This is a genomic window from Desulfogranum marinum, from assembly GCF_016918565.1.
In the GTDB taxonomy this organism is placed as follows: domain Bacteria; phylum Desulfobacterota; class Desulfobulbia; order Desulfobulbales; family Desulfobulbaceae; genus Desulfogranum; species Desulfogranum marinum.
On the sequence record NZ_JAFFQD010000003.1, the window covers coordinates 115,343 to 173,013 of the forward strand.

Annotated in this window: 50 protein-coding genes and 1 riboswitch (2 of these 51 running past the window's edge); of the genes, 30 read left to right on the plus strand and 20 right to left on the minus strand. The window is 47.3% G+C overall.

From position 1 onward, the window contains the following. The 3 genes from JWH17_RS03635 to JWH17_RS03645 all read left to right on the plus strand — a co-directional run. On the plus strand, window positions 1-1,211 hold the 3' portion of the coding sequence (locus tag JWH17_RS03635; protein ID WP_205221200.1) for a S8 family peptidase. Its footprint begins 58 nt before the window's first position; only the last 1,211 of its 1,269 coding nucleotides appear in the window; the start codon falls outside the window, past its left edge; its stop codon occupies window positions 1,209-1,211. Between the two features lie 409 nt (window positions 1,212-1,620). Further along, window positions 1,621-2,598, plus strand: a complete 978-nt coding sequence (locus tag JWH17_RS03640) for a malate dehydrogenase (protein WP_205221201.1) — start codon at window positions 1,621-1,623, stop codon at window positions 2,596-2,598. A 173-nt stretch (window positions 2,599-2,771) separates the two neighbouring features. Further along, entirely contained in the window at window positions 2,772-3,782 is a 1,011-nt protein-coding gene (locus JWH17_RS03645) for a LysM peptidoglycan-binding domain-containing protein (RefSeq protein ID WP_205221202.1), read from the plus strand. A gap of 6 nt (window positions 3,783-3,788) precedes the next feature. On the opposite strand, the gene JWH17_RS03650 is transcribed toward JWH17_RS03645, so the two are convergent. Genes JWH17_RS03650 through JWH17_RS03665 form a run of 4 tightly spaced genes read right to left on the minus strand, consistent with a single transcriptional unit; the run spans window position 3,789 to window position 6,383 of the window. After that, on the minus strand, window positions 3,789-4,433 hold the full coding sequence (locus tag JWH17_RS03650) for an RluA family pseudouridine synthase (RefSeq protein WP_205221203.1): 645 nt from the start codon (window positions 4,431-4,433) through the stop codon (window positions 3,789-3,791). Next, window positions 4,426-5,226, minus strand: a complete 801-nt coding sequence (locus tag JWH17_RS03655; protein WP_205221204.1) for a hypothetical protein — start codon at window positions 5,224-5,226, stop codon at window positions 4,426-4,428. The genes JWH17_RS03650 and JWH17_RS03655 overlap by 8 nt, the downstream gene beginning before the upstream one ends. A gap of 19 nt (window positions 5,227-5,245) precedes the next feature. Then, complete coding sequence (locus JWH17_RS03660; RefSeq protein WP_205221205.1) at window positions 5,246-5,446, minus strand: DUF2905 domain-containing protein; 201 nt, start codon at window positions 5,444-5,446, stop codon at window positions 5,246-5,248. A gap of 4 nt (window positions 5,447-5,450) precedes the next feature. Then, complete coding sequence (locus tag JWH17_RS03665) at window positions 5,451-6,383, minus strand: DMT family transporter (RefSeq protein WP_205221206.1); 933 nt, start codon at window positions 6,381-6,383, stop codon at window positions 5,451-5,453. On the opposite strand from JWH17_RS03665, the gene JWH17_RS03670 reads away from it, so the two are divergent. The 6 genes from JWH17_RS03670 to pgeF all read left to right on the plus strand — a co-directional run bounded on the left by JWH17_RS03670 (window position 6,360) and on the right by pgeF (window position 15,712). After that, the gene (locus tag JWH17_RS03670) at window positions 6,360-8,849 is read left to right on the plus strand and encodes a hypothetical protein (RefSeq protein ID WP_205221207.1); all 2,490 of its coding nucleotides are present in this window, start codon (window positions 6,360-6,362) and stop codon (window positions 8,847-8,849) included. The two genes, JWH17_RS03665 and JWH17_RS03670, sit on opposite strands and share 24 nt — an antisense overlap. Before the next feature lie 5 nt (window positions 8,850-8,854). Next, window positions 8,855-10,216 (plus strand): DNA polymerase III subunit delta, encoded by a 1,362-nt coding sequence (gene holA, locus JWH17_RS03675; RefSeq protein ID WP_205221208.1) that lies wholly within the window; start codon window positions 8,855-8,857, stop codon window positions 10,214-10,216. Window positions 10,217-10,410: 194 nt separating this feature from the next. Further along, a complete protein-coding gene (gene clpS, locus JWH17_RS03680; protein ID WP_205221209.1) occupies window positions 10,411-10,728 on the plus strand; it encodes an ATP-dependent Clp protease adapter ClpS in 318 nt (105 codons plus the stop codon). Between the two features lie 72 nt (window positions 10,729-10,800). Then, window positions 10,801-13,068 (plus strand): ATP-dependent Clp protease ATP-binding subunit ClpA, encoded by a 2,268-nt coding sequence (gene clpA / locus JWH17_RS03685; protein ID WP_205221210.1) that lies wholly within the window; start codon window positions 10,801-10,803, stop codon window positions 13,066-13,068. A 210-nt stretch (window positions 13,069-13,278) separates the two neighbouring features. Continuing rightward, window positions 13,279-14,871, plus strand: coding sequence for a DUF3373 family protein (locus JWH17_RS03690; protein WP_205221211.1), 1,593 nt, complete (start codon window positions 13,279-13,281; stop codon window positions 14,869-14,871). 73 nt (window positions 14,872-14,944) lie between these two features. Further along, a complete protein-coding gene (gene pgeF / locus JWH17_RS03695) occupies window positions 14,945-15,712 on the plus strand; it encodes a peptidoglycan editing factor PgeF (RefSeq protein WP_332468363.1) in 768 nt (255 codons plus the stop codon). Between the two features lie 13 nt (window positions 15,713-15,725). On the opposite strand, the gene JWH17_RS03700 is transcribed toward pgeF, so the two are convergent. The 3 genes from JWH17_RS03700 to JWH17_RS03710 are packed head-to-tail and all read right to left on the minus strand — an operon-like array spanning window position 15,726 to window position 18,897. Beyond that, window positions 15,726-16,499, minus strand: a complete 774-nt coding sequence (locus JWH17_RS03700) for an endonuclease/exonuclease/phosphatase family protein (RefSeq protein WP_319550391.1) — start codon at window positions 16,497-16,499, stop codon at window positions 15,726-15,728. Beyond that, window positions 16,492-17,871: a polynucleotide adenylyltransferase PcnB gene (pcnB, locus tag JWH17_RS03705; RefSeq protein ID WP_205221212.1), complete on the minus strand. Its 1,380-nt coding sequence runs from the start codon at window positions 17,869-17,871 to the stop codon at window positions 16,492-16,494. The genes JWH17_RS03700 and pcnB overlap by 8 nt, the downstream gene beginning before the upstream one ends. A 33-nt stretch (window positions 17,872-17,904) precedes the next feature. Then, a complete protein-coding gene (locus tag JWH17_RS03710) occupies window positions 17,905-18,897 on the minus strand; it encodes an NAD(P)H-dependent flavin oxidoreductase (RefSeq protein ID WP_205221213.1) in 993 nt (330 codons plus the stop codon). 315 nt (window positions 18,898-19,212) lie between these two features. Here JWH17_RS03710 and hisS point away from each other — a divergent pair, with 315 nt between their 5' ends. Both hisS and aspS read left to right on the plus strand, forming a co-directional pair. Next, window positions 19,213-20,478, plus strand: coding sequence for a histidine--tRNA ligase (gene hisS, locus JWH17_RS03715; protein ID WP_205221214.1), 1,266 nt, complete (start codon window positions 19,213-19,215; stop codon window positions 20,476-20,478). Between the two features lie 107 nt (window positions 20,479-20,585). Further along, window positions 20,586-22,370, plus strand: a complete 1,785-nt coding sequence (aspS, locus tag JWH17_RS03720) for an aspartate--tRNA ligase (RefSeq protein ID WP_205221215.1) — start codon at window positions 20,586-20,588, stop codon at window positions 22,368-22,370. A gap of 114 nt (window positions 22,371-22,484) precedes the next feature. Here aspS and gloB read toward each other — a convergent pair whose 3' ends face one another. The 9 genes from gloB to JWH17_RS03765 form a co-directional block, all read right to left on the minus strand. After that, window positions 22,485-23,258, minus strand: coding sequence for a hydroxyacylglutathione hydrolase (gloB, locus tag JWH17_RS03725; RefSeq protein ID WP_205221216.1), 774 nt, complete (start codon window positions 23,256-23,258; stop codon window positions 22,485-22,487). A 38-nt stretch (window positions 23,259-23,296) separates the two neighbouring features. After that, window positions 23,297-24,400 (minus strand): nicotinate-nucleotide--dimethylbenzimidazole phosphoribosyltransferase, encoded by a 1,104-nt coding sequence (cobT, locus tag JWH17_RS03730; RefSeq protein WP_205221217.1) that lies wholly within the window; start codon window positions 24,398-24,400, stop codon window positions 23,297-23,299. Window positions 24,401-24,409: 9 nt separating this feature from the next. Beyond that, a complete protein-coding gene (gene cobC / locus JWH17_RS03735) occupies window positions 24,410-25,009 on the minus strand; it encodes an alpha-ribazole phosphatase (RefSeq protein WP_205221218.1) in 600 nt (199 codons plus the stop codon). Beyond that, the gene (gene cobS, locus JWH17_RS03740) at window positions 25,006-25,782 is read right to left on the minus strand and encodes an adenosylcobinamide-GDP ribazoletransferase (RefSeq protein WP_205221219.1); all 777 of its coding nucleotides are present in this window, start codon (window positions 25,780-25,782) and stop codon (window positions 25,006-25,008) included. Before cobS ends, cobC begins: the two co-directional genes overlap by 4 nt. Then, window positions 25,775-26,353: a bifunctional adenosylcobinamide kinase/adenosylcobinamide-phosphate guanylyltransferase gene (cobU, locus tag JWH17_RS03745; protein ID WP_205221220.1), complete on the minus strand. Its 579-nt coding sequence runs from the start codon at window positions 26,351-26,353 to the stop codon at window positions 25,775-25,777. Before cobU ends, cobS begins: the two co-directional genes overlap by 8 nt. A gap of 93 nt (window positions 26,354-26,446) precedes the next feature. Next, window positions 26,447-26,580, minus strand: a riboswitch (cobalamin riboswitch). 322 nt (window positions 26,581-26,902) lie between these two features. Beyond that, window positions 26,903-27,097 carry a heavy-metal-associated domain-containing protein gene (locus JWH17_RS03750; protein WP_205221221.1) on the minus strand — a complete coding sequence of 65 codons (195 nt, stop codon included), beginning with the start codon at window positions 27,095-27,097 and terminating at the stop codon, window positions 26,903-26,905. Between the two features lie 33 nt (window positions 27,098-27,130). After that, complete coding sequence (gene rfaE2 / locus JWH17_RS23615; RefSeq protein ID WP_232370868.1) at window positions 27,131-28,390, minus strand: D-glycero-beta-D-manno-heptose 1-phosphate adenylyltransferase; 1,260 nt, start codon at window positions 28,388-28,390, stop codon at window positions 27,131-27,133. A gap of 1 nt (window position 28,391) precedes the next feature. After that, window positions 28,392-29,078, minus strand: a complete 687-nt coding sequence (locus JWH17_RS03760) for a DVU0298 family protein (protein ID WP_205221222.1) — start codon at window positions 29,076-29,078, stop codon at window positions 28,392-28,394. Window positions 29,079-29,117: 39 nt separating this feature from the next. After that, the gene (locus JWH17_RS03765; protein ID WP_205221223.1) at window positions 29,118-29,624 is read right to left on the minus strand and encodes a ferritin; all 507 of its coding nucleotides are present in this window, start codon (window positions 29,622-29,624) and stop codon (window positions 29,118-29,120) included. A 439-nt stretch (window positions 29,625-30,063) separates the two neighbouring features. On the opposite strand from JWH17_RS03765, the gene fabB reads away from it, so the two are divergent. Beyond that, on the plus strand, window positions 30,064-31,272 hold the full coding sequence (gene fabB, locus JWH17_RS03770; protein WP_205221224.1) for a beta-ketoacyl-ACP synthase I: 1,209 nt from the start codon (window positions 30,064-30,066) through the stop codon (window positions 31,270-31,272). Window positions 31,273-31,305: 33 nt separating this feature from the next. Here fabB and JWH17_RS03775 read toward each other — a convergent pair whose 3' ends face one another. Together JWH17_RS03775 and JWH17_RS03780 are read right to left on the minus strand one after the other, a co-directional pair. Further along, a complete protein-coding gene (locus tag JWH17_RS03775) occupies window positions 31,306-32,379 on the minus strand; it encodes a cyclic nucleotide-binding domain-containing protein (RefSeq protein ID WP_205221225.1) in 1,074 nt (357 codons plus the stop codon). 233 nt (window positions 32,380-32,612) lie between these two features. After that, a complete protein-coding gene (locus JWH17_RS03780) occupies window positions 32,613-32,954 on the minus strand; it encodes a hypothetical protein (protein WP_205221226.1) in 342 nt (113 codons plus the stop codon). A 1,080-nt stretch (window positions 32,955-34,034) separates the two neighbouring features. Between JWH17_RS03780 and JWH17_RS03785 the strand changes: the two genes are divergently transcribed. The 15 genes from JWH17_RS03785 (at window position 34,035) to JWH17_RS03855 (ending at window position 51,854) form a co-directional block, all read left to right on the plus strand. After that, the gene (locus JWH17_RS03785; RefSeq protein ID WP_205221227.1) at window positions 34,035-35,150 is read left to right on the plus strand and encodes a tyramine oxidase subunit B; all 1,116 of its coding nucleotides are present in this window, start codon (window positions 34,035-34,037) and stop codon (window positions 35,148-35,150) included. A gap of 187 nt (window positions 35,151-35,337) precedes the next feature. After that, window positions 35,338-35,649, plus strand: a complete 312-nt coding sequence (locus JWH17_RS03790; RefSeq protein WP_205221228.1) for a (2Fe-2S)-binding protein — start codon at window positions 35,338-35,340, stop codon at window positions 35,647-35,649. Continuing rightward, window positions 35,646-37,055, plus strand: a complete 1,410-nt coding sequence (locus tag JWH17_RS03795; RefSeq protein WP_205221229.1) for an NAD(P)/FAD-dependent oxidoreductase — start codon at window positions 35,646-35,648, stop codon at window positions 37,053-37,055. Before JWH17_RS03790 ends, JWH17_RS03795 begins: the two co-directional genes overlap by 4 nt. Next, the gene (locus JWH17_RS03800) at window positions 37,045-38,163 is read left to right on the plus strand and encodes an NAD(P)/FAD-dependent oxidoreductase (RefSeq protein ID WP_205221230.1); all 1,119 of its coding nucleotides are present in this window, start codon (window positions 37,045-37,047) and stop codon (window positions 38,161-38,163) included. Before JWH17_RS03795 ends, JWH17_RS03800 begins: the two co-directional genes overlap by 11 nt. Before the next feature lie 98 nt (window positions 38,164-38,261). Then, window positions 38,262-38,627 carry a cupin domain-containing protein gene (locus tag JWH17_RS03805; RefSeq protein WP_205221231.1) on the plus strand — a complete coding sequence of 122 codons (366 nt, stop codon included), beginning with the start codon at window positions 38,262-38,264 and terminating at the stop codon, window positions 38,625-38,627. Between the two features lie 419 nt (window positions 38,628-39,046). Next, entirely contained in the window at window positions 39,047-40,825 is a 1,779-nt protein-coding gene (xsc, locus tag JWH17_RS03810; RefSeq protein WP_369125040.1) for a sulfoacetaldehyde acetyltransferase, read from the plus strand. 178 nt (window positions 40,826-41,003) lie between these two features. Next, a complete protein-coding gene (locus tag JWH17_RS03815) occupies window positions 41,004-42,401 on the plus strand; it encodes an aminotransferase family protein (RefSeq protein ID WP_232370869.1) in 1,398 nt (465 codons plus the stop codon). Between the two features lie 28 nt (window positions 42,402-42,429). Beyond that, on the plus strand, window positions 42,430-43,542 hold the full coding sequence (gene ald / locus JWH17_RS03820) for an alanine dehydrogenase (RefSeq protein WP_205221233.1): 1,113 nt from the start codon (window positions 42,430-42,432) through the stop codon (window positions 43,540-43,542). A gap of 125 nt (window positions 43,543-43,667) precedes the next feature. Next, window positions 43,668-44,342 carry a GntR family transcriptional regulator gene (locus JWH17_RS03825; protein WP_205221234.1) on the plus strand — a complete coding sequence of 225 codons (675 nt, stop codon included), beginning with the start codon at window positions 43,668-43,670 and terminating at the stop codon, window positions 44,340-44,342. 1,391 nt (window positions 44,343-45,733) lie between these two features. After that, window positions 45,734-47,041 (plus strand): TRAP transporter large permease, encoded by a 1,308-nt coding sequence (locus JWH17_RS03830; protein WP_205221235.1) that lies wholly within the window; start codon window positions 45,734-45,736, stop codon window positions 47,039-47,041. 49 nt (window positions 47,042-47,090) lie between these two features. Further along, window positions 47,091-47,609, plus strand: a complete 519-nt coding sequence (locus JWH17_RS03835; protein ID WP_205221236.1) for a TRAP transporter small permease subunit — start codon at window positions 47,091-47,093, stop codon at window positions 47,607-47,609. A gap of 122 nt (window positions 47,610-47,731) precedes the next feature. Continuing rightward, window positions 47,732-48,790, plus strand: a complete 1,059-nt coding sequence (locus JWH17_RS03840) for a TRAP transporter substrate-binding protein (RefSeq protein WP_205221237.1) — start codon at window positions 47,732-47,734, stop codon at window positions 48,788-48,790. 375 nt (window positions 48,791-49,165) lie between these two features. Then, window positions 49,166-50,704 (plus strand): aldehyde dehydrogenase family protein, encoded by a 1,539-nt coding sequence (locus tag JWH17_RS03845; protein WP_205221238.1) that lies wholly within the window; start codon window positions 49,166-49,168, stop codon window positions 50,702-50,704. A 100-nt stretch (window positions 50,705-50,804) separates the two neighbouring features. Continuing rightward, window positions 50,805-51,080: a DUF6506 family protein gene (locus JWH17_RS03850; RefSeq protein WP_205221239.1), complete on the plus strand. Its 276-nt coding sequence runs from the start codon at window positions 50,805-50,807 to the stop codon at window positions 51,078-51,080. 105 nt (window positions 51,081-51,185) lie between these two features. Beyond that, the gene (locus JWH17_RS03855; RefSeq protein ID WP_205221240.1) at window positions 51,186-51,854 is read left to right on the plus strand and encodes a GntR family transcriptional regulator; all 669 of its coding nucleotides are present in this window, start codon (window positions 51,186-51,188) and stop codon (window positions 51,852-51,854) included. A gap of 155 nt (window positions 51,855-52,009) precedes the next feature. Here JWH17_RS03855 and JWH17_RS03860 read toward each other — a convergent pair whose 3' ends face one another. Beyond that, entirely contained in the window at window positions 52,010-52,501 is a 492-nt protein-coding gene (locus tag JWH17_RS03860) for a universal stress protein (protein ID WP_205221241.1), read from the minus strand. A 348-nt stretch (window positions 52,502-52,849) separates the two neighbouring features. Here JWH17_RS03860 and JWH17_RS03865 point away from each other — a divergent pair, with 348 nt between their 5' ends. Beyond that, complete coding sequence (locus JWH17_RS03865) at window positions 52,850-53,464, plus strand: trimeric intracellular cation channel family protein (protein ID WP_205221242.1); 615 nt, start codon at window positions 52,850-52,852, stop codon at window positions 53,462-53,464. 186 nt (window positions 53,465-53,650) lie between these two features. On the opposite strand, the gene panC is transcribed toward JWH17_RS03865, so the two are convergent. After that, complete coding sequence (gene panC / locus JWH17_RS03870; RefSeq protein WP_205221243.1) at window positions 53,651-54,496, minus strand: pantoate--beta-alanine ligase; 846 nt, start codon at window positions 54,494-54,496, stop codon at window positions 53,651-53,653. Between the two features lie 571 nt (window positions 54,497-55,067). Between panC and JWH17_RS03875 the strand changes: the two genes are divergently transcribed. Both JWH17_RS03875 and JWH17_RS03880 read left to right on the plus strand, forming a co-directional pair. Then, a complete protein-coding gene (locus JWH17_RS03875; protein ID WP_232370870.1) occupies window positions 55,068-56,291 on the plus strand; it encodes a hypothetical protein in 1,224 nt (407 codons plus the stop codon). A 352-nt stretch (window positions 56,292-56,643) separates the two neighbouring features. Beyond that, on the plus strand, window positions 56,644-57,671 hold the 5' portion of the coding sequence (locus JWH17_RS03880) for an ammonium transporter (protein WP_319550354.1). The gene runs 328 nt beyond the window's last position; the window shows 1,028 of its 1,356 coding nt (coding positions 1-1,028); the start codon lies at window positions 56,644-56,646; its stop codon lies off the right edge, out of view.

The following is a 57,671-nucleotide window of genomic DNA, read 5'->3' on the forward strand; positions in this document are numbered from 1 at the left end:
CAATAAACCCAACGGTTTCAGTCCACCTGAAAAACGTCCCCTTCAGCCAAGGACTTCCGGCTCTGCTTCGCCCTGTTAACCATGTGATTACCTGGAAAAAGGATGGAGACCACAATTTTCTCCCACATACAATACAAATATTCGCTCCCGGCATGCAGCACCGGATGGAACCTTTCAACAGATCGCATGCTTTCCGTACCATCCGCCATCCCACCACGGGATCGCTTATTCTTGCGGGTGAACTGCTCATTCAAAAAAAAACGCGTGTTTCTGACGCCCTTTTCCAAAAACACATACGCAGCATTGGCGGTCGCATCCTCGGCAAAATTGACGCCACTGGTCTTTGCAGAGTATCATTCCCGCTCGACAGTGACATAGAGGCTCTATTGTCGACGGTAGCAAAGCTTGAATCCGTAGCCTCAACAGAACCTCATTTTGCTTATACCATTCGCCCCTCGCCCTTCTTGGTCGAAGCCTCCCTGCCTGCAAAAGGTGGATCTGCCGCCTTGCCCACTTCGAGCTCCCACTCCATAGCAGTGCTCGACTCAGGACTTACCCCTGAAGCTCTTTCACTGCCATGGGTCGCTGCCACCTACGATGCAGTACAGCCATACTCACAAATTCAGGACCCATCAGGGCACGGCACCCAGATGGCGCAGCTTGCTTCAGGCGCAGTGTCCCCATTAGGTGTAAGTGCGAACCAGGCCGACCAACTCACCTCACCGGTAATAGCGGTACGAGTCTTTGATCAAAATGGGGTTACCTCTAATTTCAGCATCATCCAGGCCCTTGACTTTGCCATGGCCAACCATGCAAAGGTGGTCAGCATGAGCTGGGGTGGCTCAACAAAAAGCGAGTTTCTTGATCAGGCCCTTCAAACAGCAAACGCCAACGATCTCATTCTGGTGGCCGCCGCGGGCAACGAAGCTACAGGTGAATCCATTTACCCTGCCGCCTTTGAAAATGTTATCGGCGTCGGCGCCTTAAAGCCGGATGGAACCCCGTGGGAGTCTTCCAATTTTGGCCCTTTTGTTGAGGTACAGGCTGCTGGTTTTGCACCTTTTGTTCAAAAAGAAGACAATACCCCCATGCTCTTTGCCGGCACCTCCATTTCCACAGCCTATATTGCCCATACCATTGCATCTTTCCTTGACACCCACCCCGATGCTACTCTTCAGGAAGTGCGTACCATGCTGCAAAAACGTTTTTAATTACTCAAGGCAGTACTTCATACACGGTCAACCACTATTATTCCATTTCATCAGCAGACAACAATGAATAATAATTCATAAACGCCTTCCAAAAAACCATGCTATTTCAACATGTTGCACGGCTCAACAATGAGCGCTTGACTTTTTACCCATTGATTTGTATCAATAACGGCTGGTTGCATATGAAAGGGTATATGTGGGCTGGAGTTCTTGTGTCTCTTTTTTTTATTTTTAAACACAGGATCTGCAAGGGTGTATCCACTTATCAACCTTTCCGGGCAACCACACCATTGTCTGACTATAAATGGTAATAATGCCTCATCTTGAGGATTTTTGTTTACGTTACGGTAGATCCCGATACGTTTTGGGCTACCAGCTGTTAAGACAACTTTAGTGTAAGGAGAAAAAAATGAAAGCACCAGTACGTGTAGCCGTTACCGGCGCAGCAGGTCAAATCGCATACTCCCTCATCTTCCGCATTGCCAGCGGCAGTATGCTTGGTCCTGATCAGCCTGTTATCCTCCAGCTCTTGGAAATTCCGCCTGCAATGGGCGCGCTCAATGGCGTTGTTATGGAACTTAACGACTGTGCATTCCCATTGGTTGCCGGCATTGTAGCCACTGATGATGCAAACGTCGCATTTAAAGATATTGATTTTGGTCTCTTAGTTGGTTCTCGTCCTCGTGGACCAGGAATGGAACGTTCCGACCTGCTGGAAGCCAATGCCCAGATTTTCTCCGCCCAAGGTAAAGCACTTAACGATAACGCCAAGCCTGACGTAAAAATACTGGTTGTTGGTAACCCTGCAAACACCAACGCCCTTATCACACTGAAAAATGCACCGGATCTCAATCCACGCAACATCACAGCTATGATGCGTCTGGATCACAACCGTGCCAAATCTCAGCTTGCTGAAAAAACAGGTGCTCACGCCAACGACATTGAGCAAATGGTTGTTTGGGGTAATCACTCTGCAACCCAGTATCCAGATATCAGCTATGCCACCGTTAAAGGCGAAGCTGCAAAAGGTTTGGTCGACGATGCATGGAACGTGGACAACTTTATCCCTGTTGTCCAGCAACGCGGTGCCGCTATCATCAAAGCCCGGGGCGCTTCCAGTGCGGCATCTGCAGCTTCTGCGGCAGTAGACCATATGAGAGACTGGGCTTTGGGTAGCGAAGGCAAATGGGTCAGCATGGGTGTATACAGTGCCGGCAACCCTTACGGCATTGATGAAGATATCATCTACGCCTTCCCTATCACCACTGAAAACGGTGAATGGAAAATCGTTGAAGGTCTTGAAGTTAGTGACTTCAGCCGTAAAAGTATGCAGGAAACTCAAGACGAACTGACAGGCGAAAGAGACGCTATCAAGCATCTGCTGTAAGTTTTAAATCACTCGTTAGTCAAAAGGGGGTACCTACAGGGCACCCCCTTTTTTTATTCCCTCTTTCTCCTCAATCAGTGTACCATCAATAGAATTCTTTACGGTCACGCATCTATCTCCCCAGAGATGTGCTATACTCTCTCACAAAACGTTCACATGAGAGGACTATCCGGGTGTCAGACAACATTGCTCTAATTAAGAAAAAAATAGCAGCAGGCCACATTGTCGAGGCCGGCACCCTGCTTAAACTGCACCCTGACACCATTACGGGTGAACAACGCACCGCATTGCAGCAAGCCATTGCGGAGGTGAAGGCTGCGGCAGATGCGTTGATGAACCAGGCCAATGCTGAAGAAAAAAAAGGAAATGTAGAGGAAGGTATACGGTTGCTTCATCAGGCTGAAAAAATTGCAACTGATCTGCCCGACCTGGGCACAATGCTCACCCGAATGCATGACACGGTCGCTCTCACCCGGGCCTTAAAAAACAGATCACTCCGCCGGACACAGCCACTCCCGCCAGCTAAACCAGCTCGCCCTACGACACGAACACTCAAGATCGCCTGCCTATTGACCACTCTGCTGGGCATCTCTGCATGGCTTATCGGCAACTCGCCCTTTTCACCTCTACGACAACCTGAAGTAATTCCCCCAAAAAAAACGGCTACGAACCTACTCAAAAAAATACAGGTTGCCACCTCATCACCACCCCAATTAGAGGTTACAAACATCCAACGGCCATCTGTAAAACCACCGGCTGACGAGACAGCCAAGAGCCCCGGCTCAGTATCCCAGATAAAAGAAGCGCCAATCCCTGCTGCCGTTATAAGTACCAAAACCAGCACCACAACTACAATAAACGGACAACAGAGTTTGCCCCTGCAAAAGCCCGTCTCCGTTCCGCGGCAGCAGGTAGGCCTCCTTCCGCCACCGTCAACCAGCCTGCCTGATAAAAAAACAGCCAACACTCCCCCGCAAGCACGAGGTACGGTCGAAACATACGTCATTCAGCCCGGAGACACACTCAGCTCCATTGCCCATCGTCTTTTCTGCAACGAAAAAGAAAGGGAAAAGCTGTACAGGATGAACAAGGACCGGCTGGCTGCCCCCAGCTCCATTTACCCTGGCGTCGAGATCAAACTGGAGACCGAAACCATAACCATTGTTAATCTTTGTAATCGCTAAAGGCGTCTAAAATGGCGGCGCAGAAAAAAAGCAAAGTACTCGATCTGTTTCCGGATGGACAAACTGCAACCCTGTTGCATGGAGCAGCATCTGGTCTCCTCGGTGGCCATCACCGTATAAGCTGTCACCTACAATGGGATGTCCAAGGCCTTTAGAATGACTGGAATGTAACCGGAGTTGATGGGTCCGCCCTGTCGCGGGGAAAAATTCAATCTTTGTCCGCTGCTGAAAACGTTGCAGAACTCTCCATTTGGTCACTCCCAGCTTTCCGCATTCAGGATCATAGACCTGGTGTGGCCGGTTATCCGGATCTAGCCTGAAAGCCAGTTCTATTCTCCCTGCTTCTGCATCCACCAGACCATCGACAACAGCAACGTATCGTTTGATCACGGTACGGTTTTCAAACTGCAACGAAAGATGCCGGTGCGCCGTACGCGTCAGTCCGAGCACCATGAGTCCCGAGGTTGCCATATCCAATCGGTGCACTGCCGGCTGTGTTATACATTCCGATACCTTCTTTTGCAGACGGGTGACAACACAGTCTTGTTTATCCGCACCTCGTCCGGGAACAGCGAGCATACCGCCAGGTTTGTTCACCACGGCAAATGATGGTTCCAGGTACAAAATTTCTAGATTTTGCTGACTACACATCGCTTTCTAACCCGCAGAGAAAAAAGCCAAGAATAGGTTCGCACTTTGTTGCACAGGAGGGATAAAAAAATCCGTGTTGTCGTGAGCGAGACGCATTTTCTTTACCCCAGTAAAATTCAGCCAGCCCCACAGGCACGATCTTATGCAGGGCCGCATGTTGCAGGAGTTTCGGCGCACAGCAATCACCTGTACCGGTAGGCGGGCCATTTTCACCATTAAAAATGTCAGTTAACAATTCGCCGGCACCCCGAAAATTAGTCACCCTGTACAAGCCATGAATCTGCTGCATCAATTGCCGAGACAACCGCCGCCTTTTTTGTACGAGTTCTTTGCGCCGATCAGATTGAGGCGAAAGACGGCGGATCTCCCGAGTCAGCCTTTTCACCTCCCGCTCACCGTCCTCGGTCACATTAACAAAGGCCGCAGTGTCAAACACAGGTTCTACCCAGTCAGCCACAGACCAAAGACCATTGTATTGACCGGAAAAAGCATAAAAGATCTTTTCCCTACCCAGTTCATCTCTCCCTACAAGAGCACCAAACATCTTTCCCCTTGCCTCTCCAAACAAATAGTCTGTACGGCACAGTGGATTACTCTGATGGGGAGGGACCTGAAAATCTATGCGTTGATGTACCCTCAGGTTGGTCATCAGGTCCAGGCAGGCTTGTCTCGCAGGTCCTGCCTCCAGGCGATGGTCCTTTTGGCAGTGACGACAATAGCCGCCAATCGTTATTCCCCAAGATGGAGGCACGTTTTCTTCCGTTGAGCTTTGCCTGTCTTTGTTCACTTCCATTACATGATTCAACTGAAGTCTATTTTCGGAAAAACCAGATCAAAACAGAGATGATCACGCTAAACAACAGGCAGGTCGTCACCGGAAAATAAAACCGAAAATTTTCGCGAACAATGATGATATCGCCCGGAAAACGACCAAAAGGAATTTGCTTTATCCACGGCCAGCAGGCGCCAATACAGATGCAGATCACACCTACCCAGATCAATGCCTTATTCATGAACTCATGCCACTTCTTCTTGATTTTTTCGATCCTGACTCAGGATAACCCCACAAAACACCAACACACAGGCCCAAAACTGCCAAAAGGTAAAATGTTCCCCTAAAACCACAAACCCAAGGATAACAGTAAAAACGGGAATAAGATTAATAAAGACTGAAGCCTGATTTGCTGGTATGCGACTAATACCGAAATTATACAGACCATAGGCTCCGACACTGACAAAAACACCTAGATAGAGAATAATCGACACCCCGCTGAGCGATATTGCCTGTGGGACATGCACCTGGGGAAGCAGCAGTACCGGCAAAAAAAACAGGGCTCCCAAAACACATTGCACTGCTGTTAAAAAAAAGGGTGAAAGATCTCTGCTTAAATATTTCATCTGAATAATGTATCCTGTGGCACAAACCATGGCCAGGAATTCTAAAAAATTTCCCAGGACCGGGTTGGGAGCCTGCTGGGTACGTTCTCCAGCCAAAGTGAGCCACAAGGCCCCTGCAGCTGCGAGGATAAAACCAATCACGGTTTTTCGTGAAATATGCTCTCCCAAAATTGCACCAGCAGCAATCGCCACCAGCAGCGGCAACATGGTTGTAATCATTGATGCCTGAGATGCGCTGGTCTGCTGCAGAGCGGCTGCTTCAAAAAGAAAATACAGACAGGGTTCGCAGAGGCCCATTCCCAGCATGGGCAACAGATGTTTTTTTCTGATTGGCGCCTTGACAAAGTGCCGGATAAAAGGAAGAAAGCACAGTGAAGCGACCATAAGACGACCCAATACAACAAGCAAGGGATCAAGTTCAAAAAAAGCGTACTTCATGGCAACAAAAGAGCTTCCCCACAACACCATGGCCACCAACATTGCCAATGTCGGCAGCAAACTCCCCTGGTAAGAGACTACCTGATTTATATGTCCTTTATGTTCCACATCCATAACTTCTCTCGCAAACAGCTTATTGCTCTTTTATTCCTCTCCATTGCGCTCTTTGCAATGCTGGAGGGCAGCACCGCGACAACAGCACACGGAGCCCCCCTTGACTTACAGCATGCGAGTTGGCGACAGACCGTCAGTCTATACCAGAGAAATGACTGCCTTACCAGTGAGCAAGTGGCCTATGGCAAAGAAATTATCAAAGGACTCAGTTATAATAGCCAGCGCGTTTTGCGTATCTTTTGCAGCCTCCCTGCTCTCGGCTTTGCCCAATACCAAAACATCTGGTCACTGCTCATTAACCACCCTCTCTCCTTTGAACAGGTGCGCATTTTTGAGCAATGGAGTGAGCTTACCGGTACTGATTACGACCTCTCACTTAAGGCAGTGCCGGCAATCAGTGCTCTCTCTTATGCAGCGGGCAAAACCTTCGTTGCCTTTTTCGAGCTTCCTGATACGACTCCCGGCTTTGCTCTGGAGTTAATCCCTCTGCTCAACAAGCTGCCTGCTCCAACCCACCAGGCACTGCAAGCTATGCTGGCAGTCAAGGGCATGACTGCCAAGAACATCACCACGGTTTTACTGACCATACACAGACTCAGTGAAAGCCAAGCCATGGCACTCAAGGCTTATGCTCAGCTTGAAGAACTGGATACGACAACCCTTTTTGAAGGACTTTCACTCATCTCCCGACTTCGCAGGGAAGATGCCTGGAATGCTCATTTTCTTTTTATCACCACCCAACCACCCAGCAAAGAAGCCTGGGACTGGCTGGTTATGTTTTTTGCCCTGCCGCCGGACATCCAGGAAACCCAGGTCGCCACCTTTAACAAAGGGCAGAAGAAACAACTCCTCCAAGGCATGCAGGCAGGCGCCCAAACCCTGATATGGGAAATAAACGATCTCCACGCCCTGACAGATCGATTTGGCATGGAACTTTCTTCAAGTGTTCTCCGCAAGATGCCCACCAAAGAACTCCGACGATATTTCCACCACCTTTCACCGGTCATCAAAGTCCGCTATGGCAACCAATTTACCTCCGCAATCACATCCCGGCAGCAAGGCACAGCAATCAATATCCTGCGTGAGGCAACCTCTGCCAACAGATCGTACATCGCATCCAGCCTGACATCGATCAACATCTACGCACTCCTGAGCCAGGGAAGCGAATTATATGATTCTTCCTTCCGGAATATTCTGGTACCAGTCCTGCAAAGGCGCCTGCGAGAAAACTTTTCAGACAATCTCCTCCTTTTCTTTGAAGCCGTTGACCCAACACATTTCCTGGTAGCACAGTTCATTACCAGTTGTGCCCAAAAAGGTAAATTGGCCTCATTTTTCCCAAAAAACAGTCAACAGCAACAACAGGTGCTGGACCTGGTGGCCAAATCCGCTTTTCGTGATCCCGCTTCACTGCTTGTCTTCACAGCTACAATGCAGCCGCTTTTTAAAATCCTTAAAACAGAGGCCCGTTCTTATTTTGTACAAAAGATGATCACGGCTGCAGAAGAAACCAACTCAGAGGTAGCAAGACTACTGATCGCAGCCCTGCAATATTACCAACAACATCAGCAGGAATTTCTTACTCGAGAAGACCAGGAAAAATTGAGCTTGCTTGAGCAAAAGCATGGTCGGCTCTCCTTTGCCCAGTTCCTGCAGACTCCTTTTGCAGAATGGAAGCAGGACAACCAATTAGTGTCGTTGTCTCTTTTCCATCCCGATGACGACGGACGTCAATCGTTTTATTCCTTTGCACGCTATCTGCGGCAAAAGGGTTACGTTTTGGAACCGGCTCCGGCCTATTCAGCGGTTGCAATTTCGCCCTTACAGCGGCAAGAAATCAATACCCTTTCTCCTCAAGATGAAAACATAGGGTCCCTAGGACTACCAAAACTTTTCCGACTGATGGAAACAGAAAAAGCCAGCGTGGCATTTACTCGCACCCTCAACCACATAACCATACGCCACGTACTCTCTGTATATGCAAACCAGGAAGAACAACAAGACAAGCTCCTCAACTTTTTCACAAGTGGTCATGAAATGCTTATCCAGCGAGGGCATAGCTACTGGCGCAAAGAACAAATAACCGATCCAATGACCTCCCTTATTGAACAAAATATGCTCACTCAAAAAATGCTTAAAAACAAGCAACGTTTTTTAAGTATTGGCTCCTGCGGCGGAGTGAAGGTATACTCTCACCTTAATCAACTTTTTGCGGGATCAGTTGATATTTTGGCAACCATCGGCACGGGTCTGGCTGAAATAAACACTCCTTACAACACCTTTTTATTTGAATTTGTCGCCACCCACGGAGAGGCAGCCACCTGGGATAAGGTTACCAATGCCTCTACGCCATTTTTCCAGTCCGGCCGTGGTCAGGACTACTTGCAACCAGGATCACTGCCGGCTATCCTTCATAAAATGTTTATCAACCAGCCTGCTACCCTTCTCCCCCCGAAAAAGAGCTAACCTGTATGCCTGTATACACTCGCGAAACACTCCCCAAGTTACTGGAACAAACCGTCAACAATGCAGCCCAGGTCTACCTCTTTTTTGGTGAACGATATTTATGCAGGGATGCTGTTGAAAAAATTGAAAAACAGCTCCTCCAGCTCCCGGGTACAGTTCACCCTGTTGACGGTGAGCATGAGGACACGGCAACCCTGGTGTACAAACTGCGCAGCTTCAGCCTTCTTCCCGGTCGCCAAATCTTTAAAGTCATTGACACTCGGCTCTTTTTTTCAAAAACTGTTGCGAAAAACATATGGAAAAAAGTTATCAAGGCCCATGAGGCAAAGAAACCAGGACAAGTGACTCGATCACTTAGTGCTTTCCTCAGTGCAGGCGGAATAAAAGCGGATATTTCTGAACATGACCTCAGCCAACTGACCCCTCAGCAGTGGCAGCATGCTTTTGGTTTCGCCAAACCTGATGAAGATCTCTCCTGGACAGTTGAACCGTTGCTGACACTACGCTCACAACCCGACAAGCAGGTCAAAAACGCTGCCGACTCTGCGGAAATACTCATAGCATGTCTTGAAGAAAACATCCCCGCAAACAACATCCTGATCCTAATTGCCGAAGAAGTCGATAAAAGGAAAAAACTGTTCAAATATTTCAAAGAGCACCATGTCGTGGTCGATCTCGGCGTTGAGGCAGGTTCTTCTGCCAAGGCGCAAAAGCAGCAAAAAAGTGTGCTTCTAGCTCTCATCCAACAGACTCTGACCGAGATGAATAAAACCATTGTTCCTGCTGTCGCTGATCGGTTGATAGAAAGAGTCGGCTTCCATCCGGTTGCGGTTGTCATGGAACTGAGAAAAGTTATGCTCTATATCGGAGAGCGTCAAAAAATAACCCAGGAAGACCTCGACGCTGTGGTCGGCAGGACTCGCCAGGAAGCACTTTTTGAATTGACCACCGCCTTGACGGCTAAAAATCTCAGGCAAGTTCTACTCATTGCCGACAGGCTGCAGGCAAATGGGCTCCATCCCCTTGCGCTTATAGCAGCATTGAGGAATACGACCCGCTCTCTTTTATTATTTCGCTCGCTCCAGGAACAATCCCACTTCGGCTACACACCTTCCATGTCTGCCAGCGCTTTTCAGAATCAGTGCCTTCCGCTACTAAAAGAGAATTCCGCCTGGAAAAAAGAACTCAGCGGCCACCCATATGCACTGTATATGCAATTTAAAACGGCGGCCAACCATCCATTGCAGCAACTGCAGCAGTGGATGCGCCTCCTGTTACAAACAGAAATGCGGCTCAAAGGTTCTCCTGTGACTCCGCAAATAATCCTTCAGCATCTTTTTTTCACCATGCTCGCTCAGCAGCAATGACATTGCCGCCCTCCAAAATGAAAGGAAACTTGAAAATTTAGAGGGGAGCATTACTATACAAGTATGAAAGAGAGAAAAAAAAAGTTACAACCCTGTTGTTATTTCAACGCACTTGACACAATTAACACTGTAGATTCGACGGCAGAAACAGCTTTGGGTCTACGAAATATAAATGTAATTAACTGTTCACGATAATGGCCAAGGAACAATCCAACCTTCAAGGTGAGATTCTCGCAGAAGATAAGAAGCAGCTGCAAGAACCACCACTTTTTAAAGTTTTGCTGCACAACGACGACTACACTACCATGGATTTTGTGGTGATGATTCTTGAAACGATTTTTAACAAGGACAGCACCGAAGCCACTAAAATCATGCTTGATGTACACCACCAGGGAATGGGCATTGCGGGTATATATACCCGTGAAATAGGGGAAACAAAAATATCCCAGGTGCATCACTTGGCCCAAAAAAATCAATTCCCATTGAAATGTTCTCTTGAAAAAGACTGTTAACACCACCAGAGGACACCGGACCATTCTTAGGCAAAAGAATGTACGTCCAGTCTCTGTATAAGGATCAATACTATGCTGAGTAAACAATTGGAACTGGCACTAATAAAGGCCATCAAAGAAGCAAGAAATCAGCAACATGAATATGTTACTGTCGAGCATATGCTCTACGGGTTACTCCACGACGAACTGGCCCGACACATTATTGATAAATGCGGCGGCAACAATGCCAACCTTAAAGAACGGCTTGAACAATTCTTTGCCAGTGGTATGCCGGTATTAAAAAACAATGAGAGCGAGCCCTCACAAACAGTTGCCTTTAACAGGGTTCTGCAAAGGGCTGTTAGTCATGTGCAGAGTTGCGGTAAAAAACAGGTCGACACAGGAGACGTGCTCGTATCCATACTTACCGAGCCCGATTCCCATGCCGTTTATTTTCTCGGTTCAGAAGGAGTTGGTCGCCTGGAAGTAGTTGAATATATTTCACATGGTCTCCCTGAAACGCTACAGAGTGAACCGTTTAAGCAACCTTCACCACCTCCCAACAAAAACAAACAAAAAAAGGGCGGTGAAAACGCACTTCAGGAATTTACGGTCAATTACGCGCAAAGAGCAGCAGAGGGAACTATTGATCCTCTGATTGGCAGAGACAGTGAACTACACCGAATGATGCAAGTACTTTGCCGCCGGAAAAAAAATAACCCCTTGTTGGTGGGCGAACCTGGAGTCGGTAAAACAGCCATGGCAGAAGGGCTTGCTCTCAGGATCTACGAGGATGGCATAGCACGTCAGTCCGATCCCCCTGATGAAGATAAGCTAGTACCGGATCTGCTTCAGGACACGGAAATCTATATGTTGGATCTCGGCACTCTGGTTGCCGGAACCAAATATCGAGGTGACTTTGAAAAACGGCTCAAAGAAGTGGTAAGCGCCATCGAAAATAAGGACAATGCAATCCTTTTTATCGATGAAATGCACACCATTATCGGCGCCGGTGCCACCAGCGGTGGTTCTATGGATGCTTCAAATCTGCTTAAACCTGCTTTGCAGGCCGGCACCATCCGCTGTATCGGTTCAACTACTTATGAAGAGTATAAAAACCATATCGAAAAAGACAGGGCTCTATCCCGGAGATTTCAAAAGATAGACATCGAAGAGCCTTCGGTGGATGATACCTGCAACATCTTAAAAGGGTTGCAGCCCCGTTACGAAGAACATCATCATATCCGTTATTCTAAAAATGCCATTATCTCAACGGCTGAACTGGCGGACCGATATATAAACGATCGCTTCCTCCCAGACAAGGCTATCGATATTATGGATGAGGTAGGTGCCTCTTTTCGGCTAATGGGAAAGATAGGGAAAACTGTGGGCGTTAAGGATATAGAGCGTATCGTATCAAAAATGGCCAGGGTTCCTGTTTCGAGCAAGGTCCGTGATGACACCAAAGATCTTCGCAACCTAAACAACAAGCTGAAGTCAGCCATTTTTGGACAAGACGACGCACTTGAAGCCGTTGTCAAGGCTGTTAAGCGCTCTCGAGCCGGACTTGGCAACCCATTGGCGCCTACAGGTTCGTTTCTTTTTGCCGGCCCGACCGGAGTCGGCAAAACAGAAGTTGCGAGGCAACTGGCAGCAGCTCTTTCCATTCATTTTGAACGTTTTGACATGAGTGAATATATGGAAAAACATGCGGTGGCAAGACTTATTGGTGCTCCTCCAGGTTATGTCGGATTTGACCAAGGAGGCCTGCTCACCGATGCCATTCGCAAGCACCCCTATTCAGTACTGCTGCTCGACGAAATCGAAAAGGCGCATCCTGATGTTTTTTCGGTTTTACTCCAAGTTATGGATCATTCAACCCTCACTGATAATGCAGGGCGACGAGCCGACTTTCGCAACGTCATTATCATTATGACCACCAATGCCGGTGCCAGGGAAATGAGTGAACAGACAATAGGGTTTATCGGCGATTCTAAAGGGAAAGAGCAAAAAGCCATTAAAAATCTTTTTGCCCCTGAATTTCGCAATCGCCTTGATGCAACCATCAGCTTTTCCACCCTTGGTATAGATACGGTAGAGAAGATTGTCGATAAAATGACACTTGAGCTGCAAGCCCAGTTGTCCGAAAAGAATATCTCAATTTCCTTAACCCCAAGTGCACGACGCTGGATTGCCAGTGAAGGCTATGAACCCGCCTACGGGGCTCGCCCCCTGCGTCGCCTGATCATGAAAGAGATAGGCGACACCTTAACCGACGAAATCCTTTTCGGGGCTCTTAAAAAAGGCGGCAATGTAAGAATAGGCCGAAAAAACAACAAAATGACCTTCCGCTACTATTAACATCCGTATCAATCACCGGAAGTATTACCCGCTTCCGGTGATTCTCCCTCCTTAAGCCCCACCCTCCCGAGTACAATTTTTTATACTTTTATAGGCTGTCGCATTGACTTTCTTCGGTTATAACGATACTATCGGTATTAAAATATACATAGTGTTCTGTAATTCCGTATAGTTTCAGAAAATTAAGGGAAGAAGAAGGGAGGAGGAAAGATGGTAAAAAAAATGTCCATGCTTGCTTTGGCTGGTTTGCTGGCTTTGCCGGCAACTACCTTTGCCGGTGCAGGCAAAACACCCCAAGATCTGGAAAGCAAGATCGAAGAACTTGCTAGACAGCTTGATGCTTTGAAAGCCCAGTTGGCCGAACAAAGTGAGGCAATGACCGAATACAGTGATAAAGTTAACGACATGGATGACCTGCTGGAGGAAAAATCAGAGTCCTGGGACTTGGCAGCTCGTTTTACCTTTTACGGCGACTTCCGTGCCCGCGGCGATTTTTACAGTGCAAGCAACGTCTTTGATGCCGGCACTCCTCTGCTTATGACCGGCATGGCAAACGGGCAACCCACCTTTGCCACCCAGGCCATGGGAGATCAAGAAAACGATACCATCCTCACCAACCGCTTTCGCCTCAACATGCGGGTTAAAGCGACTGAAAACGTTGAGTTCAAAGGTCGTCTTGCCATGTACAAGGCGTGGGGTATGCAGTCAACCCCGGATAACCTGGCAGGTGGTTTTCCGATCTTTGACGGCAATGTCACCCGTACCCCCAACGACAGCGCTCTTTATGTAGACCGTGCCTTCGTCAATTGGAACAACATCGGCGGTTTGCCTATGTGGTTCTCCATTGGTCGGCGTCCTACCACTGATGGTCCCCCCGCACATTTACGTATGGGTAATGATACTAGAATGGCCACCCCAAGCGCCTATTTTGATTACCCCTTTGACGGCCTCACCCTTGGGTACGCATGGGACTGGAATGCAGAAGCCATGGGTACCAGCCGGTTACGCTTCTGTTATGGCCGTGGGTTCGAAAACGGTCTCCAATATGATCAAGACACCAACCCATATCCGCTTGACGACACCGATTTCGGCGGCTTCAGCTGGGATGTCATGAAGCAGGGGTCAAGATTCCTCAATCTGCAATTCTTCGGCATCTACAACTTGTTCAACTATCCTAATTTCCAAAGCGACCTTGTTCGCCTGGGAGCAAGCCAACCACAAGAAGACGGCGGCTTTGGCGCCCAGAAAGATCTCGGCCAAATGTACCACACCACGGGTATATTCATGGACAAGGTTAACAACTTCAACTACTTCCTTGCTGGTGGATGGAGCCATACCGATCCAAACGGCAACGGCATGTTCAATGATTATTTCGGCATGAGCAGTGGCCAAACCGGGCTCAATACCGATTCAGAAGATGGTTATTCCGTCTACGCCGGCATCCGGTATGACTTTGAAGACCTTGGTCTCAAGCTTGGCGCTGAATACAACTACGGCTCTCAATACTGGGTTGCCTTCACTCCTGGTCATGACGAACTCTACATGTCTAAGCTGGCCACCCGCGGTAATGCCTACGAATTGTACATGATCTACGACCTGCCTACCGGCGAAGCTATTTCCAAATATGCCAAGACGTTTATCCGTCTGGGCTGGCAGTACTATGATTACAACTACTCAGGCGGATTTGACTGGAATGTCAAACCTTACGACCTTGACGATGACAAAGATGCGCTGCAAGCACTTGGACTCAACCCTGTAGAAAGCGCGCACCAAGTATACCTCACCTTTGAGGCTTATTTCTAGTATCTGGCCTGCAGCATAAACACTTCTAACCGGGAAAGCCTTCACAGGCTTTCCCTTTTTTCATTATACGAACGTGATTACATCCCATCCAGGACTCACTTATTGCACAAGCAGTAATCTACCTATCCCCCACGGCATGTTTTGCCGGCATGGCGGCGTCGGTTCAGGACCTTTCAACTCGCTGAACCTCAGCTACTCTGTTGGCGACAGCGAGGAAGCAGTAAAGGCCAACCGCAATATTCTCCGTCAACGCCTCCGGATTGAGCACCTCTGTTCGGCCCATCAGATCCATTCAGATGTGGTTGCAGTCATCCGTTCAAAAAATAATCTAAAGGAAATTGAAGGCGCTGACGCTTTAATAACCAGTATGAAGGGAATCGGCTTGCTCATCCAGCAAGCAGACTGTCAGGCGGTTCTGCTTTATGATCCACAGCAACAGGCCATTGGTGCTATCCATTGCGGTTGGAAAGGAAGTGTCATCAATATTATAGCCACAACCGTAGCCCAAATGCAGAAAGAATTTGCAGTAGCTCCACACGATTTACGTGCTGTTATCAGCCCTTCGCTTGGTCCATGCTGTGCAGAATTTCAAAACTATCGCCAGGAGCTGCCAACGTGGATGCACGCTTACCAGGTACGTAGAAACTATTTTGATTTTTGGGCTATAACCAGACAACAACTCAGACAAGCAGGGATAAAGAACACCAACATTGAGACGACAGAAGTATGCACCAAATGCAATGACCGTTTTTTTTCCTACAGAAGAAGCACAGCAAAGGGAAAAAAATATACAGGTCGCAATGGCTCAGTCATCAGCCTGCCGCAAACAGACCACGATTAGGCAAAACGAAAAATTATAAAAATTCGAAATCACAAATCAATGGAGCATGGTCTGAAAAAGTGACCAAAGGAATCTGGAAATTGACCACCCTCAATTCAGGACTGTGAAGGATAAAATCAAGCTCCATTTTAGGGCTACGACTGGGGAAGGATGGTATTTTTTTCGGATTGGCACTCACCAGGCCGGTGGCGCCGAGAAAAAGGTCAAGTTCTCGCTTTCCCCAAAGCACATTAAAATCACCCGCCAAAATCACAGGCCGATCAACTTCTCGAATAAGCCGATACAGCCGCTCCAGCTGGTATTGTCGCTTGCGAAATGTCAGTGACAAATGAACAAGAAAGACCGTAACCCTTTCCATACATGCCTGAATAATAAGCCTCTTGACCCCTTCCTCAAAATAATGAAAACGGTGACTGATTATTTCGTCATGCGCCAAAATAGCATTACCCTGCGTTCTCAACAAAGGCATCCGTTTCGCTACTGAACCAAAGGCATACTTGGTTTCAATAACATGATAGAGCTTGAGTTGATCTGCTATTTTTTTGGCCTGACACTGTTGCTCAGTTCGAAAAGAGCCGCCGTCCACCTCTACCAGCCCAAGGATATCCGGCTGCACGCTCTTAATAAAGGATACGATTTTGGCCAGTTGGCTTCCGGAACGCTTCAAATACCCGGCATAGGGGAATGGTAGATGAAAGCGGGTACCGTTTCCAGCTGCATAGCGAATGTTGTACAGCAAAAATCGTAATGCCCGTTCATCTTTTGGGGTAACAATCGTCTTAGCCACGATTCCTCAGTCCAAACACGCCTTGTTTTTTACTGCTAAAAGCAGGATTAACCCCCCGTCTACCCGGTTTTTTACTCCGAGTCCCATTTTCAGGCGGCATAACAACAGCTTCCTGCTGATGTTGCTCTTGGAAAAAGCAGTGCGGCTCGACCTCACTCTTGCCTAAGGATTCGCGGTAAATCGCATAAAAACGGGTACAGTCACGATAATAACTCTTCCGTTTTAACCATTTAGGTATTTTCCCTCCATTCTCCAACTGATGGAAGGTCGGTAGATTGACCAACAGGATCGCCAGGGCATCCTTTGCCATCCGCTTAACATTAAACTGTTCCCCTAAATAACTATCAAGATCCGCACGAATTTTGCGATTCAAGACATGATACCCTTTACCACGCAGCTGTACTTCCAGGAGATTGAAACGCCGGATTGCCCAAGGCAGAAGCAAAGCTGCAAACAGCATATATTCAGGAATTACAACTTGCCTTTTTTGTTTACGCAAACCATACAGCCTATCCACCACGCTTAACAGGCTATACAGTTCGTGTATTATATTCTGTCGTTCGTTACTCTTGAAACAATTCGTATACAATGGAAAGAGTATGTTCCAGATGTTATTTTCGATACAAAGCTGTGCCCATTTTTGGCTTGTCCCAGACTGCAGGTCCTTCAAAATTTCATCCCGAACACGTGATGCAGGGCAAAGCAAAAGTTTATCTGCATGCACTCCAATGGCCTCTCGGGTTGGGGAATCTATCGTAAATCCTTTTCTGGCGGCATGGCGGATTGCCCGCATTATACGCACGGGGTCACGCGTAAATCGACGATGAGGATCGCCGACCATACGGACCACCCCGGTATTTAGATCGTTGACGCCACCAATGTAGTCAATAATTGTATTGGTCTCTATTTCGTAAAACAGAGCATTGATGGTGAGGTCTCTGCGGAAGGCGTCTTCCTCCAGAGTGCCAAAGGTATTATTATGGGGCAGAACCTGTTGAGGGCCGTTAAGATCATGTTCGCTCTGTGACCGCAATGTCGAGACTTCGATAATCTTATTGCCTCGAAAAAAGACCTGAACTAATCGAAAACGTCTGCCGATTGTGCGGCTGTTACGAAAAAGTTTACGCAACTGCCCAGGACGAGCGTCAGTTGAAATATCAAAATCCTTGGGATTCTCACCAAGATAAAGATCGCGCACCCCTCCACCGACAAGATACCCTTTAAAACCGGCATCACGCAGCCGGTAAAGCACTTTCAAGGCTTCGATGTCCAGCTGCGATTCTCGAATGGGGTGTTCAGATTCGGGGATAATCAACGGTTCGCACCGCTGATATCCCCGGCCAAGAGCTGCAATTGATGAATCCGTATCCATACACTCACTACAAATGGTTTATACCAGGCTTCTTCACGCTGCCCCGGGTTCGGATGTTTTTGCTGTTTCCTTGTAGACTGATTCGGCAGCCTTGACAAAACGATCAAAAATTTCACGCACCGGCAAAATCTCATTCATTTTATAGGTATTTGCCCCTGAAAAGAATAATCCATTATCAAGATCGCCATCGCATGCAGCCGTTAATCTGTCGTTAATACAATACTTATAACTGCATTTTTTCAGGCATTTAAACCTGCATTTATCCACCGAAACATCACCGCCTTTTTCCATTTTTTCAATAAATGGAGTTTTCACCGCTCGTCCGGTCATCCCCACCGGGGATGGCACTAAAACGATATCATCCTTCTGGGCTTTCAAGAAGGCATCTTTGAACTCCTGAGAAACCGAGCATTCCTCACTAAGGACAAAACGGGAAGCAATCTGGATACCATCAGCACCATAGTCATCCATCATCTCAGCCATCTCAAAACCGTTTGTAATGCCTCCAGCGGCTATCAGCGGAACCTTGGAAACGGCCTTTCGAATTGCCGGGAACATGTCCCTCAATTTTTTATCCGTGCCGAGATGCCCACCGGCTTCAGTGGCTTCTGCAATGATGGCAGCAGCTCCAAGCTTTTCAGCCAGCTTTGCAAAATTGGGGGAAGAAACGATTGATACAATCGGTATATTATGTTTTTTTCCTATCTTAAAGATATCCCTTGAAAATCCAGCACCAGTAACAATCATGTCAGCACCGGCTTCTATGGACCCCATGACCAGTTCATAAAAGTCCTTCATCGCATACATAATGTTCACGGCGATTATGCCCTGGGTGGCGTCTTTGGCTTTACGAATATCCGCCTTTAATTCTTCGACAGGGATCGCAGATCCCCCTATTGTACCTATCCCGCCGCACTCGGCAACAGGCACTGCCAGAGCGGAGGTTGAAACACGAACTGACATTCCACCCTGAATGATAGGTACCTTGGCTATAAATGAGCCTATTTTTAATTCTGGCAATTTCATGCAAATCTCTTGGGTTAGAGGGCTAATATATTTACAGTCGCCGAAACGATGCACACTTCACGCTGCCTCGGCAATTTGCGGTAAAGCCTTAATACAACAGTAACCACTATCCAGTGCCTGACCTTGTAATATTGCCTTTTCAACGACCATATAATCTAAATACCAATCTACTATTATAGTCTTTTTACCAGAAATGCGCCACACTGACTTGACTTTTCATTCATTTTGCAGTTAGATTTTTGTCTTTTTTTATTAAAATCAAGTATCGTCGATGTGCATAATGCATATTTTCTGCAGTCACAATGGAGCACCTCTTTGAAAATTCAGGCTATAAACGGATTTAAAGACATTCTGCCGGACAGCGCCCTCCTCTGGCAGCAAATTGAACAACGGGCCAGAGATATTTTTCAACGATTCGGTATGCGGGAAATCAGAGTACCGATCATGGAAAAAACCGATTTGTTTGTCCGCTCCATCGGTGAGGCGACAGATGTGGTTGAAAAGGAGATGTATACCTTTACTGAGAAGTCGATAACCATGCGTCCGGAAGCAACTGCTTCCATCATGCGGGCTTTTATAGAAAACGGTATGCATGTGCAACAACCTGTTCAGCGGTTATTCACCATTGGCCCAATGTTTCGCCATGAACGTCCACAAAAAGGCCGTCAACGCCAATTCCACCAGCTTGATGCAGAAATCATCGGTGCCCAGGAACCGCAAGTTGACGCGGAATTGATTGCCATGGGCCAAATGTTACTCGATGAACTTGGCATAAACACCAGCCTGGAGATCAACTCACTGGGCTGCCCTGCATGCCGGCCCCCTTTTCGCACAAAACTCGTCAACTATCTGGAGCTGCATCAAGACGCACTGTGCGATGATTGCAAGCGCAGAACTACTACCAATCCGCTCAGAGTACTGGATTGCAAAAAATCTACTTGCAAAGCTATTGCCAAAGACGCCCCGTCCATACTTGACAGTCTCTGCGAAAACTGCAGCGACCACTTTTCCCTAGTCCGACAAGCACTGCAGGACCTTGGCATATCGTTCACGATCAACCGTTTCATGGTACGCGGACTGGATTACTACACCCAGACTACTTTTGAATTTCTGACAAGTGATCTGGGAGCACAGGCAGCTGTCGGCGCTGGGGGACGATACGACGGACTAATAGAACAACTCGGTGGCCCGGCCTTGCCAGGCATTGGATTTGCCATGGGCATCGAACGTATTGTGCTGTTGATGGAACAAAAAAACAACGGCACCTCTCTTACCCAAAATACAGATTGCTTCATCGCAGCACTAGGCCAAGAGGCTAACAAGCCATGCAGCCAGCTGACCCACCAACTCAGACTGCGGGGAATAAATGCAGCCATGGATTACAGCGGCCGTAGTCTTAAGGCACAAATGAAACAGGCTAACCGCGTCCACGCTCGCTTTGTACTGATTGTCGGCGAAAACGAACTGAAGCAAGAGGAGGCTGTTCTCCGTGACATGAAAACTCAGAAACAGCAGGTCTTTTCCCTTGCCGGATCTGTCAGCGAGCAAGGCGAACGGTTAGCACCCGTGCTGCGCGCTTAACCTCAACACAATATTTTCAACCCTGCTGACCTTTCATCAAAACAGACAGCTTGAGTTGCAACGCGCCGTATCGGGCTTAGCCCGGCGGCCTTTTTCTGGAGAAAACTATGGAATCAATGGGAACGCTGCGGCGAACACATAACTGTAATGATCTTGGACTGGAAAACCTGTCTCAGGAAGTAACCCTCATGGGCTGGGTTTTGCGCCGTCGAGATCACGGCGGGGTTATTTTCATAGACCTTCGTGATCGCTGGGGCATCACCCAGATTGTTTTTAACCCTGAGATCAACAAAGACGTGCATGCAAAGGCTCACCAACTGCGCAACGAGTGGGTTGTTGCAGTAAGGGGCAAAGTCGAAAGACGTCCCGGGGACATGGAAAACAAAAAACTGAAGACCGGTTGCATCGAAATACTTGTTGATGAACTGCGCATTCTCAACACCAGTGAAACACCCCCTTTCCCACTGGACGAAGACAGTGATTTTTCCGACAACCTGCGTCTCCAGTACCGTTATCTCGACCTTCGCCGACCCGAGGTGGCTAAAAACCTCATCCTCAGACACCAAGCGCTGCAAACCGTTCGCACCTACCTCAACAACCGGGAGTTTCTCGAAATTGAGACCCCCATGCTCACCCGTTCAACCCCTGAAGGTGCTCGCGATTATCTGGTTCCCAGCAGGGTAAGTGCAGGTAAATTCTTTGCGCTTCCACAATCGCCCCAGCTCTTTAAGCAAATCCTGATGATGTCCGGCATGGACCGTTATTATCAAATTGTTAAATGCTTTCGCGACGAAGACCTGCGCGCTGATCGCCAGCCGGAGTTCACCCAGATTGATATGGAGCTCAGCTTTGTTACCCAAGAGGACATTATCACCATTGTTGAGGGCATGATTGCTGCCCTTTTCAAAGCTACTGTCAACGTCGACCTGAACCTCCCCATTAAACGTATGACGTATGACGAATCCATGCTCCGATTCGGTACTGACAGACCTGACACCCGTTTTGGCCTGGAGCTTGTCGACCTGACCGAGATCCTGAGCGGTTGCGGTTTCAAAGTGTTCAACACCATCATTGAAAAGGAAGGGGCTGTCAAGGCGATCAATGCCAAGGGGTGCGCCAATTTCTCCCGTAAAGACCTGGATGACCTGACAGAATATGCTGGACGATTTGGTGCGCGCGGTATGGCCTGGATTAAAATAAAAGATGACGAATGGCAATCCCCGATCACTAAATTTTTCAGTGATGAGGAAATCACAGCCATGGGCAAAGCTCTTGACGCTCAACCCGGCGACCTGATCTTATTTGGCGCAGACAAAATCAGCACTGTTCACCAGGTGTTGGGAGAGCTGCGGCTCGAGTTGGCACGCAGACTCGACATCATCGAACAAGACACCTATGACTTCCTCTGGATCACAGATTTCCCGATGTTTGAATACGATGACGATGCCAAGCGCTTTTCGGCGGTACACCATCCTTTCACAGCACCCTTTGACGACCAGCTGGACATGCTCGAATCAGATCCTGGAGCAGTAAAAAGCCAGGCTTACGATTTGGTTCTCAACGGCAACGAAATCGGTGGAGGCTCAATCCGTATTCACAATCCGGCAGTCCAGGAAAAGGTTTTCAAAGCCCTTGGAATTGACGATGAAGAAGCTCAGGAAAAGTTTGGTTTTCTCCTCAAAGCTCTCACCTATGGCGCACCTCCCCATGGCGGAATTGCTTTCGGGGTTGACCGCCTCATCATGCTCTTGAGCGGCTCCACCTCCATTCGAGAGGTTATTGCCTTTCCTAAAACCCAGAAGGCAACCTGCCTGCTAACGGAAGCGCCTGCACCTGTTAACCGCAAACAATTAACAGAACTGCACTTACGGCCTGACTGGAAAGAGGATTGAGAGTAATAATCCACACGATACAAAAAAGTCCGAAGCAGCAAACGATGCTTCGGACTTTTTTCTGATTACGCCTTTTCTATCTACCAGCTGCCTACAAAACGGCATTCCCCGCTTTCAGGCATTATCCTTCATCTGACGAATTATCCGAAATACCTCTTCCGGCGTACCGTCCATATTCGGGTCCACATTTTGCGCTGCAAAATGAATAGCAGGCTTACCACAGCGGAGAAACGGGTTGGTGTTCAGTTCAAGTTCCAGGTCTGACGGCGCCCAGCCCTCGGCACTGTTTGCTGCTGCGACCTCGTCTTCCAACCTCTGTATAATAGCACTGTTTGCAGGTTCGAGGGACTTGGCGAATTCAAGGTTCGCTCGCGTATAGTCATGACCGGGATAAATCTTGATTTCGGGCGCAAACAACTCCGTTATCCTTGCCAGAGAATGGTACATTTCCTCGGCCGTCCCCTCGAAAAGACGACCGCACCCAGCGCCGAAAAGTGTATCCCCAGTAAAAAGAGCGTCACCAAAATGATAAAGGGAACTGCCCCGCGTATGACCGGGTGTATGATAAATCTTCCCGTTAAGCCGGCCAACCGCCACCTCCTCCTGGTCAACTAACAGATGGGTTAATGCCGGAATACGCCCGTGATCACTAGCATGCCCATACACTGGAAGTCCCGGATACTCTTCCAGGATATCTTCGATGCCATCGATATGATCCCGGTGGTGGTGGGTACAAAAAATTGACTCGGGCTTGAGTTGATGCTCTGCCAGGGCTGAAACTAACGGGTAATACTCGCACGGGTCGACAATAGCGCACACCCTTGTTGTTTCATCGACAAGCAAATAGGAAAAATTATCAAACAAACAGGGAACAGGAAGAACAAGCATACTATTTTCTCCTGGGTAGAGTCTCAACAGTGTTGTTATCAGGTCTTTTCATCCGGATGTTTTCCGTGATAGGCCATGGCTGACGAACCTATTTCATCGCGGGTTTTACCAAGGGCTGCAAACGTGCCCATTTCCGTTGTCATCTTGAGCGCAGCTTCTATTATGGGAAAAACCAACGCACACCCCGTGCCTTCACCAAGGCGCATATTCATATCAAGCATTGGCTCCAGCCCGGTAATTTCCTTCAAAAGCTTTGCTCCGGGTTCAAAAGAGATATGCGAAGGAATTATATAATCGATTACCTCGGGTTTCAACCGTAGTGCAGTTAGTGCTGCCACATTGGAGATCAGCCCATCGGCAACCACCGGAATCTTTCTCGCAGCACAGGCGAGATAGATACCAGCCATACCGGCAATATCGAGACTACCGACCTTGGAGAGTACATCCAAGGGATCATCACGATCAGGCTGATGCAGATCAACCGCATCCTGCACCACCTTCTTTTTGGCAGCATAGGATTCATCGCTCAGCCCTGCCCCGCGGCCGACAACACGGTCAATAGCAGCACCGGTAAAGGCATACAATACGGCACTGGAAGCAGTGGTGTTCCCAATACCTATCTCCCCGGTGCCAAGCAGGTTGTACCCGTCATCGATAGCCTGCCCGGCAATCTCAATCCCTGTTTCGACCGCCTTGACGGCCTCCTCTCTTTCCATTGCAGGTTGCCTGCGAAAATTGGCCGTACCATAACGAATTTTCCGTGACACAACCCGGGGAAGATCGACATCGACCTGGATACCTATATCAACGGCTATAATATCAGCCCCGGCATGATTGGCCAGGAAATTGACTCCCATCCTCCCAGAGGTTACAAAATCGGCTCCTATCCGGGTTACATCCTGCGGGTACATGGCAACACCTTCGCCATACACACCATTATCAGCCATCATGACAATAATGGCTTTTTTATCAATGGTGTTGTTTAGCTTGCCTGTGATACCAGCAACCTGGCGGGCTATATCTTCGAGCTTTCCAAGGCTTCCGGGAGGCTTGAGACAATAATCTATTTCCCGCTGGGCCTTAGCCATAATATCCCTGTCCGCTGCCCGGATGTGTCCAAGAGTCTGCTCTAAAATTTTCACAAAACCTACCTACCTGTAGTTGAATCGAACCAGAATCGGCATACCGCCCATAAATTCAATTTCGGTCAAAGTGGCATTATCCACCTTAAATTTCCAATATCCAGCGGAGATTGATTCACAAAAATAATGCGCCATCAATGAACGAATACATCCACCATGGGAGACTATTGCCAAGTCCTTGCCCGTATTGGCACCGACCAACTCATCTGCAAAGGAGACAACCCGCTGCTTAAACGAGCCAAAGGATTCACTACCCGGAATCTGGGTCTTTTCCCAGTCGGTCAGCCACGTCTTCCAGGCCTCCGGATACTGCTTTTCAATTTCTTTAAAATGCAGCCCTTCCCATTCACCGAAGTGATATTCCTGGATGCTCGAGTCGGTTATAATGGGCGCATCGCTACCAAAAACAATGGATGCCGTTTCAGTTGCGCGCTGCAGCGGGCTGGAAAAAATAGTGTCCACCTCCAGGGCGTTGAGACGATCCCGCAGATAAGAAGCCTGATTTCTTCCATAGTCATTAAGCGGAGCATCTGTGCTGCCCACCAGCACGCCGCCTTTATTTTGTTCGGTCTGTCCGTGACGGATAAGATAAAGTCTGGTTACCTTCATACCAAAAAGTCCCATGCTAAAAGAAAAAATAAAAAAGAGGTCATTTCACTGAGTTCAATCGTTGCGCCGATGGTATCACCGGTGATACCGCCAATTCGATGCTGCAGATAAAAAGCAAAACCAACAGCCAGGGCAATAGCAATGCCATGGAGGATTACAAGAGACCATATGGCCGAGACCAAAGACATACCTGTAAAATAGAATACTATGCTTGTGAGCAGCAACGAGCATACTGTCGCAGTCAGTGCCTGGGGCAAACCAACACGATCGGTAAACGATCCCATTCCTGATTGCTCCCGTGCATAGCTCGCCACTGTTGTATGCCAGGTTATGGCCATGCGGCCAAGGACTGGAGCACACAACAAGGCGGTCACACTCCCTGCAAGCGGTATATTTTTCAAGGTAATAAATTTGAGCAAGATGGTCAAAACCACGGCTACGACTCCGTTGGTCCCCAAGGTGGAATCACGCATGATCTCCAGAACCCGTTCTTTTGAACGATAACAGAAAAGACCGTCTGCCGAATCACCCATTCCATCAAGATGCAGACCACCGGTAACAGTGATCAGTACAATCAAGGCTAGAAAAGTAGAAACCTCACCACCAAAATAAGGAAAACACAGATAGAGAAGAACTGCGGCAGGCAGACCGACCAAAAAACCGACAATGGGCATCCATTTCATTCCCTGAACAAACCGATCAACAGTGAAATCTATCTGCACAGGGATAGGGTAACGAGTCATAAACTGGATCATCAACAACAGGCTAGACACCGATTCCGTCCCCTTTTATTTTTACGGGAATACCAGACACAACCATAACTACCTCGTCGGCCGCGGCAGCCATACGTTGATTGACCCGCCCACTGCAATCCCGAAAAAAACGAGACAATGGCGTAGCCGGGACGATGCCCAGTCCCACTTCATTGGTCACTGCAAACAAACGACCGGCATACGACGCATGACTTGCAAGCAGGGCATCAATTTCCGCCAGCACCCGTTGTTCAATCTTGGCCATGCTTACCACCGTTGGTTGTTCCCAATCAATGGCTGGATCCTCAAGGATGATATTTGTGGTTAAGACAGTCAGACAATCAAGCAAAAAACCGTCGTACTGCTGGTGGTAAGCCTGCACAATCGATGACGGATGCAAGGGTTCTTCAAACGTCTGCCAAGTTCCAGGCCGCTGCAATCGGTGCCTGGCAACTCGATCTTCCATTTCTGCATCCAGTGCACGAGCAGTGGCAATATAGGCTATATCTTCACACCATCTGCTTATTTGTTGCTCTGCATAGCTGCTCTTACCGCTGCGAGCCCCCCCTGTAATCAATGTCAAACGACCCATTGTAGTCCTGTATTCGTACTATTTCTCATGATACCCCCTGCATTACGTTACCAAGCTGGGACAAGTGAGGATTCGACAGCAGAACCTCCACCACGAAGATAGCTACCCAGGAGAAGTATCTGGCTTATCCAAGAATATTGGAAATACAGTTGCGGGACAGCACGGGATTCACACCCGTTTCCTCCAAAGACATGTCGTTTCAGGACTCTCTTGGACCCTGAAACTAAGAAAAAAAGACTATAGCAAATAACGCTGCAAAGAAATAGCAGCAATAGCTTGAACAGAAGAAAAAATGACTGGATGATAAAACCGGGTCAGCCCACAAGCTAACCTGGATTTCTCATCAGTTCAGGCGGCGTCAGGTTCAAAGTTTTTGGTAATGAATCATAGTAGCCTATTTTCATTGCCAAAATACTGAAGAAGACGATGTTGGATGGGCTGACCTGCAGTGAACATTGTGTATAACTTTTAATCCCATGTGAGTTTGTATACCATGCAGAAATTGTGTCTAATTTGACAAGCTGACACAATGTTCAGGAGAAATCCAGGCTAGTCCACCACAGAGAAACCCTTTTCAGCAATAACCGCCTTAGCTTGCTGCAAATCCACTTCTCCCTCTAACCTGGCCTCATTATTTTCAAGATCAACCTGCACAGCTGTAACTCCCTCAAGAGCTTCCAACCCTTTTTGAACACTGCCTACGCAGTGCTGACACTTCATACCTTTGATTTTAATAATCTGCATTGTAAGTGCTCCTTCACAAGCGTATCTGAATAATTATCGACGAATTTTTTCAATAACCCTGGTCGTTGAACGGTCATATTCAAAGGCGATACGTTCCACCCTCCCCCCGGCAGCCTTCACCTCACGACCGCCAACGATATCATCTTCCGCCCAGTCCGCACCTTTGACCAATACATCCGGCAGAAGGGCTTTTATCAGATCAAGAGGGGTATCATCAGCAAACACAACTATAAAATCAACGCACCCGAGGGCGGCAAGCACCCTGGCCCGATCCTCCTCCCTGTTCACAGGACGAGAAGGCCCTTTTAATCTCCCAATCGAGCTGTCACTGTTCAACCCAACAACAAGGCAGTCTGCTGTGGACCTGGCCTGTTCCAAATAGCTCACATGGCCTGCGTGCAGAATATCAAAACACCCATTGGTAAATGCAACCCTGCCGCCTTGTCGGCCTATGGACTTAAGCGCATCTTGCAGGCCTGACAGCGAAACGATTTTCCCGACATCATTTTTTCGCCAGGGACGCTCTCCAGGAGGACAAAAACGACGGCGGGTCTTTGTGAGCACATCACCATCGAGCTCTGCCCCGGCTATAACCGGAACATCTCCGGCCTCTTGCAGTACGGTACCGTCTGGAGCGACCACCATCGAGTGACCGGCAAGCTCGATCTCACCACTTATTCCACAACCATTTGCAGCAACCACATACACTTGGTTCTCAATGGCTCGGGCCTTAAGCAGTACTTGCCAATGATCAAGTCTCGCCAAAGGCCACTGAGCACTGACCAGCAACAAGCACATCCCGGAAAACGCCTGTTCTCTTGCTACCTCGGGAAACCGCAGATCATAACAAACCAGACCACCCACAGGACCCCACTCAGTCTCCATGGGAGCACAATCTTGACCTGCCTTGTAATACCTGTCTTCCTGCCAGGCAGAAAAAAGATACTGCTTGGGTAAACGACCAAGCACCCCTGTCGGCCCGACTAAAAACAAGGTATTATGCGGCAACCCTCCGGCTACAGTCTGCTCAGCCAAGGAACCGGCAAAAAAAACAGTATAACGGGCTGCCAACGCTCTAAGCTGATCAAGTAGAACAGGGGTTTGAGCTGCCAGCTCTTCAGTTCGCTGATAATCAAATCCGGTTGCCCATAACTCAGGCAGGACAAGCAACGTCTGAGATGATGGACCATTTTGGGCAAGCAAATCAACAACGGTTTGCACATTACGTTCGGGACGGCCCGGTTCAATGGCAAACTGAACAAAGGCTACTCTAGAAAAAGGTAACATTGCCATTTTACAGCATCTCTTGCAGGGCAGAGCCGGCAAGCTCTCCCACAGTAAAGGGCTGCACATCGCCATCTCCATACACGAGCAGCTCTCTTTGATCAGCCACGAGCTCCTGCAACTGCGGCTTAGCTTCCATCATGCCTAGGCTCCCGGTAATCCTGGCAGCCAATCCACAAATTTCTGGATCTGACGAAGCAAGGAAAGGAGCGACATCCTTAAAACTCACCTTGTTAGACAAGAGTTTGGGACGGCTTGCGGCAAGACGTGCCACTCCCCACAGAAGACCTTTTTGCAGGGAAGGCAGCTCAAGAAAATTACCGTCTTGCAGTAACTCATCCCCATCTTCTTGCATGTAGGATACCAGCATATGGCAATACTCCTCTGCAAGCTGCCCCTGATGGCACATAATTTCCGCCAGGCACTCTGGTGCTCCCCAACCGATGCCCCCTGATTCGTCATTAAGGCTCCAGAGGAGGCGACGCATGATAACCCTCGCTTCCTCCATGTTTTGTTCAGCCAAGCGGGCCACCGTCTCCCCCATACAGGTTATAGCCATCCATCGGACCCTCGGCACTTCTCTGCATATGGCGGAAAACAGGACATTGACCACATCTTTTGCAGGCAAGGGGCGCAAACGCTCCAGAATAGCCTGATGGCTTTGCTGCTCCAACATCGGCAGGATTTGTTTTTTCAATTTTCTACTGCTCACCGTTTCCAGTTGCCCCTGCTTTTTTTATTCGCCGGCCGGATCAAAAACCCGCTTACTTAATTCAGCGTCAAGCATAAAAAGTCCGGAGGGATTGTCCTTAATCAATCGCAAACGATCTACAATGCCGCCGACAGTGGCCTCTTCCTCAACCTGCTCTGATACAAACCACTGCAAAAAGATATTGGTAGCATGATCTTTTTCACTGATCGCCAGGTTAACCAAGTCATTCACCAGGCTGGTCACATGCTGCTCATGTTTGAGAATAGCTTCAAAGGCGTCCAGAGGAGACTTCCACTCTGCCTCCGGCTTGGCAATGGCATCCAGTGTCACTCTGCCGCCTCGCTCAACTACGAAATCATAAAATTTCATACCGTGCATCAACTCTTCCTGCACCTGACCACGCATCCAGTTTGCAAATCCACCAAGGCTTATTGATTGAAAATAGGACTCCATCGACAAGTAGAGATATGACGAATACATTTCAGCATTAATTTGGTCGTTCAACGCTTTCTGCAATTTTTTCTTGAGCATATTTACTCCTTTCTTCAGGTAGTTGTTTCACTTTGAGTCTAACACGATTTTCATATCATACGCGTACAACTCTCAAGACTGCCGGCAGTGATGGATAAAGCAGCTTCTGCCGGCATTAAAGTAGAATTAACAGTAATGCTCGACTCATGATTTGCAACCTTGATTCCTGCTTTCTAGTGGAAATAATTCAGCAATCCTTCGCCAACGGCTCCCTGCCAACACACGACATCTTTCCCCAATCCCACCAATATGTGGGTAACTCCGCAAAAATAACCATAAAAGACTTGTCGTAAAAATTATTTTTTTGCTATAATCGCACTTCGTTTTGCAAAATAGGACCCGATGAAATTGGCTCAGCACGTTCAACTGTGCATTCATCTTTTCACGTAGGCAGATTGTTGCCAAGCAGTATACCGACGAGGCCGTTAAAGAGAAAAATATGCGTAGAGTAGTTATCACAGGACTAGGGATTGTCTCACCGCTGGGAAATACAACAGATGATGTCCTGCACTCGCTGCAGCAGATGCGGTCGGGAATTCACTTCCACCAGCCATATCAAGAACTGGGCCTCCGCTCTCAGGTCGGTGGCTTTACAACGGTCAACGTCAAACAGTTCATTGATAAAAAACAACTACGCTTCATGGGCAACGCAGCTGCCTATGCCTTTATCGCCATGCAGCAGGCAATCGAGGATGCAGGCCTGCGTCCTGATGAAATATCCAATCCTCGAACAGGCCTTATCATAGGTTCCGGCGGTACTTCTGCAGAAAACGTTGTTGCAACGGCAGATATTATGCGAAAAAAAGGGCTAAAGAGGCTGAGTCCCTTTATGGTTCCCCGTACGATGAGTAGCACGGTATCAGCCTGCCTTACCAGCGCCTTCCAGATTCTCGGCCTCTGCTACTCTATCTCTTCGGCCTGTGCAACAGGCTCGCACTGCATTGGTGCAGCCATGGAGCAGATTCAACTGGGAAAACAGGACATTGTTTTTGCCGGGGGCTCAGACGAGGAGCACTGGACCCAAACAGCCATGTTTGACGCCATGGGGGCTCTGACCACCAAATTCAACCAAACACCGCAACAGGCATCACGCCCGTACGATACAAACAGAGATGGTTTTGTTGTAGCCAATGGTGGTGGAGTAGTTGTTCTCGAGGAATTTGAACGAGCTCGGAAAAGAGGGGCAACCATTTATGGCGAAATAACCGGTTATGGGGCAACAGCAGACGGTAGCCAGATGGTGATTCCGTCTGGAGAAGGGGCCGTACGCTGCATAAAACTTGCCATGGGAGAGAACTCTCCTGCTGTTGACTATATTAATGCCCACGGAACCTCTACCCCGGTAGGCGATTTAGTTGAACTCAAAGCCATTGCCGAAGTTTTTGGCAAAGAAAGCCCCCTGATAAGCTCCACCAAATCCATATCCGGCCATTCCCTGGGGGCTGCAGGTGTCCATGAAACAATTTACTCGCTGCTCATGCTCACCAACAACTTTCTCTGCGGCTCAGCAAATATTGAGAAGATGGAACCTGAGGCAGCATCAATGAATATCCTTACTGAAAATCGTAATGTTACACTCAACACTGTTATGAGTAACAGCTACGGTTTTGGCGGCACCAACGCCTGTCTCATCTTCAGCGAGGTCTGATCCGAGGGCTAGCAATCAATCAACAGAGCAGCGCTACTCTTCGCTCTGTTCATCAATACGGCGCATACCTTCCATTACCAGCCCCATAAAGCCGCCTATTACCGGTAATGCCGCAGCCTCTTCAGATATACCGGAGGTATAGGAAAAGGTGCCATCTGAATGAGCAAGCAAGCTAAAAAATGCTTCCTTGCCGGCAAGATTATCATGTACAGCCTGCACCAGCTCACCCTCGTTGAACAAAACAGTGGCCTTGCCATCTTCAAAAAGCAATTCAACCTTGCCGGTTTTGGTGCTTGTGTTAATAAGTTGAAAAAGCTCTACCGGATGGATATCGGAAAGTTTACCTGTCATCCCAGAGCTAATGGTGCCGGAGCGAAGGCTGTTGGCTTGGGCCCTCTCCACCAATAGTCGATAAAAGAAAACCTGCAGGATTGGATATTTATTAAGGACATGTTTAAAATCCTTGCTGGAAAGTGTTGCCAGTTTTGTTCGCTCCCGAGAATGGATGGACGTGGTTACCGGCTCTCCTGAAAGCAAGCTCATTTCTCCAAACACATCACCCACTTTCATCTCTGATAAAGTTTGCCCATCATCACTAACCACGGCAACCTTGCCCTCTACTACGATATACAGGCTTGTACCGGGATCACCTTTTTTCAGTATAATCTTATTGGCTCCATACTCTTTTAATTCCAGCAGAGCTGAAAGATCACGAAGACTGTCTTCTTCCAGTGGCTCAAAAATATCGAGCTTACGCAGCAGATCATAAAATTTATCCACATGCTTCATACGCTGCCGCTGTTCTGCCGCAGCCAGTAATTTCATCTGCAGAGTGGCAAACCCTTTTTCCTTCTTAAATTCAAAACGAATGAGCCCTGTACAGCCGCCACAAGCAAACTTTGTTTTCCTGATCCCCTGTGGAGTGAATCGCTCCATACTCTGCCTGTTGGAAACAATTTTCATTACCTCCTGCACCAACAGTAGACATGCGGGTTTTGCTTCAGGGACCGTCAGGGCCATACTTTCGACTTTAAGTTCCTCACCTACGTTGTAAATGGGGCAGGACAACTCTTCGGTAATAATAAAAATTGCGTCACGATACTCCATAGTCCTTGTCCCTTTACTAAAACGATGAGCAATGTTTTTCGTAACTATCCAGCAGCACTCCAACTCTCCACGATCTACCCGCCGGCATACCGATGTCTCGGAGTCGGGGCTTATTTGGTTGATCGGTCAGCTTGTGAATATTTGGAGCACAGCTGAACAATTACAGTTCGGGGTAGATTTTCAGTTTGTAGATCTTGGCTGAATAGTTACATTTTTTCATTGATTGGAAACGTTCAGTCTGACCGACCAAACAAAAGATATATAATAAAGCCTAAAACGCCTGCACCCCCAAAGAGTACCGGCAGCACTTTGTTCATCTGTAATTCATCTCCAACCACCAAAGTCTGCATATAATGGGTACCCGAAGCATACCAGGCGCCCATCAGCAAGCCCATGATCGTTAAATCGCGAAAAGACTGTTTATAAATCATATAAGCAACCAATGCAATAAAGGGGACGAGGAACCATGGATTTGTAAACAAACCGGCGAAATCCACTTCACTTATCTGTTCCGGTAAATGTGTTTTCTCCAGCAGCCCCCCAATCTTTTCAAAAATAGAATCTATGGTTTCCATAAAACCCTCGGTGATTGAACCCAATGACACGCTTCACCTCACTCAAAAAAAGGAACTCTTTAAGAGACAGGTATCCCATCTCTCCATATTCAATAATACAAGTATTATACCTTCCACAGCTCACGAATCAAGCAACCATCAATAAAATCACAGCTACGATAACGTAGCTATAGTGACAATCAATCTACAATATTGTCGGCAAGTTCACACTGAGCCGACACCATCCGTGCCCGAAAGAGAGGTTACAAGATTCTAGTCCGAGTACCTCATGACATTATATTATTATTTAAAAATATGAATACTGCCTTTGGATAGCGTTAAGACCAACCAAATCAAAAATTGACAAAATGCTCACCTCAACTCAGCACCCAGTGCCACCTTCTTCACTCTTTTGGCCGTAAAAATAGTCTACTATCAGAGTCTGCGCTTACCCGGACTCTGCGCTTGCCCGAAGCCTACCTCGTTCCTCTTTGCCAGCAAAAACGTTGAATCCTGCATCATCAGCCCAGAGAAAAAATATGGGCTAATCATTATCCGGCCCAACAAAAAAAACACCACCCCATATTTTGGCACACATCATGCTTTAATAAAGTCACAAGGTCATTATCGCACCTACCCCCTTAGCGGTAATGGCCACCATTTCACACGATGTAGTCATTCTCCAAAAGGCTGCCCTGCTCACCTCCTCTCGGCAGGGCAGCCTCCCTCCTCTCTCTCTGCACATTCAACAGGTATCGTAACTATGCAGCAGCACCCAGCTCTCCACGATCTGCCCGCCAGGCATACCGATCTACAGCCAATCGGTCAGCTTGTGAGCATTTGGAGCACGGCTGAAAAACCCCCCAATATCAAAGAAAAGCACCATTTTTGAAATAAAATCACTCTCACCACTGTACTATCTGAAAATTGCAGACAATAACGCCCTGGATCGTTGATACTGCTCCCCCGTACCATTCCAGACATCAGATATGCAAAAGAGTGAAAATCCCCTTGACAGGTGTCTGATGTGTGATATATCTTGTCCGATATATTTCACATCTTTTACATTATCTATTCATTGTATTCCTACATGAGGTTCAAATGTCTTCTTCAAAACTTGTCCTTAAATTTCTCTCCCAACAAGACATGATTGCAGCGGGTGTCACCGACATGAGTTACTGCATCGATATGATGGATGAAGCTTTCGCTCTGCTCGGCAAAGGCGACTATGTCATGGGCGGCTCTACCCGTAACTCTCACGGCCAGCGTGTATGGTTTCCAAAAGAACCTGCATTTGAAGGTATGCCTAAAGGAGGACCAGACCAAAGATTCATGTCTCTGCCCGGTTATCTTGGTGGCCGTTTTAAAATATGCGGCAACAAGTGGTATGGGTCCAATGTAAACAACCCAAAAAATCATGGCCTGCCGCGCTCCATCCTGACAATGACCTTAAATGATCCGGAAACAGCCCGTCCTCTTGCCATCATGGAAGCCAATATCCTCAGCGGGATGCGTACCGGCGCTGTGGTAGGATTGAGTGCACGTTACCTTGCCCGTGACGACAGTGAAACTTTAGGTGTCATTGCAGCAGGCCCGATTAGCAAATTCTGTACGGATGCCATTGCTAAAGCGCTGCCATCGCTGAAAAAAATTGTTGTATTTGACATTAACGCAGACGCTGCCAACCGTTTTTGCGAAGAAATGAGCGAAAAACTCAACATCGACGTCTCTCCTGTTTCCACATTTGAAGATGCCGTCAAAGGCCAGGATGTCATCACCTCTGCCATTTCCGGAGACCACACTCCCCTGTTTGAAGAAAAATGGCTCAAGGAAGGTTCGCTGCTGACGTTGCCTGGACGTGCCAACGTCGAAGATGATTACCTACGCGGCGCTTATATCGTTCCGGATTGCTGGGAAATGCAGAAGACCTACAAGATCGAAGGCATGATGCTGCCGGAAGATGAACGTGCCATCCCGCACAGCCAACTTCATAATCTCGTTGACAGTGGAGAAATCGCAGAAAGTGAGATTCAGGATCTGGGCAAAGTTGCTGCAGGACTGGCCGACATCGACAAAAACAGCGCAAAGAGAAAATACTTCATCTCAAACGGCATGATCCTTCAGGATATCGCATGGGCAACTGCCATGTACGAAAGTGCTGTGGAGAAAGGCTTGGGCCAAGACCTTGTTATGTGGGACGAGCCATACCGCGTTTAATAAATCGTAGGGAAAATACTCCCTACCGAACCAGTAAAGCAACAAGTAAACAAACGTTGTGCGGATTGCAGCGCAATTTTGTTTATTTTCAAAGCGCAGCTTGCTGCAACACAGAAAATAAGCAAAAGGGCAAGCAAGGTGTATACGTTATTTTTACCTGATGCCTAAGTACGGAAAAGAGTATCAGATGAGCAACGGTAAAAGTAAATTTGCCTGGAACAACCTACCCTCAGAGACAGTCACGATTTACTTTGAGGATGCACCATGTGAGGTTCCTTCCGGGGTTACGGTCGCAGCGGCCTTACTGGGACATGATGACAATCATTTTTGTCGTTCTGCAGCCAAACAGGAAAAACGGGCCCCCTATTGCTTGATGGGGGTCTGCTTTGAATGTCTGGTGGAAATAGACGGCATAAAAAATCGTCAGGCATGTCTTGAACCTGTTCGTGAAGGCATGCATGTTAAACGGCAGCATACCCTGGTAGACGAGAAAAAATGAAGAATTCCTATGATGCCATAATTATCGGCGCCGGCCCCGCGGGTCTTGCCTGCAGTGCAGAGCTGGCCAACAAAGGATTGGAGGTAGCGCTTCTTGACGAGCAAGCCACCCCTGGCGGACAGATCTACAGAAACATAACAAGGACATCATCCCGCCAACGAACTGTTCTTGGAGAAGATTACACAGAAGGGCTCAAGGTTATAGAAAACTTTGAAAAGGCAGCTCCGGACTATCTGCCCCGAGCGCGTGTCTGGCAGGCAGAACCCAATGGCGAAGTTTTCCTTTCCCATAAAAAGAGCTCGAAAAAACTCACAGCCCAGTTCCTGGTCTTAAGCACCGGCGCGATGGAACGGCCGGTTCCTTTTCCAGGGTGGACCCTACCCGGGGTTATGACCTGCGGCGGTATGTCCAACCTTTTCAAGGATTCCAGCCTCGCTCCAACAGAGCCTGTGGTCATCGCCGGCAGCGGTCCCTTACTTTGGCTGGTTGCCGAGCATCTCTTTGCTCTTAATGCACCCATCGCTGCTATTCTTGACACCACGCCAAGCAAACAATACATCACCTCGGCCAGACATATGCCGCAGGCACTTGGTCGTTTCGGCTATCTCATGAAAGGCGTGAAAATGATTGCAGCGGTGCAGTTGGCTGCCAAAAAGGCCAAAGTACCAATGTATCGTAACGTGAAAAACATAGAAGCCGTCGGCAACGAACAACTCCAAAGTGTCAAGGCCACCTGTGGAAACAAACAACTGGAATTCGCAGCCTCCACACTGCTCGTGCATGAAGGCATTATTCCCAACACAGCCCTGCTGCGCCAGATAGGTTGCGAGCACACGTGGAACCCGGTTCAACGCTATTGGCACCCTGAAGTGAATGAGCATGGCGCAACCAACCTGCCGGCTGTTTTTGTTGCCGGCGACGGCACCTTTGTCCATGGAGCGAAGTCAGCTGAATACAAAGGAAGACTTACGGCGATGGCCATTGCCAAACAGCTGCACCGGCTTAGCAAGTGTGAATATAAGCAGCAGGCTGCTCCGGTTCGCGAACAGCTGCACAAAGAATTGCAGCCACGCCCCTTCATCGACGCCCTCTATGCGCCAAGAAAAGATCTGTTTGCAATCCCTGACGAGGCAACCGTTTGTCGATGCGAAGGGGTAACTGCCGGAAGGATCAGAGAAATTGTTGCCCAGGGATTTTCCGATCACAACGAAATCAAGTCAATCATCCGTTGCGGCATGGGCCCATGTCAAGGTCGAATGTGCGGTTCTGCCGTACTTGAGTTGGTTGCAGAAAGATCAGGCATTCCAGCTGAAGAAACCAGACCTCTACGCATGAGACCACCGATTAAACCTGTGAGCCTGCAGGAACTTGCCAATGCGCAACTGGAGGAGACCGATGAAAGCTGATGTGCTTATTGTAGGTGGCGGCATCATGGGGTGCGCCACCGCTATTGAACTTGCGCGTAAAAAGAAATCCGTCATTCTCTTTGAAAAAGACGAACCCGGCAGACACGCCTCCGGTCATAACTCCGGCGGTGTAAGATGCCAGGGGCGAGATGTAAGAGAAATCCCACTTGCTGTTGCAGCGCGGGCCATGTGGGATCATCATGAGCAAACCGTCCAATCCGACTGCGGTTTTCATGTATCTCCTCGTCTTCGCCTTGCTGAAAATGATGCAGATATGGCAGTACTGGAAAAACGCCAGGCACTGCTCAACAGTTTAGGCTATGACCATGAAGTCCTTGTTGATCGTGAACAGGTGCGACGAATGTCGCCTCATGTTGCAGAGCATGTTGTCGGTGGCCTTGCCTGTTACACCGATGGCCTTGCCAATCCACTGCTTACTTCTAAGGCATATGCAGCGACGGCAGAACGTGAAGGCGTAACCATCCTCTCACAGACAAGAGTCATAGATGTGCAGAAAACGGCCAATGGGTTTAAGGTCCGCACAAGTTCCGGCAAGCAATATGAAGGGGAAACATTAGTCAACGGCACAGGCGCCTGGGCTGGTCGTTTTTCGGAAATGCTTGGCGATCCATTACCGATCTATGCAGCGGCACCGACCATGATGGTCACTGACCGCGTACCTGGAATCATGAACGGTACGTCCCTTGGCCTGACAGGTCGCCTGCTTGGTTTAATGGCCGCGGAAAACGGTACTATCATCATTGGCGGCGGGTACCGCTCCCCGCTGGATCTGGAAAAAGAAAAAATCTGGATCGATCCTATGCAGATGAGCAAGGCTGCCAAAATCATGATAGAAGTTCTTCCCGCCCTGCGCAGTGCACAAATGATTCGTTGCTGGACCGCTTTTGAGGGCTGCCTCAAAGATAAAGTACCCATTGTAGGCGCCTCAACAAAAGTTTCAGGTCTGTTTCATGTCTGTGGCTTTTCCGCTCATGGGTTCCAGCTTGCGCCGATGATGGGCAGAGTTATGTCACAGCTTGTTCTCGGCCGGGAACCGGAACTACCGTTGGATGATTTTCGACCTGACCGTTTTGAACAGGCAGCATAGAGCAGTACCACCCTGTATTCGTATACTCACAGAACATTACATTTCATAAAAAATGATCACAACAGCCAAGTGGTCTCAATATACACAGGAGCACAAGCATGGCAGATGGTAAAATCGTAACCCTGGAAAAATCAGAGGTTCTTAAGCACACCTCCCAACCTAAAGTTAACCCTAAGACTGGAGAGCCGCACGCTAACAACTGGACTTACTTTGAGCACAGTTCAGGAAATTTTAAGTCCGGTATCTGGGATTGTACAGCAGGCAGCTGGGAACACAACCACCCCAAACTTGAGTTCTGCTATATTGTTGAAGGCAGTGTCAAGGTTATAGAAAAAGACGGCCCAACCCATGTCTATAATGCCGGTGATGCTTTTGTAGTGCCCAAGGGAACACCAGTGACCTGGGTTGTAGATGACTACGCCAAAAAGATTTTTGTTTCCGCCGCCCACCTGGAAGGGGAATAAGTATCTTCAGATCTCCCTTCACGCAGTGTATAGGGGCAATAAAACCAACGCGGTTTTATTGCCCCTATTTTTTATCGCAGCGCTACCACATTGAGGTTCTCCGCGATAATTGCCCTACTTTTTCTCTCTGACAAGACTCCTTTTTTTCGCAATAATATCCTTCCACGATCGACTTAAAGGTTCCGCCGTAACTCATTGAAATAATTGAAACACCTCGTTCCAGTTAGTTACCGGTCGCCTTACTGCCGTTTTTTTATCACAAAAAGAAGGAGAATATATAAAATTCCCTTGACAGATATCTGGTGTGTGATATATCAGATCGTATGGTTATTCATTAACAACCTGCTCAAAAAGGCAGGTCTCTGCCCCTGTAAAATCAGGGTAAGCAAATATACAACGGAGGTTTTCCAATGGCTAAAATCAAGATGACCACAGAAGAGGCGTTCATCAAGGTTCTCCAGATGCACGGAATTGAGCACGCGTTCGGTATCATCGGATCTGCAATGATGCCTGTTTCAGACCTTTTCCCCAAAGCTGGAATCACTTTCTGGGACTGTGCGCATGAAGGTAACGCTGGTATGATGTCTGATGGTTACACTCGCGCATCCGGAAAAATGTCCATGATGATTGCGCAGAATGGTCCTGGTATCACTAACTTTGTAACTCCAGTAAAAACCGCTTACTGGAACCATACCCCACTGCTGCTTGTAACTCCTCAGGCTGCGAATATGGCTATGGGACAGGGCGGTTTCCAGGAAGTTCCCCAGATGGCTGCTTTCGAAGATATGGTTGCTTACCAGGAAGAAGTACTTCACCCTTCGCGTATCGCTGAAGTACTCAACCGTGTAATCATTCAGGCTAAACGTGCCTCAGCTCCTGCACAGATCAACGTACCCCGTGACTTCTGGACCCAGGAAATTGAGATTGAACTGCCTGTTATCGTTGACTTTGAGCTCCCGGCAGGTGGTGCTGATGCCATTGCCAAGGCAGCGGATCTGCTCTCCAACGCTAAATTCCCAGTTATCCTTAACGGCGGCGGCGTAGTTATCGGTGGTGCTATCGATGACTCCAAAGCACTGGCTGAAAAACTTGATGCTGCTGTGTGTTGCGGTTATCAGCACAACGATGCCTTCCCGGGAAGCCATCCTCTGCACACCGGAACTCTGGGTTACAACGGATCTCGCGCTGCCATGGAATTGATCTCCAAGGCTGACGTTGTTCTCGCTCTCGGAACCCGCCTCAACCCATTTTCCACCCTTCCTGGATACGGTCTCGAGTACTGGCCTGAAAATGCAGAAGTAATTCAGGTGGACATCAATCCTAACCGCATCGGTCTGACCAAAAAGCTGGCTGTCGGCATTGTTGGTGACGCCAAGAAAGTTGCACAGTCGATTCTCGGACAGCTTTCCGCTACCGCTGGTGACGCAGACCGCGAACAAAGAAAAGCTGTCATCGCCAAAACCAAAGCGGACTGGGCTGCAGACCTCGCAACCATGGATCACGAAGCTGATGATGAGGGAACCACCTGGAACGCACGTGCTCAAAAAGCTGATCCGGACAAAATCACCTCTCGCATGGCATGGCGTGCAATCGTTGAAGCACTTCCTGAAAACGCTATTATCTCCGGTGATATCGGCAACAGCTGTGCTCTTGGTGCTGCCTACCCTACTTTTGAAGAAGGTCGCAAATACCTTGCTCCCGGCATGTTCGGACCTTGTGGTTACGGTTTTCCGGCCATCTGTGGTGCTAAGATAGCTAAGCCTGACGTTCCTGTCGTTGGTTTTGCCGGCGATGGTGCATTCGGTATCTCCATGAACGAAATGGTTTCCTGTGGCCGTGATTCCTGGCCGGCAGTTACCATGGTTATTTTCCGTAACTACCACTGGGGTGCGGAAAAGCGTAACACAACTCTCTGGTATGATGACAACTTCGTAGGCACCGAGTTGGACCGCAACGTATCTTACGCCGGTATTGCTAAGGCATGTGGCGTTGAAGGCGTACAGGTTAAAAGCATGGAAGAAGTTACCGAAGCATTGAAAGCTGCCGTCAAGGCGCAGATGGAAGAAGGAAAAACCACTTTCATCGAAATTCTGACCAACATGGAATTGGGCGAACCTTTCCGCCGTGACGCCATGAAAAAACCTGTTGCAGTTGCAGGCATTGACAAAGCTGACATGTGCCCTCAGCAGGGAGCATAAGTCCTGGTTTATTTAATAATTAAATAAACCTTTATGCTGACAAAAGGCACTTGCCGGCCGATATCGGTTGACAACAAAACCACATATTTTTCTGGCAGTGCCTTTTTACATAGCAGGTAATTTAACTCACACTTTCTTATAAAAGCATCCCTTATTCATATACTAGGGAGGAGACCCCATGGTAACATCAAAAGATTGGTTGGAATACGATACTGAAGAAATGGTAAAGGCTGATAAAGATGCTCTCTGGCATCACCTGAAGCCGCACAAAGTATTTGAAAGCCAGGAACAGATGATTATCGTCGAAGGCCAGGGCCTGATGGTAAAAGATATTCGCGGCAAGGAATATCTCGATGCAACCTCTGGAGGTGTTTGGAGTGTTATGGTCGGATACGGCCGTGATTCCATTGCTGATGCCGTTTGTGCTCAACTGAAAAAAATGCCTTACTTTGCCGGCGTGTTCGGCAACATTCCTTCCATTAAATTTGCCCAGACCCTGCTTGAAAAACTTCCTCGGATGGACAAGGTCTACTTCTCCAATTCAGGTTCAGAGGCAAACGAAAAAGCATTTAAGATTATTCGTCAGGCTTCGCGCATCAGCCCTGAGCGCAAAGGTAAGTACAAGATCATGTATCGTGATCGAGACTACCATGGCACCACCATTGGCGCAATGAGCGCTACCGGGCAAGCTCAGCGTAAACAGGATTTTGGTCCTTTTGTTGAAGGCTTTGTCGAATTCCCTCATTGTGCATGCTACCGCTGCCCCTATGACAAAAAATACGGTGAATGTGACATCGAGTGTGCACGAAAAGTAGAGGACGTTATCCTCAAGGAAGGTGCTGACACCATCGGAGGCTTGATTGTTGAGCCGATCACCGCAGGCGGTGGCATCCTCAAGCCTGTCAAAGAATACTATCCAATCCTTCAGGAAATCTGCAAGAAATACGATATCTGGATGATTATGGATGAGGTAGTTTGTGGCTTTGGTCGTACCGGTAAGTTCTGGGGACATGAGCATTTTGACGTAGACCCGGACATTATCACCATGGCTAAAGGCTTGGCAAGCTCCTACGAAGCACTGTCCGCAACAGTTGTTAAGCAACATGTATACGATGTTTTCCTCAATGATCCCAGCAACGAAAACGACCGCCTGAACTACTTCCGCGACATCAGTACCTATGGTGGCTGCACTTCTGCAATGACAGCTGCTCTTGAAAGTACTAGAATCATTGATGATGAAAACCTGGTTGAAAACAGTCGGGTTATAGGCGAATACCTCCTCGAAAGACTGGAAGAGCTGAAAAAATATGATGTTGTTGGTGACGTCCGCGGCCAGGGACTTTTTGGCGGTGTTGAATTTGTTACCGACCAGGCAACCAAAGCACCTATCACCGAAGGCCAGATGGCTACCCTGATGGGTAATGTTCTGGGCCAGGGGGTTATTGTCGGTCGTACCAATTCCAGCTTCCATGGCCTAAACAATATCATGAATTTTGCTCCATGTCTGATTATCACCAAGGAGCAGGTTGATACAATAGTAGGCGCGGTAGCGGCTGCCATAGAAAAAACTTTTTAACTACTAATAATTGAGTGGAGATCAAACAATGATCGTCGGTATATTAAAAGAAATAAAAATTGCGGAAAAAAGGGTCAGCATGTTACCTGGTGGGGTCATTGAGATGGTTCGCAATGGTCATGAAGTGCTGGTTGAAAAAGATGCCGGACTTGGTGCAGGATACCCCGATGCTGAGTATGTAACAGCAGGTGCTACCATTGTTGAAACCCCTGCAGAAATCTATGCCAAGTCTGACATGGTTATGCATGTGAAGGAACCACAGCCTTCTGAATATGACATGATTCGTGAAGACCAGATCGTTTTCACCTACCTGCATCTTGCAGCAGATGAGCCACAGACAAATGCACTGGTCAAGTCTAAATCCATTGCCATAGCCTATGAAACCATTGAAAAAGACAACGGCTCTCTGCCTTTGCTGGTTCCGATGAGTGAAGTTGCGGGTCGCATGGCAACCCAGGAAGCTGCCAAATTCATCGAAATGCCACAGGGCGGGCGCGGTATCCTGCTCGGCGGAGTAACCGGTGTTGAGCCGGGAACCGTGGTTGTTATCGGCGGCGGTGTTGTCGGTATGAACGCTGCGAAAATGGCATGTGGTCTCGGTGCTAAAGTGTACATCCTCGACCGCAATCTGGAAAGACTTGCCTATCTTGACGATATAATGCCTGCCAACTGCTTCCCTGTCATGTCTGACGAAGTAACCCTGCGCAAGCTGCTCAAGGATGCGGATGTTGTTATTGGTGCTGTTTTGGTAGCTGGTGCGAAAGCTCCCAAACTACTCACCAGAGATATGCTCAAGGATATGAAAGACGGTTCTGTTATCGTTGATGTTGCTATCGACCAGGGCGGATGTTTTGAGACCTCAAAAGCAACCACCCACGATGAACCTACCTTTGTTGTTGACGGTGTTATCCACTACTGTGTTGCCAACATGCCTGGTGCGGTTGCCAGAACCTCCACCCGTGCATTGACCAATGCAACCCTCCCCTACGCAATCGAGATTGCTAACAAGGGTTGGAAAGCAGCAATGCAGGAAAACAATGAAATCAAATTAGGTGCGAACGTCATTAAAGGTGCAGTTACCTTTAAGGCAGTTGCTGAGGCCTTTGACCTGGAGTACACCCCGGTTGACAAATTTCTGTAAACCACCTCTGAAGTTGTGATATTTTATACTTTCCTGTCACTTGACATCATCTTACAGTGTTGTAGGATATGGATTTTTGCTGGCAGGGAAGTATAACTTTTGAATTGATTGGAAAGGAAAAAGCTATGGGTGCATTAAAATTTTCGTCTCTGAGTGAACAAGTCTACGCCTATTTACGTACAGAGATGATTAATGGAAACCTTACCCCTGGCTCAACCATTAATATCGGAGAAATCGCCTCTGAACTTGGTATCAGCAAAACCCCGCTTCGCGATGCGTTGATTCATCTTGAACTCGAGGGCTTTGTCACCATTATCCCAAGGCGTGGGGTATTGGTCAACGAACTCAAAATAAGCGACGTCAAAAATGCCTACGAGGCAGTCGGCCTCATTGAAGCTTTCATTGTTGAAAAAGGGATTGAGCACATTACCTCATCTCACATTCAGGAGTTGCAAAAACTCAATGAGATCATGATCAAAGATATCCAAAACAACGATTTTTCCAGGATCTTTGAAACAAACCTTGAATTTCATAGCGTCTATGTTGACAGTTCCGACAATGAGCTGCTGCAAAAATTCATTCTCCCTATCAAACACCGCTTATACGATTTTCCTCGCCACAATTTTATTCCTGAATGGGAGATGCGAAACTGTGAAGAACACAGACAGTTTATCGAGCAACTGAAAAAAGGAAACGGCAAGGAGGCAGGCTCAATCCTGAGGGATAAGCACTGGTCATATGAATATCAAAAAGACTTCATTTATGCCTTTTACAAAAAGAACGTGAAGATGCCAGACTAAGGCCGCTTCTTTTTATTAAAAGCCTCGATACACCTCGCGTTGCCTCACTATTGTTCTATCTTCCATATTCTTTGGATAGAATAAATTAAGGCGAGTATTGCCTTAATCCGCAAAATAGTATTCCGGTGCACTATCAATATACCTTTCTGGTACCCCCTGTTGTTCCAATGATCGACATAGCTGGTTTCTCTTCTGAAATTCCCTGCTATGCTCTTTCCCTTCACATAGTTCTTTCAAGGGTCTTCTAACCTGGATTTCTCATCAGTTCAGGCAGCGCCAGGTTCAAAGTTTTTGGTAATAAATAGGTAAGCGCAGACTCCGATAGTCGCCTATATTCATTGCCAAAATACTGAAGAAAATGGTGCTGGACGGACTGACCTTTGGTGAACATTGTGAAAAACTTTCAACTTCATCTTAGTTTGTATAACATATAAAAATTGTTTGTAATTTGACAGGTTGACACTATGTTCATGAGAAATTCGGGCTAAGCCACCTGCTGGCTAATGTCCTTCTGTCCTGATTCAATTGATGTTTTTTCGCAGATCAAGCACAGCCATATGACTGGTGTCGGAGTAGACGCTGACCTGCGAGCATTGTTTTTTGAAAAAAAGGACAACACAGGTGAAAAGACATTATCCAACAGTCTCCTAGACATTTTTTTCTCATACCCAGCTACTTGCTGATCACTCTACTTCCCTCACCATCGCTCAACGATCTCTCCTTTTTTCTACAGCTTACGGTCATTTCTAACAGTGTCTTGTCGAGCAAACAAGACCTGTCAGCAACTTTTCTTTTAATATCCGCAGGTTCTATCTTTACCGAAAAAAGAGCAACTTCTGATTTTCTCAAGACAGGCTGAAAGCCCTCTCGAACGCCAAGAAAATACTTGACATCTTGTGATACATTGTACTAGATATCTAATATATTAGACTTCTTCATGAGCATAATTGATACATAAACAAAGACTATATCAGAAACATAGATACCGTTTTTTTTATGTTCAAAAGTCAAGAAATACTTGAGTGAAAATACGCAGAAAAAGTCACTTTTTTTGTTAAAAAGAGAAAGTAAGACCTTACTGAGTTGCGCCTTTTATGTTGGTTACCCACAGCCCAGTCTCAACAAATATTATCAAACCACATTGCAACGAACTGATGTTCGATGCTTATCCTATTTGCCCCTTTCCTATTGGCTTTCAGCCCAAAACAAAAAATTGTTCCGTCAGCATCGTTGCTGAGGAAAACTCACGTGTCTTTTTGTTTAGCAGGCTTAAGGTTGTACCATTGAAAGACAGACATAAGTGCTGAGCACTAGAAATAGAAACTACTCACAGCGCCGTGAGTTAGAGCAGGAAACCAAATGGAGTTAACGAGGAGAAACAAGGAGAAACGATGAGTATTGAATTAATCACCCTATTATACTTTGGTTGCCTGTTTATCGGGCTCTTTTTAGGGCTACCAGTTGCCCTGGGATTGGGAGGCACAGCGGTTGCTTTCGCGTTCTTTTTTGAGCCGCGTGCTCTGTTAGCTATCCCCAGTGCTTTTTACTACACTCCATGGAACCATGTACTTGTGACGGTTCCATTATTTTTATTCATGGGGAGCCTTATTCGATTTTCCGGAATCGCAGAAGCCGCATATGATGCGGTGTATAAGCTAATCGGTCACATCCATGGCGGCCTTGCCATGGGAACGGTTATGGTGTGTACTATTTTTGCAGCCATCACCGGTATTACCCCGCCAGCGACGATCACCATGGGCCAAATCGCCTACCCGTCGATGATGAAGTACAAATACAAACGAAACATTGCCATCGGTTCCATCGGCGCTGGTGGAGCACTTGGGGCGCTCATCCCACCCAGTGTTCCTTTTATTTTCTACGGGCTGCTTGCAAAAGTATCCATCGGCGGCCTGTTTCTTGGGGGCGTCCTTCCTGGTTTGATGTTGGCGACCTTTTACATCATCTACATTGGTGTACGTTGTAAAATCCAACCTCATATGGGCCCTGCAATCCCAGAAGATGAAAAATTTACTGTCGGTGAAAAAATACAGGCTGTTGTCGCTATTTGGCCATTCGTGCTCTTGGTTATCATCGTCCTTGGTGCTATTTGGGGCGGAATCGCCACCCCTGCAGAAGCTGCCGCATTCGGAGCCACCGGTTCTTGTCTTATCAACGCTGTTTATGGCAAACTCACATGGAAAGTATTTAAAGATTCCCTGGAAACAACCCTCAAACTTTCCGGCATGGGTCTGTGGATTCTGATCGGTGCAAATGTTTATCTCAACGTCTTCAACTCCTTGGGGTGCCAGGAATTGGTAACTTCCATGGTCCTTGGTATGCCTGGTGGCGAAAACGGCATCCTGCTGATGATGATGTTTATTATCCTGCTGCTTGGCATGGTTATGGATGACTGGGCAATCATCATGCTCTGTACGCCTCTCTACATCCCCATTATTAATGAACTGGGTATCGACAAACTCTGGTTTGGTGTTCTCTTTATCGTTAACATCCAGATTGCCTACCTTACTCCTCCCTTTGGATTTGTTCTGTTCTGGATCAAGAGTATCCTGCCACCGGATGTCAGCATGGGCGATGTATATAAATCTGTTTGGCCGTTCATTTGCCTGCAGGTACTTGGTTTGGCATTGGTTTACATTTTCCCACAGATCGCGTTATGGCTTCCAAGCCTGATGAATTAAACGACGATCATAGAAATCTACAACAAAGATACTTTTAGGGAGAATACTAATGAAATTGTGGAAGATAATAGAAAAAGCTATTGATTTACTAGTCGAACTTATGGGCAGGATCGGCTGGATCCTGGTCCTCTACTGTATGGTTTTTGGTGTGACTGACGTTTTTCTTCGTTACGTCATGAACAAACCATCACTTTGGATCGGAACAACTATTCAGGCAGCCATGGTGCTGATGGCGTGTGTTGGTGGAGCCTATGCTCTCAACCATAATGCCTTTGTTAAGCTTGATCTGTTTTATGCAAATTTTTCCAAAAAGAAAAAAGCAGTCTGCGACATACTGACGGTTGGGTATACGTTCCTCTTTTTATACGTCCTCATATGGAAAGGGTATGCTGCGGCAATGCTCTCCATTAAATTCAAACAGGTCACCCCGACCGGAGTACCTATCCCCATCTATCCGATCAAAGCATTTATCCCAATTGCCGGTTGCATAGTATTGCTTGTTGTTATCAAAAAGCTAATCAATGATATCATCACCCTGACATCTTCTGATGAACAGGATAAAAAATAGCAGATTTAACTGATGTAACGTACCTCTTCAGTTAATTGGTAGGAGATGTTTGTTTGGTAGAATTATAGGTTTAATTCTCAATACACCCATTACAAACAAAAGAGACATTATAGGAGAACACAATGAAAAAAATCACAAATGGTTTAGTTGCTGGTTTGTTCGCCGTCAGTTTGGTTGCGCCTGGCCTTGCATTGGCTAAGGGCGCCGATTACGGCCCTCCAAAGAAAGTTACAAAATGGGTATTCCAACCCTGTTTTGACTCTTCTGATGCAGGTTGGGGAAGCGGACTTGTGCCTTGGGTAAAAGCAGTTGAAGAAGCTACCAAAGGTACTGTTAAAATCAAGCTGGAGCCTGCTGGGGCAATTACCTCCGGTTCTGAAGCATTTGCAGCGACTGCAGCCGGCATGGTTGATGGTTATGCTGGTTGGGCAACCGTTTATGGTGGAGATATGCCTGAAGGCTTCCTCGCCTTTGGTATGGCTATGGGCGCAAACAACTACCGTGATGCCTGGGCCGCCATGTGGGGCGATCCAAAGTATCGCATTGGTGACATCATCCAAAAAGCAGCTAATGATCGTAACCTCCAGTGGGTTGGTTGGACAAGCCAGGGACCAAATGCAGCATTTACCACTTACCCTGTAGCCAAGATGGAAGATTTCCAAGGTAAAAAAATGAGAGCCGGCGGACCACAGGCACTGTTCCACCAGGCAATGGGCGGTTCTCCTGTATCTTTAAACGCTGGTGATATCTATACCGCTATCAAACTCGGTACCATCGACGGCACCTATTGGGATACCGGTGGAATCGATGATATGGCTTTCCAGGAAGTAATCAAGTATGCAGTAATGCCTGGTTGGTGCCCTTCCCAGCATCAGGAAATTTACGTAAACCTTGATCAATGGAATGCTCTTAACCAATGGCAGCGTGATCGAATCAATGAAATATTCGAATCCACTTACTTTGAGACCAGCCGACTGCATGCACAGGGAGTAACCCATGCACTTCAAGTGCTTACCGAAGCAGGCGGCGAAGTTATCCATCTCCCGGAAGAGGAAGTAAAGCGTATTCGCCAGGTCTCTATTGAAAAAGTATGGCCTCAAGTTGCTGCCAAGTCAGAAGGCAACAAAAAGGGTGTTGAGCTTTGGACAGAATTTTTAAAGGACATTGGTGAATTGGAATAATTTTCACCATTGATATTGTTGCTTAGTTAGACTTTAAGGCGTGTCACTCCTCATATATTAGGTGAGTGGCACGCCTTTCTTTATCCATTTTCAGACATTTTCGAGCCCCACCAAACAGTCTTTCTACAACGCGCATCCTCTACAGTTACGCTTTTGCCCTGCTCTTTCAAAAAAAGTGAAGCAGGCTGAATTGGTAGAGAAAGAAGTTGACTCTCTATCACAACTAATATATTAGTATACTAGAATTCAAGATAACTTATCTTTGCTGATCCAGAACAAACCACAGGATGCTCCACCAAGAACCTGAAAAATACAATCAACTGCACACAGCCATTGGTGCAAATTCAACCAAATCGTTAACAGGAGTTAATGGTCATGACCAATCAAAGCGTTCCCAAAATCAAAAATTATATTAACGGTGAATGGATAGAAGAAACCGGCGTTGAGCATATTCCGCTCTACAATCCTTCCACCGGCGAATTAATTGGTGAAGTCCCGCAGAGCTCTGAAAAAACATCTCTTGCTGCTGTTGATGCAGCCTTTGATGCCTATGGAAGTTGGCGGAAACTTCCCATCAGCAAACGCATGGGTTTTTTGTATGCAATTCGTCAGGCAATGATTGATCATGAGGAAGACCTTGCCGTATCTATTGCCGTTGATCAGGCCAAGCACATTTCTGAAGCAAGAGGTGAGGTTAGGCGTGTTGTAGAAATATTTGAGGCAGCCTGTACAATTCCTTCCCTTATTCAAGGTGAGACCCTGGATGGCATTGCCAATAATATTAATGGTCGGGTTGTCAAGCAGCCGCTTGGCGTGTTCGGAGGGGTAGCTCCTTTTAACTTTCCAGCCCTCGTCTTTGGCTGGTTTATCCCCTATGCCATTGGGGTCGGCAATACCTTTATCTACAAGCCATCCACCCAATCCCCCATGTTTATGCAACAAATGGGGGAAATTTTTAATGAAGTAGGATTGCCCAAAGGTGTGGTCAATATTGTGCACGGCAATCGATCTGTACCCGGCACCTGGTATGAACATCCAAAAATGAGTGGGGTCTGTCTGGTAGGTTCCACTCCTACTGCGAAAGCCATGGCAGAAGCATGCGGCCGAGGTGGAAAAAGAAGTATGCTGCTTGGTGGGGCCAAGAACTACCTGGTTGCCATGGAAGATGTGAACTGGGATGTATTTATTGATAACTTTATTCACTCCTGTTACGGCTCTGCCGGTCAGCGTTGTCTTGCCGGCTCTATTATTGCCGCAGTACCGGAAGTGTATGACGAGCTGATCGAAAGAGTGCTTGAAGCCTCTAAAAAAGTTACCTTTGGCGATGCTATGAACCCTGATGTCTACATGGGACCGGTTATATCTGCCAAGGCTAAGGCCAATATTGAAAAATATATCGAAATCGGCATTGAGCAGGGTTCCAAACTGGTGCTCGATGGTCGTAATCCCGAGCTACCGGAAGCAAATAAAAACGGCTATTTTGTAGGACCTACCATCTTCACCGATGTAACCCCATGCAGACGAATTGCGCAGGAAGAAATTTTTGGTCCAGTTGTGTCTATTATGAAAATCAAAGATCTCGATGATGTCCTGCAGCTTATCCGGCAACAAAACTTTGGTAACGGTGCCTGTATTTTTACCCAAAACCAGTACTACGCCGAAAAATTTATTGCTGAGGCGGATGTCGGAATGGTTGGGGTTAACGTCGGTGTGTGTGCACCGCATCCTTACCTGCCATTTGGCGGTATCAAAGACTCCCACCTTGGCACCAATAAAGTCCAAGGTAAGGATGGACTGGATTTCTTTACCCAGAATAAGGTCGCTACTATCCGGGTTACTCCCCCTGAAGGAGTAAACGAAGATGGAGAAAAAATAGCTGGTGATACTTCCGTACGCAGCTGCGTAGCACAGTAAAGTTGCCATCCTCCCCTGCCGGGAATGCACAACCGGCAGGGGAAACTGACTACATAACGATTACAGATGACAATCTTTTTTAGTTGAAAAGGAATAATAAATGAGTCAATTTCAATACGGTTATATCATCAAAGCTCCAGGCTATTCCGCCGATGGTGACTTGAAAGTTCTTGAATCAGAGGCCTTTAAATCAAGCATCATTGGTGTGGCCACTGTTGAAGAAGCCTGTAAAGCGGCACAACAAATGGTAGAGAAGCAGGTTACCCTGATCGAACTCTGCAGTGGCTTCAAGGCTGATGACGCCAAAACCATCTTCGACGCCATTGAAGGCGCGGCCAAGGTAGGATACATTGGTGAATTTTTCAGCAAAGAATAGTATCAGATTGTATACATACTTTTTTTTACGCGGTCTCAACAAAAAAAACGTCTTCACCCTCCTTTCACCAACGACCCGCCATTCTGCTATATAGAGGAAAAGCTGATGCTCAACAATACTCGCCCCGGCAATAACCTGCTCAGGGTTCAGGTATATGATTATCTGGAAAAACAGATGCGGGTCGGCGCGTTAGAACCAGGTGCGTCCATCAGCGTCAATACCCTGATAAAAGAGTTGGGGGTCAGTCGAACCCCTTTACGTGAAGCGCTCCTTCTTCTCCAAGAGCAAGGTTTTGTATCTATCCAGCCGCAGCGTGGGGTTCGGATAAACGAGCTCACCCTTGAGGATGTCCGGGACATATATGAGATTTTGGGTGGAATTGAATCCAGAGTGATTCTTTCCGTGTTTGACAAACTCGGCAGCAAGGAAATCAACCAACTAAAAAAGCTCAATAAAAAAATAAAATTAAGCCTTGTTGCAAATGACATTATTGCTCACAACCAAGCCAATGTCGACTTTCACGAGGTCTTCTTAAACCTGTCGACCAATCAGCGGCTCCTTCGATATGTAAAAAATCTCAAGATGTTACTCTACGACTTTCCACGAAGAGATTATGGAAAACAGTGGAACGAAAAAAACCTGCTTGAGCATGGAGAGTTTATCCAACTTATCGAAAATGGCAAAGCGGTTGAAGCTGCAGACTATATGCGCGACGTGCACTGGGAGTTTGACCCACCTGATTCGTTTATAGTTATTTCAGGAACAAAACAATAACCAGCATCAATCCATATTTGTTTTATGTCGACGACGGAGCAGTTTGCTCTTACAAAAAAGGCCGTTTCATTAAGAAACGGCCTTTTTGTTGCCTGGCTTCCCATCAAGCGAACCTGGGGACATTAAACCCGCCCTCCCCTGGGCAAGACAGCGCCCTACTCGTCTGTGAGCGGTACAATAACCACTGGAATTTTCGATCGACGTAAAACTCTTTTGGCAACCGACCCTAAAAACGTATGGGTAAATCCTTTTTCATGGGCCCCCATGACAATGATATCAGCTCCGATTTCTTTTGATACGCTTAGAATTTTTTCCTCGGGAAACCCTCTTTCCACTCTAATGGTCAGCCGATCAGGATCAATGTATTCTCCACTGCTCAGGGTCGTTGACTGACACAGCGTTTCTACCCTTTGAAACATCTCCTCTTTAGCTTCCTTTTGCTTTTTGCGCATCATCTCTTCCGCATCTCCATCGGAAAAATGCAAGGCTATAGCAAATTTGGCATCAGGAGACAATTCCTCCAATACATGCATGCTCGTTACATGTGCATCAAATTGGTTTGCAAGAAAAATTGCATACTGAAACACTCTTGGTGCCGCTGGAGAAAGATCGGTGGTGTACAGAATTTTTTTCATTTGATACGGCATAAAATCCTCCTTGTGATTGTTACGCTCGACGTGATACCTAATGTGTAGTACATCACACAAAAACATACTCTTTTATTTTTACAGTACGCAACCAAAATTCAACTATCAATCAGTAAAAAAAAAATAGCGCTGATCAAGAACATACAACGGCACGCCTTACCGGAAAGACGATGGCAAAACCGTTGACATATGTGCAGAGCAGATTCTTTAAGTATTGGCCGGCTCATTACTGATAGAGGCATAGTTAAACTGCTTATAAGCATTACAAAACAAGGACTTATAAGTCAAACATTCTTTACCGATATATTTTTAAAGCCGGATAATCAGCAACAGCCAAGAGAGATACAAATGATATACTATTTAGGACTTGTCGGCATAGCTGCCTTTTCCATAACCGGAGTTATAGCAGCAGGAAAGAAAGGAATGGATATTTTTAGTATTGTTTTGCTTGGTGTCGTAACAGCGTTGGGTGGAGGCACCATACGAGATATAATTATTGATGTTAACCCTGTTTTCTGGATAGCTGATTTACAGTATCTTTGGGTAGCGGCGTTGGCTTCGATAATGACTTTTTTTCTGGTGCGGCACATCCACAATGTCTACCGTTTGCTGCTCTTTGTCGATGCATTCGGCCTGTCACTCTTTACCATCCTGGCCACGGAAAAAACACTGCTGCTTGGCTTCTCCAAACCCATCGCGATTTTAATGGGCATTGTTACGGGTGCCGGTGGCGGCATTCTCCGCGATATCTTAACCGGCAGGATGCCACTTATCCTGGGTAAAGAATTTTACGCAACACCTGCATTGCTGGGCGCACTTGTCTTTATACTATTCGATGCTTTTTTCCCGCTTCACGATTTCAACAGAGTCTATGCGATAACCGTTATTTTCCTTCTACGGGCGTCGGCCATCCAATGGGACCTGTATTACCCGCAATGGCTCACTTACAGCCAAAAAAAGTAAATCAACCAGGCAATCAGCCTGGGCGCGGCTCACAATTTTTTCCGGAATCAAGGTGTTTTCAGCTGACCAGGCCCAGCCATATAATCAACATCAGAGTAGGCTTGCTTACATGCGAGCATTATTTTTTTCAAAATAACGCCGATCTGGAAAAAATTCCCGGTCCGACTACTGCTCCGGAGGCATCGGCTACGCTAAGGAGCAATTATCTATCAATCGGGTTCTGCCATACTGCAAAGCGCAGGCAACATGCGCTTCACCGTCTATCTTTTCAAGGTACTCTAAAGTGTGCGGATGAAAAATTTCAAGATAATCTTCTTTGGCATCCGGAACATTCTCCTGCCAATAGTCACGTACTGCCTGTTTGACAGCCGCCACTTCTTTTTCCCCTTCCTTCACCCTCCGGCACCCGACCTGTAATCCCTTATTTATATGCGGAGCCTTGGAACGTTCTTTCGGAGACAGGTATACATTACGACTGCTCAAGGCTAGCCCGTCAGCTTCACGGACAATGGGGCATCCATGAATTTCGGTGGGGATATTCAAATCATTGACCATACGACGAATTATAGCCAACTGCTGCCAATCTTTTTCGCCGAACACGGCCATACTTGGAAGAGTCAGCATAAAAAGCTTGGTTACCACCGTACATATCCCTCGAAAGAAAACAGGCCGACTGATACCGCAAAGCCGCTTTGCCATATGGGGTACTTCAACCCATGTCATATGGTCCTCTACATACATCGCGCCTGCTTCCGGGGCAAATAAAATATCCGTACCCTGGGCCTTTGCAATGGCAGCATCCCTTTCCAAATCGCGAGGATAGGTGTCCAGGTCTTCATTTTCACCAAATTGGGCAGGATTGACAAAAAGAGTAGTAATAAGCTTATCGCTATTAGCCCTGGCATACTGCATAAGACTCATATGCCCTTCATGGAAATAACCCATGGTTGGAACAAGGCCGGTTTTCACACCGGAAAATCGCCATTGGTAGCAAAGGTTTCGTAATTCATCTAAACTTGTAATTATCTGCATATTAACCTTGGTCTGTGAGGAGAAATCATTGACCACTTCTCACTCTTCTAATTAATCTGTTTGAAGTACAAGCAATCATAGGCGCCCTGCGCAAAAAACTCCCGGCAGAAAAAATGAAGCATTGTTGCCTGAACAAGCCATTCCTGACACCGCAATTTAGCAGCGGATCTCGAATCGAAAAAATACTACTCTATCAAAATCAAGAATGTAAGTAATTTATGTCGTTTATCCGGCTCCCCAGCCAACTAACAAGCAAGTTCTCTCCACTTTTCTCCTCTTCTATTTGAAAAATATGAAACCGGCTGCTAAAGCGGAGAATGTCAAATCTCCATCGCCCCTTTATCAAACACCGGTAAACAGCACCCAACCTACCTAAAAATTCTTTTTTCCCAATATGGTACAATTTTGGCTAGGAAAGGATCAGTACCTGTGACTGTCAGGCGTTTCTTTTATTCATCCTTTACCTACATATCATTTTCTCATGAGTATACTGGACCACGAATCTGTATTTTCGGCCATGCTTCAAAACGGCCCTTTTGCAACTGTAAAATCATCCCCCCTTGCAGAACACATGTTTTCGAAAGCTTCAAAATCCTGGGTCGCTGCTCTCAATAATGACCAGCTCATGAAAACCAAGTACAGACTTGTCCGCAATCAAATATTTGATCTACTCGGTATCAACTCGTTGGATGAAACATTGCACCTTATTCATATACCAACTCGCCGCCAGGAAGCTATCAGCAGGTCTCACTCGCTCCTAGCAAACATGTTCGGCATTAGTGGCTCACCTCATGATGTAACTAGACATTTAAACGATTATGCCCGAACAGCAGACGATGTCATCCAGACCCTCCGTTCCAAGGTTCTCGCGCCTTACTCTTCTCATCTTGAAACAACCAATGAAATAACATCCACTAATGAACCGGTAACGCTGTTGCTCTGCCTCTTTGATGATCGTTTCCATGAAAAAGCACGTTTTGAAGCAAAACGAAAACTTGCCTTGATGGGGTTAGCAGGCTCCATTGATCATAGGGAGCGTGAGACGTGTATCGCTGATAAATTCTCAGAATTTATCAATTTCCTCAACATGTTTGTCTGGAGTTCCAATCTCAAGATTGGAGAAATGGAACCAGCCTACCTTTACAGCAAACATAATCCAGATGATTTTCAGTGCGCAGAGGTTGAAACCCTCACTCCTGAGGCAGCTCAGCGTCTTAGCCCACAAAAAGGAACCAAATTGACTCTGATCAAACGTAGGAGATTTAACGACCGGGGAACAGAGATTCCAATTTATGTAACCATTAGAAAGAAAGCCCCGGCCGCGAAAGTTATCAAACTTCTGCGAAAAAACGAAAAAAATCCAGCCACTGCCGTTGATGACGAACTTGGCCTTATGGCAGTTCTCAACTCTGTAAATGATGTCAATCGCTTTGTTCGTCACCTTACCCGGTGCGCAGCAAAAGCCGGCTCCTTTATGACCCTGGAAGATATCTCAGACACTCTCACAGGTGGCCGGTACAATGGCAATGCAACAGGCAGCTCCACCAAAACAGCAATGCTCAAATTTTTTGCCCGTATAGGAGGCATGAGAGTAGAATTTATCATTCATACCAATCGGTCATACCTTAACTATATGTACCAGCGAGATGTCGCTCACGACGAATATGAAGTTAAAAGACTCTTTGACACCGGAGTGGCTGAATTTCTCTTTCCCCGAGACTTTTATCATCTCAATCTCACATCCATCCGTGACCGTCAGCTCGCTCGTTTTAGAAAACTCATTGAAGAAAGCTGAAAAATTACATTATCGTAAAGTCCCCGATCTACTCTTTACACATCCGAAACATTGCCTGAAAAACACCACACACTCCCGGCGCCCGGCGAAAATCATCTTTTCTCGGATTACGCACTCTCTTTAAAAATACATTTTTGTAAATCAACAAAAACATGCTATACAAAATTGAAAACAAAAAATGCTTACACACTTTCACTCAAGGCAAGAAGCACCACTAACATACCGTATAAACTTACATTCCCTTAACAATATCATTTCTGGCACTGCCTTTGCTTTAACCTTTGCGATACTAGCTCTTCTTTTTTATGCAACTTACTCTATGCATCTCAAACAATTACCAGGAGGAAACAAAGTGAAATCCTACAACCCGTCGAATCAGAAAAAAATACTAGGGGGGGCAGCCTTCCTTGCTATCATGGCAGTAGCCATTCCAGCATTTGCAGAAGAAGCACCTACAGCAGATAGCGTTGCGGGAACCCTTATCCAGTTAGCCTACTCCATTGACACATTTTACTTTCTCATGTCCGGCGCTCTGGTCATGTGGATGGCGGCAGGCTTTGCCATGCTTGAGGCCGGCCTGGTAAGAGGCAAAAACACAGTGGAAATTCTCACCAAGAACGTAGCCCTCTACTCCATAGCCTGCATCATGTATTTGATCTGCGGATACAACATCATGTACGGCGATGCCCTGAGCAGCGTTATCCCAGGGTTTAGCTTATTCGGCTTGGCTGACAATACGGTTGGAGACGTCTTGGCATCGGGCGGCGATACGTATTATTCAAACCTGAGTGACTTCTTCTTTCAGGTTGTATTTGTTGCCACAGCAATGAGTATTGTGTCCGGAGCCGTTGCCGAACGGATGAAACTGTGGGCGTTTCTTGCCTTTGCCGTAGTCATGACCGGCTTTATCTATCCCGTCGAAGGGTACTGGAAATGGGGCGGTGGTTTTCTCGATGGTCTTGGCTTCCTTGACTTTGCCGGTTCCGGTGTTGTTCACCTCACAGGCGCTTCTGCTGCTCTCGCCGGTGTTTTGCTCCTTGGTGCACGTAAAGGGAAATACACAGATGGTCGTGTAAACGCCATTCCCGGCAGCAACCTGCCACTGGCAACACTGGGCTGCTTTATCCTTTGGTTAGGCTGGTTCGGGTTCAACGGCGGCTCAGAATTAAAAATCTCCAACATTGAAGAAGCAAATGCTGTAGCCATGATCTTTGTCAACACCAACGCAGCAGCAGCAGCCGGCCTGGTTGCAGCACTCCTGCTCTCCCAGGCATGGTTCGGCAAGGCTGACTTGACCATGGCATTAAACGGTGCCCTCGCCGGCCTCGTTGCCATAACAGCAGAACCCCTTACCCCATCACCACTTGTATCAACTATAGT

Coding starts and splice junctions, on each gene's coding strand:
- JWH17_RS03640 (WP_205221201.1), top strand. CDS start 1,621: ATGAAAGCACCAGTACGTGTAGCCGTTACCGGCGCAGCAGGTCAAATC.
- JWH17_RS03650 (WP_205221203.1), bottom strand. CDS start 4,433: ATGTGTAGTCAGCAAAATCTAGAAATTTTGTACCTGGAACCATCATTT.
- JWH17_RS03655 (WP_205221204.1), bottom strand. CDS start 5,226: ATGGAAGTGAACAAAGACAGGCAAAGCTCAACGGAAGAAAACGTGCCT.
- JWH17_RS03660 (WP_205221205.1), bottom strand. CDS start 5,446: ATGAATAAGGCATTGATCTGGGTAGGTGTGATCTGCATCTGTATTGGC.
- JWH17_RS03670 (WP_205221207.1), top strand. CDS start 6,360: ATGTCCTTTATGTTCCACATCCATAACTTCTCTCGCAAACAGCTTATT.
- JWH17_RS03665 (WP_205221206.1), bottom strand. CDS start 6,383: ATGGATGTGGAACATAAAGGACATATAAATCAGGTAGTCTCTTACCAG.
- holA (WP_205221208.1), top strand. CDS start 8,855: ATGCCTGTATACACTCGCGAAACACTCCCCAAGTTACTGGAACAAACC.
- clpS (WP_205221209.1), top strand. CDS start 10,411: ATGGCCAAGGAACAATCCAACCTTCAAGGTGAGATTCTCGCAGAAGAT.
- clpA (WP_205221210.1), top strand. CDS start 10,801: ATGCTGAGTAAACAATTGGAACTGGCACTAATAAAGGCCATCAAAGAA.
- JWH17_RS03690 (WP_205221211.1), top strand. CDS start 13,279: ATGGTAAAAAAAATGTCCATGCTTGCTTTGGCTGGTTTGCTGGCTTTG.
- pcnB (WP_205221212.1), bottom strand. CDS start 17,871: ATGGATACGGATTCATCAATTGCAGCTCTTGGCCGGGGATATCAGCGG.
- JWH17_RS03710 (WP_205221213.1), bottom strand. CDS start 18,897: ATGAAATTGCCAGAATTAAAAATAGGCTCATTTATAGCCAAGGTACCT.
- aspS (WP_205221215.1), top strand. CDS start 20,586: ATGGAATCAATGGGAACGCTGCGGCGAACACATAACTGTAATGATCTT.
- gloB (WP_205221216.1), bottom strand. CDS start 23,258: ATGCTTGTTCTTCCTGTTCCCTGTTTGTTTGATAATTTTTCCTATTTG.
- cobC (WP_205221218.1), bottom strand. CDS start 25,009: ATGAAGGTAACCAGACTTTATCTTATCCGTCACGGACAGACCGAACAA.
- cobU (WP_205221220.1), bottom strand. CDS start 26,353: ATGGGTCGTTTGACATTGATTACAGGGGGGGCTCGCAGCGGTAAGAGC.
- JWH17_RS03750 (WP_205221221.1), bottom strand. CDS start 27,097: ATGCAGATTATTAAAATCAAAGGTATGAAGTGTCAGCACTGCGTAGGC.
- rfaE2 (WP_232370868.1), bottom strand. CDS start 28,390: ATGGCAATGTTACCTTTTTCTAGAGTAGCCTTTGTTCAGTTTGCCATT.
- JWH17_RS03765 (WP_205221223.1), bottom strand. CDS start 29,624: ATGCTCAAGAAAAAATTGCAGAAAGCGTTGAACGACCAAATTAATGCT.
- fabB (WP_205221224.1), top strand. CDS start 30,064: ATGCGTAGAGTAGTTATCACAGGACTAGGGATTGTCTCACCGCTGGGA.
- JWH17_RS03775 (WP_205221225.1), bottom strand. CDS start 32,379: ATGGAGTATCGTGACGCAATTTTTATTATTACCGAAGAGTTGTCCTGC.
- JWH17_RS03780 (WP_205221226.1), bottom strand. CDS start 32,954: ATGGAAACCATAGATTCTATTTTTGAAAAGATTGGGGGGCTGCTGGAG.
- JWH17_RS03785 (WP_205221227.1), top strand. CDS start 34,035: ATGTCTTCTTCAAAACTTGTCCTTAAATTTCTCTCCCAACAAGACATG.
- JWH17_RS03790 (WP_205221228.1), top strand. CDS start 35,338: ATGAGCAACGGTAAAAGTAAATTTGCCTGGAACAACCTACCCTCAGAG.
- JWH17_RS03795 (WP_205221229.1), top strand. CDS start 35,646: ATGAAGAATTCCTATGATGCCATAATTATCGGCGCCGGCCCCGCGGGT.
- JWH17_RS03800 (WP_205221230.1), top strand. CDS start 37,045: ATGAAAGCTGATGTGCTTATTGTAGGTGGCGGCATCATGGGGTGCGCC.
- JWH17_RS03805 (WP_205221231.1), top strand. CDS start 38,262: ATGGCAGATGGTAAAATCGTAACCCTGGAAAAATCAGAGGTTCTTAAG.
- JWH17_RS03815 (WP_232370869.1), top strand. CDS start 41,004: ATGGTAACATCAAAAGATTGGTTGGAATACGATACTGAAGAAATGGTA.
- ald (WP_205221233.1), top strand. CDS start 42,430: ATGATCGTCGGTATATTAAAAGAAATAAAAATTGCGGAAAAAAGGGTC.
- JWH17_RS03825 (WP_205221234.1), top strand. CDS start 43,668: ATGGGTGCATTAAAATTTTCGTCTCTGAGTGAACAAGTCTACGCCTAT.
- JWH17_RS03830 (WP_205221235.1), top strand. CDS start 45,734: ATGAGTATTGAATTAATCACCCTATTATACTTTGGTTGCCTGTTTATC.
- JWH17_RS03835 (WP_205221236.1), top strand. CDS start 47,091: ATGAAATTGTGGAAGATAATAGAAAAAGCTATTGATTTACTAGTCGAA.
- JWH17_RS03840 (WP_205221237.1), top strand. CDS start 47,732: ATGAAAAAAATCACAAATGGTTTAGTTGCTGGTTTGTTCGCCGTCAGT.
- JWH17_RS03845 (WP_205221238.1), top strand. CDS start 49,166: ATGACCAATCAAAGCGTTCCCAAAATCAAAAATTATATTAACGGTGAA.
- JWH17_RS03850 (WP_205221239.1), top strand. CDS start 50,805: ATGAGTCAATTTCAATACGGTTATATCATCAAAGCTCCAGGCTATTCC.
- JWH17_RS03855 (WP_205221240.1), top strand. CDS start 51,186: ATGCTCAACAATACTCGCCCCGGCAATAACCTGCTCAGGGTTCAGGTA.
- JWH17_RS03860 (WP_205221241.1), bottom strand. CDS start 52,501: ATGCCGTATCAAATGAAAAAAATTCTGTACACCACCGATCTTTCTCCA.
- JWH17_RS03865 (WP_205221242.1), top strand. CDS start 52,850: ATGATATACTATTTAGGACTTGTCGGCATAGCTGCCTTTTCCATAACC.
- panC (WP_205221243.1), bottom strand. CDS start 54,496: ATGCAGATAATTACAAGTTTAGATGAATTACGAAACCTTTGCTACCAA.
- JWH17_RS03875 (WP_232370870.1), top strand. CDS start 55,068: ATGTTTTCGAAAGCTTCAAAATCCTGGGTCGCTGCTCTCAATAATGAC.